Here is a 56,320-nt window from a genome sequence, read left to right on the forward strand (position 1 = left end):
GACGCGGTCGCCGCGGGCGCCGACGAGATCGACATGGTGATCGACCGGGGAGCCTTCCTCTCCGGCCGCTACTACGACGTCTTCAACGAGATCGTCGCCGTCAAGGAGGCGTGCAAGCGCCCGGACGGCACCAGCGCCCACCTCAAGGTGATCTTCGAGACCGGCGAGCTGCAGACGTACGACAACGTGCGCCGCGTCTCCTGGCTGGCGATGCTGGCCGGCGCCGACTTCATCAAGACCTCCACCGGCAAGGTCGCCGTCAACGCGACCCCGCCGGTCACCCTGCTGATGCTGGAGGCGGTCCGCGACTTCAAGGCGCAGACCGGCGTCCAGGTCGGCGTGAAGCCCGCCGGTGGGATCAAGACCACCAAGGACGCCATGAAGTACCTGGTGATGGTCAACGAGACCCTCGGCGACGACTGGCTGAGCCCGCACTGGTTCCGCTTCGGCGCCTCCAGCCTGCTCAACGACCTGCTGATGCAGCGCCAGAAGCTCACCACCGGACGTTACTCCGGCCCCGACTACGTGACGGTGGACTGATCACCATGGCCAAGAAGAAGAACATCGAGGAGCCCGTGAAGGCCTCCGGCCTCTTCGCCTACGCCCCGGCCCCCGAGTCCCCCGCCGCCGCGGGCGACATCGCCACCTCCTACGGCCACTTCATCGGCGGCGAGTTCGTCGACTCCTCCGGCAGCGAGGCCCTGAAGACGGTCAACCCGGCCACCGAGCAGGTGCTCGCCGAGTTCGCCCAGGGCACCGACGAGGACGTGGACCGCGCGGTCGCCGCCGCCCGCAAGGCCTTCGCCGACTGGTCGGCGCTGCCGGGCAGCGAGCGCGGCAAGTACCTGTTCCGGATCGCCCGGATCATCCAGGAGCGCAGCCGCGAGCTGGCCGTGCTGGAGTCGATCGACAACGGCAAGCCGATCCGCGAGACCCGCGACTTCGACATCCCGACCGTCGCCGCGTGGTTCTTCTACTACGCCGGCTGGGCGGACAAGCTGGACTACGCGGGCTTCGGCCCGAACCCGCGCCCGCTGGGCGTGGCCGGCCAGGTCATCCCGTGGAACTTCCCGCTGATGATGCTGGCGTGGAAGATCGCGCCCGCCCTGGCGACCGGCAACACCGTCGTCCTCAAGCCGGCCGAGACCACCCCGCTGACGGCCCTGCGTTTCGCCGAGATCTGCCGCCAGGCCGGTCTGCCGAAGGGCGTCGTCAACATCGTCACCGGCGACGGCCGCACCGGCGCCGCGCTCACCGCGCACCCGGACGTCAACAAGGTCGCCTTCACCGGCTCCACCCCGGTCGGCAAGGCGATCGCCAGGCAGCTGGCCGGCAGCCGCAAGAAGCTGTCGCTGGAGCTGGGCGGCAAGGCCGCGAACATCGTCTTCGACGACGCGCCGATCGACCAGGCGGTCGAGGGCATCGTCAACGGCATCTTCTTCAACCAGGGCCACGTCTGCTGCGCGGGCTCGCGCCTGCTGGTCCAGGAGTCGATCCAGGACGAGCTGCTGGACGCCCTGAAGCGCCGGATGTCCACCCTGCGGGTCGGCGACCCGCTGGACAAGAACACCGACATCGGCGCCATCAACTCGGCCGCCCAGCTGGCCCGGATCACCGAGCTGACCGACGCCGGCGAGGCCGAGGGCGCGGACCGCTGGTCGCCCGAGTGCGAACTCCCGGGCACCGGCTTCTGGTTCAAGCCGACCCTGTTCACCGGCGTCAGCCAGGCCCACCGGATCGCCCAGGAGGAGATCTTCGGCCCGGTCCTGTCGGTGCTGACCTTCCGCACCCCCGACGAGGCGGTCGCGAAGGCCAACAACACCCCGTACGGCCTCTCCGCCGGCATCTGGACGGAGAAGGGCTCGCGCATCCTGTGGACGGCGAGCCGGCTCAAGGCCGGCGTGGTCTGGGCCAACACCTTCAACAAGTTCGACCCGACCTCGCCGTTCGGCGGCTACAAGGAGTCGGGCCACGGCCGCGAGGGTGGCCGCCACGGTCTGGAGGCCTACCTCGATGTCTGATGTCGCGACGCGTCTTGACGTCTTCAAGACCTACAAGCTGTACGTCGGCGGGAAGTTCCCGCGCTCCGAGAGCGGGCGGGTGTACGAGGTGACGGACGCCAAGGGCCAGTGGCTCGCCAACGCTCCGCTGGGCACCCGCAAGGACGCCCGCGACGCCGTCCTGGCCGCCCGCGCGGCGGTCAAGGGCTGGGCCGGCACCACCGCGTACAACCGCGGCCAGGTGCTGTACCGGGTGGCCGAGATGCTGCAGGGCCGCCGCGAGCAGTTCGCCGCCGAGGTCTCCGCCGCCGAGGGCATCGGCCCGAAGAAGGCCGCCGCGCTGGTGGACGCCGCGATCGACCGCTGGATCTGGTACGCGGGCTGGACGGACAAGGTCGCCCAGATCGCGGGCGGCGCCAACCCGGTCGCCGGCCCCTTCTTCAACCTCTCCACCCCGGAGCCGACCGGCGTGGTCGGGATCGTCGCCCCGCAGGCCGGGTACGGGCACTCGCTGCTCGGCCTGGTCTCGGTGATCGCCCCGGCGATCGCCACCGGCAACACGGTCGTGGTCGCGGCCGCCGCGGACGCCCCGCTGCCGGCCCTGTCGCTGGGCGAGGTGCTCGCCACCTCGGACGTCCCCGGCGGCGTGGTCAACATCATCTCGGGCAAGACCGCCGACATCGCGCCCACCCTGGCCTCGCACCAGGACGTCAACGCGGTGGACCTCACCGGCGCGATCGCCGCCGACGGCCCCGGCGCGGCGCAGGCGCTGGAAGCGGCCGCCGCGGATACCCTGAAGAGGGTGGTCCGTCCGGAGCTGGACCCGTTCGCCCAGGACTGGACCAATGCGCCCGGTACCGACCGGCTACTCTCGTTCCTGGAGACGAAGACGGTCTGGCACCCGATGGGGATCTGACCGCCCCGTCGACCATCGAGTAACAACTCCACAGACTGGCCGTCCCCAGTGCCCTCTCCCCCCCAGGGCCCGGACGGTCATTGGACGGACCCGCGCCTCTCCCCCCCTGGCGCGGGTCCGTCGCCTTTCCGTGCCGTTTCGACGCCGTCCTCCGGCTCGCCGATCCCCGGAGCTCTCAGAAGGTGTGATCCGACGGGTTTCGGCATCGGGCCCGGATGCGTCAGACTGGTGTCCCGTGAGTGACGACCCGCTGAATCCTGTGCCGATGACCCACGCCCGGGTCGTCCTGCTGTCCGGCCCCTCCGGCTCCGGGAAGTCCTCGCTCGCCGAGCGCAGCGGGCTGCCGGTCCTGCAACTGGACGACTTCTACAAGGACGGGGACGACCCCACCCTGCCGCTGCTGCCCGACGGCGCGGTCGACTGGGACTCCCCGCTCGCCTGGCACCGCGACCAGGCGGTCGCCGCGATCCGCAGCCTGTACGCGACCGGCCGCGCCGACGTCCCGGTGTACTCGATCCCGGACAACGGCCGGATCGCCACCCGCGCCCTGGACCTGGACGGCGCCCCCGCGTTCATCGCCGAGGGCATCTTCGCCGCCGAGATCACCGCCGAGTGCGCCGCCGAGGGCCTGCTCGGCGATGCCCTGTGCCTGCGCAACGGCGCGCTCACCACGGCCTGGCGCCGACTGCGCCGGGACGTCCGGGAGGGCCGCAAGTCGCTGCCGGTGCTGCTGCGCCGCGGCTGGCGGCTGATGCGCGCCGAGCGCTCCATCGTCGGGCGGCAGGTCACCCTGGGCTCCCACCCGTGCGCCGGGGCCGAGGCCGAGCGCCGGATCCGCGCCGCGGCCGGGCGGCGGGAGCTGTCCTCCGTCTGAGCCGCCCTCCGTTGGGGCGGGCCGTGCTCCGTTCGGGCGGGCCGTGCTCCGTTCGGGCGGGCCGTCTCCGGACGAGGGCTCGACGCGGAACGAAGACACGAAGAACGACGGGCCCGGTGCGTCTCCCCCGCACCGGGCCCGTCGCCTTCCCCGAACGGCCGTCGGGCTCCCCGTGTTCACCGCTCCCCCGAGCCGGCGTCCACGCACCGCGACCGTCCGCTACCCGTCCCCCGACGGGAGTTCCACTCCTTCGCGTCACCCGCGTCCGCGTCAGGCGACCAGCTCGCCGAACGCCCGGACGGTGTCGCCCGACTTGTTCAGGTGCTCGTCCTCGCGCAGCCGGCGCAGCGCCCGCCAGATGCTGCTCTTGACCGTGCCGACGCTGATCCCCAGCACGTCGGCGATCTCCGGGTCGGTCTTGCCCTCGTAGTACCGCAGCACCAGCATGGTGCGCTGGTTCTCCGGAAGCTTCGCCAGCGCCTGCCAGAGCACGGTGCGCAGCTCGGTGCCGCCCATCGCGTCGGTGTCGCCGGCCGTCTCCGGCAGCTCCTCGGTCGGGTACTCGTTGACCTTGCGGCGCCGCCAGGCGGAGATGTGCAGGTTGGTCATGGTGCGGCGGAGGTACCCGCCGACCGCGGCCTTGTCGGTGATCCGGCCCCAGGCCCGGTAGGTGCTGAAGAGCGCGCTCTGCAGCAGGTCCTCGGCCTCGTAGCGGTCACCGGTGAGGTGGTACGCCGTGGCGTACAGGGAGGCGCGGCGCTCGCGCACGTACGCGGTGAACTCCGTGATGTGGTCCTCCGCGACGGCCGGGTGCTCCCCCTGCGCGTCCGCCCGTCCCGCCTCGGTGGTGCGGGCCGCCGCCGGGTTCAGCTGCAGCAGCGTCGCACCGGCGGCCTCGCGGCCGGCCGACTCCCCCGAGCCGACCGTCCGCAGGCCGTTCCCGCCGACGCCCCGGTTCCCCGCCGGAGCGTCCTTGCCCTCGACGCGGACGGGGAGGATCCCCCGCAGCGTGAGGGTGTTGCCGGAGCCGGCCGCGTTCCCCACCCGGCCGATCCCGTACAGCTCCCCCGTCCTGGCGCCGCCGCTCACCCGGCGGGCGACAGGGTTTCCACCGGTGCTGTGCGCGCACCCCCGTACGGTCACGGCACCGGAGTTCTCGTCGGTCCTGACCTCGTACCGGGTCCGCGGGGCGGTGGCTGACGAGCGCGCGGTGCGGACAGCCGGGTTGGTCCGGGTCTGAAGCATGGCGTTCATCGTGCGCCCCCTGGGTCGGTACGAGCGGTTCCTGTTGCCGCCTTCCAGCCGGCCGGGTTGGCCCGCTGTCCTGCGGCGACATGGAAAATCTTGCCCGCCGGTTGTGATGGCGCTGTCCGCCGACTGTCACAGGGGTGTCACAGGGGCGGGCCTTTCGTCCCGGTCCGCCTCCCTCCGTACCGGACGCCGGTGGTGCTCCTTCCGGTTCCCGTACGGGCGGTGACCGGTCCTGGGGGTGATTCGACGCTTCGAGTGGGCCAAAATGGGGCCGTGCCTTTCCTCCTTCTGATCGAGGACGACGACGCCATCCGGACCGGCCTCGAACTCGCCCTCACCCGCCAGGGCCACCGTGTGGCCACCGCCGCCTCCGGCGAGGACGGTCTGAGGCTCTTCAAGGAGCAGCGGCCCGACCTGATCGTGCTGGACGTCATGCTGCCCGGAATCGACGGCTTCGAGGTCTGCCGCCGCATCCGCCGCACCGACCAGCTGCCGATCATCCTGCTGACCGCCCGTTCGGATGACATCGACGTGGTCGTCGGCCTGGAGTCCGGCGCCGACGACTACGTGGTCAAGCCGGTGCAGCCACGGGTGCTGGACGCCCGGATCCGGGCCGTGCTGCGGCGCGGCGAGCGGGAGAGCTCCGACTCCTCCGCGTACGGCACCGTGGTGATCGACCGGGCGGCGATGACCGTCACCAAGGACGGGCAGGACCTCCAGCTCACCCCGACCGAGCTGCGGCTGCTCCTGGAGCTCAGCCGCCGCCCCGGCCAGGCGCTCTCCCGCCAGCAGCTGCTCCGGCTGGTCTGGGAGCACGACTACCTGGGTGACTCCCGCCTGGTGGACGCCTGCGTGCAGCGGCTGCGGGCGAAGGTCGAGGACGTCCCGTCCGCGCCGACCCTGATCCGCACCGTCCGCGGCGTGGGCTACCGGCTGGACCCGCCGGCCTGAGCGCCTCTCCCGTCCTCCTGCTTCCCGTCCTCCTGGCTGCCGCCCTCCTGATCCGCCTGGGCTGCCCGAAATTCCTGAACTCCCTGAACTCCCTGAACTTCCGTACGACGACAGGCTCTTGTGACTGATCATCAGACGACGGCCCGCCGCTTCACCGCGGGCCCGTGGCGCAGGCTGCGTTCCCTGCGCGTACGGCTGATCGCGGTGTTCGCGGCGGTCGCGCTGCTCGCCGCCGTCTCGGCCTCCGGCATCGCCTACTGGCTCAACCGCGACGCGGTGCTCAAGCGCGCCCAGGACACCGCCCTCAACGACTTCCGGGTCTCGCTCAGCCGCAACGTCTCCGAGCTGCCGCTGAACGCGAGCTGCCCGGACCTGACCACGCTCGCGTCCACCGTCGCCAGCTCCGGACTGAGTTACGACGTGGTGGTGGCCGACCCGGCGCACCCGGAGTGCACGGCCTCCTCCGACCCGGGGCAGTTCACGCTGGCCGACGTCCCGGCGGCGCTGCAGTCCACCGTCGCCAGACAGCGCGAGGTCACCGAGAGCAACCCGTACCCGTACCACCTGTACTGGCAGCGGCAGAACCTGGCGGGCCAGCCGTTCCTGATCGGCGGCACCAAGGTGGTGCCGACCGGCCCGACGGCGTACATGTTCAAGTCGCTGGAGAACGAACGCAAAGACCTCAACACGCTGGGCTGGTCGCTGGCCATCGCCACGCTGCTCGCGCTGATCGGCTCGGCACTGCTCGCCCAGGCGGCCTCGTCGACCGTGCTGCGGCCGGTCAAGCGGCTCGGCGACGCCGCCCGACGGCTCGGCGAGGGACACCTGGACACCCGGCTGGAGGTCGAGGGCGGGGACGAACTCGCGGACCTGGCGAGGACGTTCAACCGGGCCGCGGAGTCGCTGCACGAGCAGGTCGAGGAGTTGAGCGCGCGCGAGGCGCAGAGCCGGCGGTTCGTCGCCGACATGTCGCACGAGCTGCGCACACCGCTGACCGCGATGACCGCCGTCACGGACATCCTGGAGGACGAGGCCGAGTCGCTGGACCCGATGATCGCGCCGGCCGTACGGCTCGTCGTCAGCGAGACGCGGCGGCTGTCCGACCTGGTGGAGAACCTGATGGAGGTGACCCGCTTCGACGCCGGCACCGCCAAGCTGGTCGCCGACGAGGTGGACATGGCCGACCTGATCATGTCCTGCATCGACGGCCGGGCCTGGTACGACGCCGTCGAACTGGACGCCCCGCGCGGCATCCTGGCCGTGGTCGACCCGCGCCGGCTCGACGTGGTCTTCGCCAACCTGATCGGCAACGCGCTCAAGCACGGCGGCTCCCCGGTGCGGGTCAAGGTCCGGCAGACCGCGGGCTCGGTCGTCATCGAGGTCTCCGACAGCGGCCCGGGCATCCCCGAGGACGTGCTGCCGCACGTCTTCGACCGGTTCTACAAGGCGGACCGGGGACGGGCCCGCTCGGAGGGCAGCGGCCTGGGGCTGTCGATCGCGATGGCCAACGCACAGATCCACGGGGGCACGATCACGGCGGCGAACGGGGAGGTCGGGGCGGTGTTCACGCTGACGCTGCCGCTGGCCCCGCCGCCTCCGCCGAACGAGGGCGAGACCGGTGACGGCCCCCTCGGCGACGCCGCCCAGGACAAGGACGCCACGTGACCGCCCCCACCCGCACCGCCCTACGCCGCACCGCCGGCGCCCTGCTGCTGCTCGCGCTCGCCTCCGGCTGCGGCATCCGGCCGACCGCCGTCCCGGTGGACGCGGGCGCCCCGGCCAGCCGGACGGCCTGCCCGACCGCCCCGCACATACCGACCGCCCTGGCCACACCGCCGGCGCCCACGCCGACCCCGCCGGCCCGCGGCGCCGCCAAGGCCGGTGTGAGCCCGAGCCCGTCGCCCACGGTGGTGCCCGCCACCCCGCCGGCCGACAACGTGTTCGGCGCGGTGCCGACCGCGGCGCCCTGCCGGTAGTCCCGCCTGCCCCTCGTCCGCCGCCCCGCCGCCCCGCCGTTCCACCGCTCGGCCCCGGGGCGGCGGGAGGCCGGGGGCGCGCCCCGGAATGTTCACGCCCGGGGTGGAACCACCGCGCCACCGGCCCACGTCCTTCCCCCCGTGCAGCGAGATGGCACCAGGACACGCGACGAGCGTTCCGGCGCACGGACCAGGAACCGGCCGGCGACGGCCGTCCACCGTCCCCTTCGAACAGCCGGACTGGCGGGCCTGACCTGTCACCTGGCCCTCGTCCTCTGGCTGGTGGTGCTGAGGCCGCTGCCGGTTCCCTGGGTGTACGACACCAACCTGACGCCGCTGGCCTCCCTCCGCTCCTCCACCGGCTGGCAGGTCGTCGGCGAGTTCCTCCTGCTGGCCCCGCTCGGCGTGCTGCTCCCGCTGGCCGGCGGCCGGCTGCGGGCCCCCTGGCTGCCGTCCTTCCTGCGCACCACCGGCGCCTCCGCCCTGCTGGCGACCGGCCTGGAGTTCCTCTCCTCCTGGACGCCCGGGCACGTCCTCAACGTCGACCACATACTGCTCGCCGTGATCGGCGTGGCCATCACCCACCTGGCCCTCGTCCCCGGCCTGCGGCGGCTGCTGCGCGACCGGCGGCCGCAGGTCCGGGTGCCGGTGCCCGCGCCCGGGGCTGCGCCCGCGACTGCGCCTGCGCCTGCGCCTGCGCCGAAGGTGACCGCCCTGGTCGGCCCGCCGGTCGCGCGCGCCCGCGCCTACGCCGAGCCCACGCCCCCCGCTCGCTGAGGCCCGTCCTCCCGCACCACGGCGAGTGCGTTCCCGCACTCGCCGTCGAGGCCGCAAAAGACCCGCGGCACCTCATAGTCAGTCATTTCCCACCTCGTCCATTGCCGTTCCGTCGGGGTGCGACGACTCCGTGATGAAAAGGCGACGCCGAATGTCGGCCGCCTCCGGTAATCTGCGCTGTCGTCCCAAAGGCCTCACCGCCTTATCCCCCGTCCCACAGGAATCCCCCTTGAACAATCTCGATTTCAGCGCCGAGCCGCTTTTCTCCTGGTACGTCGTCGCGCTGGCGATCAGCGGTGCCGCCATGCTGGTCCTCGGAGCGGTCAATCCCGGTGGCGGCCTGAAGGTCGGCTGGCGAATCATCAACGTCCTCGCCGGCCTTGGATTCCTGGGGTACGCCTACTACCTCGCGTTCGTCTTCGAAGGCGGCCGGTACGAGATCTTCTTCAAGGCGTTCATCCTGCCGATCGCGCTGATCGCCAACTCCGTGAAGGCGATCGTCGAACGCGGCAACGCCAAGAACCAGCAGCCGGCCCCGCAGGCGGCGCCGTACGACCCCAACGCCCCGCAGGCGCCGTACGGCCAGCCCGTCCCGCCGCAGGGCGCCGCGCCGCAGGCCGCGCCGTACGCTCCGCCGGCGCAGCCCGTGCCGAACAACCCGTACGCGCAGCCGGTGCCGCCGGCCGGGCAGTCCGGGCAGGCGCAGTAACCGCCTGTTGATCCGCCGCCGACGGGCGGGGGGCTCCGGTCCGTCCGGCGTCCTCCGCCCGTCGGTGTCAGGGCGTCAGGGGTCAGGGCGTCAGGGGTCAGGGCGTCAGGCGGTGCAGGTCGCGCGGGAAGAGCGTGGTCCGGCGGATGTTGTCGGTGCCGGTGAGCCGCGCCGTCCAGCGCTCCAGCCCCAGCGCGAACCCGCCGTGCGGCGGCATCCCGTGCGCGAAGGAGCGCAGGTAGCCCTCGTACGGCTGGACCGGCTCGCCCCGGGCCGCCAGCGCGGCCAGGTAGTCCTCGTACCGGTGCAGCCGCTGGCCTCCGGTGACCAGTTCGAGCCCGCGGAAGAGCAGGTCGAAGCTGTTGGAGTACTCCGGGCGGCCCGGTTCCGGGTGGGTGTAGAAGGGCCGCTTGCGCATCGGGTAGCCGACCACGAACAGGAACTCGCTGCCGTGCTCGCGCAGCGCCCACTCGCTGAGCCACCGCTCGTGCGCCGGGGCGAGGTCCGGCTCGTCGACGCCCAACAGCCGCATCGCCTCGGCGAAGTGGAGCTGCGGGATCTCCGCCGGGACCTCGGGCGGCTTCACCTCCAGCAGGTCGACGGCGGCGCCGGCCCGCTCGGCCACCGAGGCGACCATCCCGGCGACCACCTCGCGCAGCACGGCCATCACCTCGCGGTGGTCGGTGATGAAGCCGAGCTCCGCGTCGAGGCTGGTGTACTGCGCCAAGTGCCGCGCGGTGTCGTGCGGTTCGGCCCGGAACACCGGCCCGGTCTCGTAGACCCGCTCGAACACCCCGACCATCGCCTGCTTGAAGAACTGCGGCGACTGCGCGAGGTAGGCGGGGCGGCCGAACCAGTCCAGCGCGAAGACGTCCGCCCCGGACTCGGTGGCCGAGGAGACCACCTTCGGGGTCTGGATCTCGGTGAAGCCCAGGCCGTCGAGGATCACCGGGAGGGCGGCCTCGACGGTCGGCCGGAACAGGCTGAACGGGGGCGCCTCGGCGAGGCTGGACAGGACCTCGACGGTGGGCGAGGTCAGCTCGACGCCGGCCGGCGCCTGCGGGTTGGCGGTGACGGTGCCACGGATCCGCAGGACGGTCTCCTCCGGCAGGTCGGGACCGGCGCCGGTGGCGACCACCTGGGCCGGTCCGGAGCGGTCCCGGATCACCAGGAAGGTGACGGACTTGAGTGCGCGGCGGCGGTGCAGCCAGCCGCTGATCTCTACGGATTCGCCGACGTGGCCGGGTAGTTCGGCGGCCAGGACACGGGTCGTCGGGTGGATCATCGCGGCCCTCCAGGGGCGTCGTGGTGATCCCTTCGGAGTGCGGGCGAGAAGGGCAACTCGCGGTGCCACCGCACTTTCGCCGCCGCCCGCGCGGGCGGCGGCCTCATTGCGGCCCGTTGACGGGGGCCGGCCGGCGGGGCATTTCCTCCCCGCACTCGGGAGTGTCTTCGCTCCGGGGCGCGGGGCCGCCTTCACAGCTGCCGGCGGCTCTCTCGGCCCACGGGGCCCGGAGGTACTCGTCTCCCTCGACGTGTTGCCGGAGAGGCTAGACCGGCCCGCCACCGGCCCGCAACGGGCTTTCCCGCCGCCGGGCGGGCGCCACCTGGGGCATCCGCACTCCGGGCGACCCTGAGACGGACCCCGACACCCGGCTACGCCTCACCGGCGAGTCGGCGGGGTGGCGAATCGACTGCCAGGTGGACGTTTCCGGGAGCGCGGTGGCGGAGAGTGGAAATTAAGCCCGCCGGATCGGCCGGATCGGGTGCCACGACACGGAGTTGACCCATGAGCGCCCGTCTCGCCCGTCCCCGTCACAACCGCGTCATCGCCGGCGTCTGCGCCGGGCTTGCCGAGCGCTACGGCGTGACGCCGTGGACCGTGCGACTGATCTTCCTGATCTCGATCATCCTGCCCGGGCTCCAGTGCCTGGTCTACCTGGTCCTCTGGGTGCTGCTCCCCCAGGAGCCGTAAGCCCGGGAGCCGTACGCCCGGCGCCGTCGCGCCGGGCCCGGTACGACGGCGGGCCGCCCGCTCCCGGGATCACCGGGGCGGACGGCCCGTCGCCGTGCCGGCGGCCAGGTCAGCCGGCCAGGCCCGGCAGCGGCAGGGTGTGGGTCAGCCCGCCGATGGGGGTCTTGTCGATGCCGGGGATGGTCGGGATGGCGCCACGCGTGGTGGCACCGGCCTCGGCGGCCGGGGCGGGCGCCGCCTGGCCGGCGGCCGGGGTGAGGGTGCCGAGCGTGCCGGTGACCTTGTCGCCGCCGGGCAGCTTGGCGGCGGTGTCGGTGACCGCACCGGTCACCGCGGGGTTCGTGACCGCGCCGGTGGGCAGCCCGAGGCCGCCGGGCGCGGGGGCGGCGGCGGCGGTACCGGCGCCCACCGCCGCGATGGCGATGCCGAGCGCCGCGGTGCCGGCGGCCTTGAGAGCCTGCTTCATGGTTCGTCCCTTGGGTCGTCGTCGGTGGCCGACATCGGGACGGGGCGGACGGGCTACCGCCGCCACGGCCTGTCAGCATGGACGGGCACACCGTAGTGAGTGGGCCGCGCGAGGACCAAAGGGCGTTCACTCACCCGAGTGAGTAGTCGGATGAACGCCAACTCCCTTTCGGGACATGGGCGTTCACCCGACCATTCGAACGGGCCGGGCCGCTCAGCTGTCGCCGGTGCCCGAGCTGAACAGCCACTCCGCCTTCAGTTCGGCGTACCCCGGCTTGATCACGTCGTTGATCATCGCCAGCCGCTCGTCGAACGGCAGGAACGCGGACTTCATCGCGTTCACCGTGAACCACTCCATGTCCCCCAGCGTGTAGCCGAAGGCCTCCACCAGGTGCCCGAACTCGCGGCTCATGCTGGTGCCGCTCATCAGCCGGTTGTCGGTGTTCACGGTGACCCGGAACTTCAGCCGGCTGAGCAGCCCGATCGGGTGCTCGGCGTACGAAGTGGCCGCCGCGGTCTGGAGGTTGGAGGTCGGGCACATCTCCAGCGGGATGCGCTTGTCGCGCACGTACGCGGCCAGCCGGCCGAGCTCGACGCTGCCGTCCTCGGCCACCGTGATGTCGTCGACGATCCGCACGCCGTGGCCGAGCCGGTCGGCGCCGCAGCACTGCAGGGCCTCCCAGATCGACGGCAGGCCGAAGGCCTCGCCCGCGTGGATGGTGAAGTGGTTGTTCTCGCCCTTGAGGTAGTCGAAGGCGGCCTGGTGGCGGGTGGGCGGGTGACCCGCCTCGGCACCGGCGATGTCGAAGCCGACGACGCCCTGGTCCCGGTGGCGGTTGGCCAGTTCGGCGATCTCGGTGGAGCGGGCGGCGTGCCGCATCGCGGTCAGCAGGGTGCCGACCCGGATCCGGTGGCCGGCCGCGCGGGCGTTGGCCTCGCCGAGGCGGAAGCCCTCGTTCACGGCCTGGACGACCTCGTCCAGGGACAGGCCGGCCTCCAGGTGCTGCTCGGGGGCGTAGCGGACCTCGGCGTACACGACGCCGTCGGCGGCCAGGTCCTCGGCGCAGTCGGCGGCGACCTTGATCAGGGCCTCGCGGGTCTGCATCACGGCGCAGGTGTGCGCGAAGGTCTCCAGGTAGCGGACCAGCGAGCCGGAGTCGGCGGCCTCGCGGAACCACTCGCCGAGCTCCTTGGCGTCGGTGGTCGGAAGGCCCTCGTAGCCGACCGCGGCGGCCAGCTCGACGACCGTCTCCGGGCGCAGCCCGCCGTCGAGGTGGTCGTGCAGCAGCACCTTCGGCGCGCGGCGGATCTGGTCGGGGGTGGGGATGCGCGGGCCGGCGCCCGCGGCGGTGACAGGGATCTGCTTCTCCATTGCGGAAATATAGCCCCTACGCGCGTAGACCCACCACTGTTGACGCGGCCGGTTCGGCGAAAGTCCACCGGGAATTCCACCGCTCGGGCCATCCGCGGCACCTTCGGCCCGGTTGCGGCCCGGTTGCGGCCCAGTCGCGGCTCAGTCGCGGCTCAGTCGTGCTGCAGCAACCGGCCCCGCCGGGACAGCACGAAGTCCCGGAACGCCGCCACCGGCGGGGTCAGCGGCCGCCCCGCCGCCCAGGCCAGCCCGATCGCCCGCCGGGTGCGCGGCGCCGTCACCTCCAGCTCCACCACCCCCGGCCGCGGCACCAGCGCCGGCGGCAGCAGCGCCACCCCCAGCCCGGCCGCGACCAGCCCGCGCAGCGTCTCCGCCTCCTCCCCCTCGAAGGCCAGCCGCGGCACGAACCCGGCCTGCGCGCAGAAGCCGTCCGTGATCGCGCGCAGCCCGTACCCCTGCTCCAGCCCGACGAACGGCTCCTCGGCCACCTCCGCCAGTCGGATCCGCCGCCGGCCCGCCAGCCGGTGGTCCGCCGGGACGACCAGGTGCAGCCGCTGCTCGTCCAGCGGGCGGGCCGTGAAGGCCGGATCGTCCGGCAGCGGCGCGACCAGGCAGAGGTCCAACTCCCCCGCCCGCAACCGCTCCAGCATCGCCCCGACGTAGTCCTGCACCAGCTGGAACCGGACCTGCGGATGCCCCGCCCGGAACCCGCGCAGCAGCGCCGGCACTGCGTCCGTCCCCATCGTGTGCAGGAAGCCGAACGCCACCCGCCCGGCCGCCGGATCGGCCTCCGCCCGGGCCGCCTCCGCCCCCCGCTCGACCTCCGCCAGCGCCCGCTCCACCGAGGCCAACAGCAGCCGGCCGGCCCTGGTCAGCCGGACCGTCCGGCCCTGACGGGCCAGCAGGTCCACGCCCAGCTCCTCCTCCAGCCGGGCCACCGCCCGCGACAGCGTCGGCTGCGGCACCCCGAGCAGCGCGGCCGCCCGCGTCACGTGCTCCAGCCGGGCCACCGCCGCGAACTGGGCCAGCCGGGGCGCCAGCAGCACCGCCGGCTCGTCCGGCCCCAACTCCGCCACCCGGTACCGCGGCTCCGTGCCGTCCGTCACGTCCGCCCGGTCCACCCCGGCCATCCCGCCACCACCTCGACTCATACGACAACGCATCGATCATCCACCGTTCATGCATTGGACGCATCAACCGCGGCGCGCCTACCGTCGACGACATGCAGCCCGCCGATACCAGGGCATCCGTGACCACCCCGGATGCCCCCGCCCCCGCCCCCTCGCACGACGACCGCCACCGCCCCGGCCAGCGCGCCTTCCGCCGCGCCAACCTCGCCCTGTTCGCCGCCGGAGTCGCGACCTTCGTCCTGCTCTACTCCACCCAGGGCCTGCTGCCGATCCTCTCGGCCGACCTCGACCTCACCCCCGGCCAGGCCAGCTGGACGGCCTCCGCCGCCACCCTCGGACTCGCGCTCGCCCTGCTCCCCGCCAGCGCCCTGTCCGACCGGTACGGCCGCACCGCCGTGATGACGGCCTCCACCCTCGCCGCCGCCACCCTCGCCCTCGCCCTGCCGTTCGCGCCCGACCTCACCACCCTCGTCGTACTGCGCGTCCTCCAGGGCGCCGCGCTGGCCGGGCTGCCCGCCACCGCCATGGCCTACCTTGCCGAGGAGGTCCACCCCAGCGCCCTGGCCTCCGCGATGGGCCTGTACGTGGCCGGCAACAGCATCGGCGGCATGGGCGGCCGACTGCTCTCCGGCTGGACCGCCGCGGCCTTCGGCTGGCGCTGGGGCCTCGCCGCCTCCGCCGCCCTCGCCCTGCTCGCCGCGCTCGCCTTCCGGCTGCTGATCCCCGCCGCCCGGCACTTCACCCCGGCCCCGGTGGACGCCCGCGCCCTGGCCCGCACCGTCGGCCGGCACCTGCGCAACCCGCTGCTGGTGCGGCTGTACGCGCTCGGACTGCTGTTCATGGCCGTGTTCGGCGCGGTCTACAACACCGTCGGCTACCGGCTGATCTCGGCGCCGTTCCACCTGCCCGAGTCCGTCGCCGCCTCGATCTTCGTCGTCTACCTGGTCGGCACCGGCACCTCCGCCGCCGCCGGCCGCCTCGCCGCCCGGCTCGGCCGCCGCGGCGCGCTCTACGTCTCCATCGGCGTGACCGCCGCCGGGCTGCTGCTCTCCCTCACCGAGTCCCTGGTCTGCGCCCTGCTCGGCCTGGTCCTGATCACCGCCGGTTTCTTCGCCGGCCACGCCACCGCCTCCTCCGCGGTCGGCCGCACCGCCACCGAGGGCCGCGCCCAGTCCTCCGCCCTCTACCTGATCGCCTACTACCTCGGCAACAGCCTCGGCGGCACCCTGGGCGCCGACGCCTACCACGCCACCGGCTGGCCGGGCGCCGCCACCGTCGGCCTCACCGCCATGACCCTCGCCGCCGCCGTCACCCTCTACGCCACCCGCCGGGCCCACGCGGCCCGGCGAGAGGATCGACTGGGCAGACTTTCCGCCAGGTAGACCTCAAGCGCCGCCGCCCCCACCTGGTGTCCACGCCCGTGCGGAAGAAGGGCGTGGTCACCATCCCGCAGGAGATAAGGGAGCAACTGGACCTCCAGGAGGGCGACCAACTGGTGGTCGCCGTCGAGGACGGCCGCATCGTGCTGACCCCCGCCTCCGTGATCCCCGACGACCAGGCGTGGTTCTGGGGCGCCGCCTGGCAGGAGCAGGAGGTCGACGAGGCGATCGCCGAGGGCGACCGCGGCGAGGTCTTCCAGGAGGGCGACGCCTTCCTGCAGTCCCTCGCCGACGAGGGCGGCCTGGACCTGGAGGAGATCAAGCGCCGTGCCGACGTATGAGTCGCCGGCCCACTTCCTCCGCGACTGGAAGGGCCTGGCTCCCGCGCAGAAGGCCGAATTCCTCGTCGCCGTCGCCCAGTTCGTCACCGACCTGCGGGCCGGTCAGGGCTTCCGACGCGGCCTGCGCGTGAGGAAGATGCAGGGCCACCCGGACATCTGGGAGCTGACCTGGGCCCCGGACGGCCGGGCCACCTTCCACTACGGCCACCCCGTCCAGGGCGGGGAACCACGCATCGTCTGGCGCCGGATCGGCACCCATGACGTCTTCAACCGCCCCTGACAGTCACCGCGGATACACTCCGGGGCATGAGCGTCGATCCGGCGGCGTACGCCCGATTGCGGAAGATCGCCGAACAGCTTCCCCGGCTGCCGGGACTGGGGAAGGTCGAGATCGCCGACGGAGCGGTCGTCCTGATGCTGTCGCCGGTCAAACGGCACGAGCTCGCGGTACTGCGGATCGCTCAACAGCTCAATGCCCAGCTACCCCAGACCCACCCCGGCTACATCGCCCACGGCGGCGCGGACCTGGAAGAAGTCGGCCTGGGCAGGCTGCGGAATCCGGATCTGATGGTGTTCGCCGAAGCGACCCTTGAGAGCGAGAGAGCAGCGTTGCTCCCCCACGAGGTGGTCCTGGTCGTGGAGGTCGTCTCCGAGTCCAACCCCGAGAACGACCACCGCGACAAGGTCCGCGACTACGCGGCGATGGGCATCCCGTTGTACCTCCTGGTCGATCCCCGCAAGGGCACCGGCATCGTGCACGACGAGCCCGGCTACACCCGCCGCAAGGACTTCGTCTTCGGCGACGAGATCACCGTCGGTCCCTGGACGCTCGACACCAGCTTCCTGCGGACTTACGCCTGAACCCGCACCCGCAGGACACCGGCCGACCGGGCCCGAGCACACGGAAGGAGCCCGCACCCGGCAACCCGGGTGCGGGCTCCTCGTCGGTCCCTCATACAGCCGGCACGCTGCCGCACAAAGGTAATCACATGACTACGCGATGCGGTCGAGGACGATCGGGTTCGGGGTGAAGGCCGTGCCGGCCGGGGAGACCGCGATGCCGCCCGCCAGCGCCTCGATGGCGTAGTCGTAGCGCTCGGGGGTGTCGGTGTGCAGGGTCAGCAGGGGCTGGCCGGCCACGACGGTGTCGCCGGGCTTGGCGTGCATCTCGACGCCGGCGCCGGCCTGGACCGGGTCCTCCTTGCGGGCGCGGCCGGCGCCGAGGCGCCAGGCGCAGACGCCGACGGCGTAGGCGTCGAGCTCGGTGAGGACGCCGGAGGCGGGCGCCGGGATGACGTGCTGCTCGCGGGCGACCGGGAGCGGGGCGTCGACGTCGCCGCCCTGGGCGGCGATCATGCGGCGCCAGTGGTCCATCGCGGAGCCGTCGCGCAGCGCGTCGGCCGGGTCCTTGCCGTGCACGCCGGCCGCGGCAAGCATCTCGCGGGCGAGGGCGAGGGTGAGCTCGACGACGTCGGCGGGGCCGCCGCCGGCCAGCACCTCGATCGACTCGCGGACCTCCAGCGCGTTGCCGGCGGTGAGGCCGAGCGGGGTGGACATGTCGGTGAGCAGGGCGACGGTGTTCACACCGGCGCTGGTGCCCAGGCCGACCATGGTGCGGGCGAGTTCGCGGGCGTCGTCGAGGTTCTTCATGAAGGCGCCGGAGCCGACCTTGACGTCCAGGACCAGGGCGCCGGTGCCTTCGGCGATCTTCTTGGACATGATCGAGGAGGCGATCAGCGGGATGGCCTCGACGGTGCCGGTGACGTCGCGCAGCGCGTAGAGCTTCTTGTCGGCGGGCGCGAGGCCGTCACCGGCGGCGCAGATGACCGCGCCGGTGGAGCGCAGGACGTCGAGCATCTCCTCGTTGGAGAGCAGGGCGCGCCAGCCGGGGATGGACTCCAGCTTGTCGAGGGTGCCGCCGGTGTGGCCGAGGCCGCGGCCGGAGAGCTGCGGGACGGCGGCGCCGCAGGCGGCGACGAGCGGGGCGAGCGGGAGGGTGATCTTGTCACCGACGCCGCCGGTGGAGTGCTTGTCACTGGTGGGCAGCGGCAGCGAGGAGAAGTCCATCCGGACGCCGGAGCGGATCATGGCGTCGGTCCAGCGGCTGATCTCGTGCGGCTTCATGCCGTTCAGCAGGATCGCCATGGCCAGGGCGGACATCTGCTCGTCGGCGACCTCGCCGCGGGTGTAGGCGTCGATGACCCAGTCGATCTGAGCGTCGCTCAGCTCTCCGCTGTCGCGCTTGGTCCTGATGACGGAGATGGCGTCCATGCGTGCTCCAAGAGGGGTTTCAAAAGCGAAGAGTGTCGCGAGATGACCGGGTTCCGGCCCACTCGCGACACTCTACGCGCGTAACAATTGTCGAAGCTAGAGCCGCTCCGGCCCGAACGCGTCGGGCAGGACCTCACTCATCGGGCGGATCCCCGAGGGCAGCTCGATCAGCAGTTCCGGCCCGCCGTGCTCGTAGAGCAGCTGGCGGCAGCGCCCGCACGGCATCAGCAGTTCGCCCGCGCCGTCGACGCAGGTGAAGGCCGTCAGCCGGCCGCCGCCGGTGGCGTGCAGCGCGGACACCAGCCCGCACTCGGCGCACAGCCCGAGCCCGTACGAGGCGTTCTCGACGTTGCAGCCGGTGACCAGCCGCCCGTCGTCCACCAGCGCGGCCGCGCCGACCGGGAACTTGCTGTACGGGGCGTACGCGTGGGTCATCGCCTCGCGCGCGGCCGCGCGCAGCCGCTCCCAGTCGATCGCGGCCGACGCCGCAGGCGCCGTCACTTGCCCTGGCCCTTGCGGTAGATCTGGCCGTCGGCCTTCGGCATGCGCAGCCGCTGGGAGGCCAGCGAGAGCACCACCAGGGTGATCACGTACGGCGTGGCGACGATCAGCGGGCGCTGCACCTCGTCGGTGAGCGCGTACCAGGCGCCGAGACCGCCGGCGACCACGAAGGAGATCGCCGCACCGGTGAACTTGCGCCGGTACAGCTGCCAGAGCGCGAGCAGCGCCATCGCGATGGCGACGGTCAGGATCAGCACGTGCACCGACTCCGGGTCGCGCAGCTGGAGGCTGTCGGTGAAGCCGAACAGGCCGGCGCCCATGGCGAGGCCGCCCGGCATCCAGTTGCCGAAGATCATCGCGGCGAGGCCGATGAAGCCGCGGCCGAGGGTCTGCCCGTCCTTGTAGAAGTGCGCCGCGACCAGCGAGAGGTACGCACCGCCGAGACCGGCGAAGGCGCCGGAGGCGATGACCGCGAGGTACTTGTACTTGTAGACGTTGACGCCCAGCGACTCGGCGGCGGTCGGGTTCTCACCGCAGGAGCGCAGCCGCAGGCCGAACACCGTGCGCCAGAGCACGAAGTAGCTGACCACGATCATCGCGCCGGCCACCAGCACGACCACCGAGATGTTGGTGACCAGGCCGCCGACCACGCCGGCCACGTCCGAGACCAGGAACCAGTGGTGCTTCTCGATGTCGGACAGCCACGAGGACAGCCCGGGGACGGTGATGTACGGCAGCGGATCCGCCGGCGGCGACTGGTTCGCACCCGCGCCGACCGCGATGTAGTCCTTGTAGTAGATCCGGTTGACGTACGCGCAGATGCCGGGGATCAGCAGGTTGATGCCGACGCCGGAGACGATGTGGTCGACGCCGAAGGTGACGGTCACGAGCGCGTGCAGCAGACCGCCGAGCGCGCCGCCGAGCATGCCGGCCAGCAGGCCGACCCACGGGTTGACCAGGTAGCCGGCCCAGGCACCGCAGAAGGTGCCGGCGACCATCATGCCTTCGAGGCCGATGTTGACCACGCCGGCCCGCTCGGACCACAGACCGCCCAGACCGGCCATGCCGATCGGCACGGCGGCGCTGAGCGCGGCGGTGATCTGACCGGAGGAGGTCAGCGCGTGGTTGCCGGTGGCCATGCCCACGGCGGAGAACAGGACCAGGGCGCCCGCGATCAGCAGCAGCACCACCGGCCAGGACATCTTGCGCTTCTTGGTGGGCGCGCCCGGCGCCTTCGGACGCGCGGCGGTAGCCGTGCTCATGCGGACACCTCCTTCTTCTCAGTGGCCGCGAGCTGAGCCGCGAGCTGGGCGGCGAGCTGGGCGCCGACCTTCTGCTGCTGGCGCTTCAGGCCGTAGCGGCGCACCAGCTCGTAGGCGACGACGACGCAGATGACGATGGTGCCCTTCATGACGTCGACGATCTCGAAGGGGAAGCCGCCCTGGAGCGGCAGCTGGGAGCCGGTGGTGTCCAGGAACGCGAACAGCAGGGCCGCGAAGGCCATGCCGATCGGGCTGTTGCGGCCCAGCAGGGCGATCGAGATGCCGAGGAAGCCCAGACCGGGCTGGAAGCTCTGGCCGTAGTAGAACGAGTTCTGCACCAGCTCGGGCATGCCGATCAGACCGGCGATCGCGCCGGAGACCGCCATCGAGATGATCACCATGCGCTTGACGTTCACGCCGGACGCGGTCGCGGCCGACTCCGAGCGGCCGGTGGCGCGCAGGTCGAAGCCGAAGCGGGTGCGGGTCAGCGCGAACTGGAACACCACGCCGACCAGGGCGGCGATGAAGATGAAGCCCCAGAGCGGGCCACCCGCCGTCTCCATCGTGAAGAAGTGGCTGGACTGCGAGATCGGGTCGGTCTGGATCGAGTTGCTGGTGGCGCTCGTCTTCGGCGCGAAGATGCCGGGGACGAGCAGCAGGCCGACGACCGCGATCGAGATCGAGTTCAGCATGATGGTCGAGATGACCTCGCTGACCCCGCGGTAGACCTTCAGCAGACCGGCGATGCTCGCGTACAGGCCGCCGACCAGCATGGCGGTGACCAGCAGCAGCGGGATCTGGATGATCGCCGGCAGGTCGACCTTGGCACCGACGAAGGCCGCGAACAGCGCCGCGACCTTGTACTGGCCCTCGACGCCGATGTTGAACAGGTTCATCCGGAACCCGAAGGCGGCGGCAGCGGCGGCCAGGTAGTACGTGGTGGACCGGTTGAGGATCCCCACTTGGCCGTCCGACTTGCCGGCGTACGTGAGCATCACGTTCCACGCGTCGAACGGATTCTTGCCCGAAGTCGCCAGCAGGACGGAACAGATCACGATGGAGAGCACGACCGCGAGCACCGGCGCCGCCAGTGCGAGCACGATCCGCTCACCGCTGATCCGCTGCGCCAGGCTGCGCTTGGCGGCGGTGTTGGGACTGGTCATGTGGGTTACTCCCCCGCCTGCGGGTCGTCGGCGGTGTCGGTGGGGCCGGCGTCGGACTCGGCCTCGGTGCCCTCCACGAGGATCTCGTGGAACTGCTCGACGGCCTCCGCATCGGACTCGAGGTGGCCGCTGGCGGCACCCGTCATGGCGGTACCGAGGTCCTCGGCGGTGACGGTGGCCGGGTCGGCGTCGGCGACCAGGCGCCCGCGGTAGATGACCCGGATGGTGTCGGACAGGCCGATCAGCTCGTCCAGGTCGGCGGAGATCAGCAGGACGGCCAGACCGGCCCGCTGGGCGACCCGGATGTGCTCCCAGATCTGCGCCTGCGCGCCGACGTCCACACCACGGGTGGGGTGCGCGGCGATCAGCAGCTTGGGCTGGTGGCTCATCTCGCGGCCGATGATCAGCTTCTGCTGGTTGCCGCCGGAGAGGGAGGCCGCGGTGACCTCGATGCCCGGGGTGCGGACGTCGTAGTCCTCGACGATCCGCCAGGTGTCCTTGCGGGCGGCGCCCGGGTCGAGCAGGACGCCCTTGGAGTTGGGCGCCTCGGTGACGTGACCGAGGATCCGGTTCTCCCAGAGCGGGGCCTCCAGCAGCAGGCCGTGCTTGTGGCGGTCCTCGGGGATGTAGCCGATGCCGGCCTCGCGGCGGGCCCGGGTGAGCGAGCCGGAGAGGTCCTTGCCGTCCAGGGTGACGGTGCCGCCGTCCAGCGGCAGCATGCCCATGATGGCCTCGACCAGTTCGGCCTGGCCGTTGCCCTCGACGCCGGCGATGCCGAGGATCTCGCCCTTGTGGATGCGCAGCGAGATGTCGTCGAGGACGACGCGCTCGATGCCCTCGGCGTCGGTCTTGGCGATCCGCAGGTCCTTGACGTCGAGCATCTCGGTCGTGGTGACGGTCGACTCGCGGCTCTCCGGGGAGGGCAGCTCGGCGCCGACCATCATCTCGGCCAGCTGACGGGCGGTGACGGCCTTCGGGTCGGCGTCGCCGACCGTGGTACCGCGCCGGATCACGCTGATCGCGTCGGCCACCGCCAGCACCTCGTGCAGCTTGTGCGAGATGAAGATGACGGTGACGCCCTCGGACTTGAGCTCGCGCAGGTTGTCGAACAGCGCGTCGACCTCCTGCGGGACGAGCACGGCCGTCGGCTCGTCGAGGATCAGGATCTTGGCGCCGCGGTAGAGCACCTTGAGGATCTCGACGCGCTGACGGTCGGCGACGCCGAGGTCCTCGACCAGGGCGTCCGGGCGCACGCCCAGGCCGTACTGGTCGGAGATCTCCTTGATCTTCGCCTTCGCCTTGGCGCCGATGCCGTGGAGCTTCTCGCCGCCGAGGACGACGTTCTCCCACACGGTGAGGTTGTCGGCCAGCATGAAGTGCTGGTGGACCATGCCGATGCCGCGGGAGATGGCGTCGCCCGGGGTGTTGAACTCGCACGGCTCGCCGTTGATCGCGATGGTGCCCTCGTCCGGCTTCTGCATGCCGTAGAGGATCTTCATCAGCGTCGACTTGCCGGCGCCGTTCTCACCCATCAGGGCGTGCACGGTACCGCTGCGGACGGTGAGGTTGATGTCGTGGTTGGCCACGACACCGGGGAAGCGCTTGGTGATGCCGCGCAGTTCGACGGCCGATGTCGCCGTCCCCGCGCTGGGGGTACCGTCCTCGCGCGGGGGGACGGGGTCGGATGCGGTGATGGCGATCTCCTGGTGGTCTGGAGGCGCGTCGTTGCGCTGGGAGGGCCAAGGGGAAGACGGGGGGACGGGACGGGGCCCGGGGGTACGCGTTGAGCGCACCCTGCCGGGCCCCTCCCGTGATGCTTTGCCGTTCATCGCGCTGCCGGGCAGGCGGCAGTCGCTGGTGCGTCCGGGACGCGCGGGCCTTACTGGGCCGGCGCGGTCGGGACGGTGGTGGCGCCGGAGGTGATCGCCGTGGCGGCGGCCTTCAGCTTGTCCTGGATGTCGTCGAGCTTGCCGCCGGTGGTGGCGAGCGAGACGCCCTCGGCCTTCAGGTCGAAGAGCTTGATGCCGGTGAACGGCTGGCCCTTCTTGATCGACTCGATGTAGGAGAAGACGGCGTTGTCGACGTTCTTCACCATCGAGGTGAGGATGCTGTTCTTGTACTTCGCCAGGGCCGGCTGGGCGGCCTGGTCGGAGTCGACGCCGATGGCGTAGGCGCCCGGCTTGTTGGCGACGGCCTCGATGGCGCCGTTGCCGGAGGAGCCGGCGGCGGCGTAGATGACGTCCGCGCCCTTGTCGAGCTGGCCCTGCGCGGCCTCCTTGCCCTTGTCGGGCGAGTTGAAGCCGGTGAAGTCCGGAGGCGTGGTCAGGTAGGTGGTCTCGACCTGGATGTTCGCGTCGACGGACTTCACACCCGCCTTGTAACCGGCCTCGAACTTCTTGATCAGCTCGGTCTGCACACCGCCGATGAAGCCGACGTGCTTGGACTTCGACTTGTTCGCGGCGGCGACGCCGGCGAGGTACGAACCCTCCTGCTCGGCGAAGACCAGCGAAGTGACGTTGGACGGCTGGTCCTTGTCGTTCGAGTCGATGATCGCGAACTTGACGTTCGGGTTGTCCTTGGCGACCTTGTCGACCGCCTGCTGGTAGACGAAGCCGACCGCGATGATCGTCTTGTAACCGCCGTCGATCAGGTTCTTGAGGCGGGTCTCCTTGTCAGCCTCGGCCTCACCGGTCTTGGCGTCGGCCTCGGTGACCGCGACGCCGAGCTCGGCCTTGGCCTTGTCGAGACCGCGGGCGGCGGAGTCGTTGAACGACTGGTCGCCACGGCCGCCGATGTCGTAGGCCATACCGACCTTGATCGAGCCGTCGCCCGAACCGGAGGAGGTGTTGCTGTCAGTGCTCTTTGCGCCGCAAGCGGCGAGCGAGGCCATGCCCAGGGAACCCGAGAGCACAACCGCAGCGAGCTTCATTGAACGGCGCAAGGGAGTATCTCCTTCTCACACGCACCTGATTAGCGTGGTCGGACGCCACCGTAACGCGCGTAGAACACGGTTGGGTTACGGGGTGCCGGAGCATTCGGGTTGTTATCAAACCGTGGTCTCACGGTCTTCCCGAGGCCCTATTTCCCGTGCGCGACGGTGATCCAAAGCTGGTTTTGCGGCTCAGTCTACGGAACCGTTCGATTAGCTCGGATGGCGGTAAACCGGCCGGTCACCCCGATGGGGTGCCGACCGGTCGTCCGGGGGGTCGCCCGAGGGGGCGTTCACACGGTGCCCGAGGAGATGTCCGGGGACGGCGTGCGCCGCTCAATCCCGCGGCCCAGTCCTGCTGTTCGGTTTCCGCGGCTCGGTCCTGCGGCGGGGTCCTGCCGTTCGGTTTCCGCAGCTCAGTCCCGCGGCTCAGTCCCGCGGCTCGTCCAGGGCGAGCGCCGCGAACAGCTCCACGCCGATCCCGATCGCGCGCTCGTCGGCGTCGAAGCGGCCCTGGTGCAGGTCGCGGACGGTGGTGTCACCGGGGGCGCGGACGCCGAGCCGGGCCAGCGCGCCCGGGGCGTGCTCCAGGTACCAGGAGAAGTCCTCGCCGCCCAGGCTCTGCTCGGTGCTCTCCACCACCTGCGCGCCCTCCCGGCCGAACCGGTCGGTCATCGCCGCGTCCAGCAGGGCGACCGAGACCGCCTCGTTGACCACCGGCGGCACCCCTCGGTGGTAGTCCAGCGTCCACTTCGCCCGGTAGGTCTCGGCGAGCTTGGCGATCAGCTCGTGCAGCAGGTCGGGCGCCTCGCGCCAGCCGTCCAGCTCCAGGCAGCGGACGGTGCCCTCCAGTTCGGCGTGCTGCGGGATGACGTTGGGCGCGGAGCCGGAGGCGATCCGGCCCCAGACCAGGCTCACACCCCAGCGCGGGTCCATCCGACGGGCCAGCGCGCCCGGCAGGTCGGCGGCCATCCGGGCGACCGCGGTCACCAGATCGGTGGTCAGGTGCGGGCGGGCGGTGTGCCCGCCGGGGCCGTCCAGGTGCAGCACCAGGCGGTCGCAGGCCGAGGTGATCGCCCCGGTGCGCAGGGCGATCCGGCCCACCTCCACCTTGGGGTCGCAGTGCACCGCGAAGATCCGGCCGACGCCGTCCATCCCCCCGGCCTTGATCACGTCCAGCGCACCGCCCGGCAAGACCTCCTCGGCCGGCTGGAACACCAGCCGGACGGGGCGGCGCAGTTCGCCGGTGCGGACGGCCTCGGCCAGCACCAGGGCGGTGCCGAGCACCACCGCGGTGTGCACGTCGTGGCCGCAGGCGTGGGCCCGGCCGGGGACGGTCGAGCGGTACGGCACGTCGGTCTTGGCGTCGTCGATCGGCAGCGCGTCGATGTCGGCGCGGAAGGCCAGGAACTCGGTGCCGGGGGCGGTGCCGGCCGGGACGACGTCGACGATCAGGCCGGTGCCGCCGGGCAGCACCCGGGGGCTCAGGCCGGCCGCCACCAGCCGGTCGCGGAGCAGGCCGGTGGTGCGGAACTCCTGGCGGCCGAGCTCCGGGTGCCGGTGCAGGTCACGGCGGAAGGCGATCAGCTCGGACTCCAGCCCCCGGACCCGGGCGCGCAGTTCGGCGGCGGGGCGGGCGGTGGCCAGAGTGGCGCCCGGCTGAGCGGGCTCAGGACGGTTCATCTCAACAAGGGTAGGCCTGTTGGGGGGATTTGGCCCGACTTCTGGAAAACTAGTCCCCGGATGGGCGCATACCGGCCGAACAGGTGGGTATGACATCTCGTTTCAGCCGCCTTCCCCGGTTGCTTGCCCTGTGCAACGATCACCCGGAGCGGCGGTCACGGCCGCCCCAATCTTGACGTGACGTCAGAAGCGCTCCACCGGGGCGTACACGCCCCACACCTCCCGCAGGGCGTCGCAGACCTCGCCGACGGTGGCCCGCGCGGCCAGCGCCTCCTTCATCGGGTACAGCACGTTCCCCGTCCCCTCCGCGGTGCGGCGCAGCCCGTCCAGCGCCCGGGCGACGGCCACGCGGTCCCGCCCGGCGCGCAGCCGGGACAGCCGCTCGACCTGCTGCCGCTCGACCGCCGGATCCACCCGCAGCGGCCGGTACGGCTCCTCGGCGTCCAGCCGGAAGCGGTTGACGCCGACCACCGTCCGCTCGCCGGAGTCGGTCTCCTGCTGGAGCCGGTAGGCGGTGCGCTCGATCGCGGCCTTCTGGAAGCCCCGCTCGATCGCGGCCACCGCGCCGCCCAGCTCCTCGACCCGGGCCATCAGCGCCAGCACGGCGGCCTCCACCTCGTCGGTCAGCGACTCGACCGCGTACGAGCCGGCGAACGGGTCGGCGGTGGCGGTCACGTCGGTCTCGTGGGCGAGCACCTGCTGGGTACGCAGGGCGAGCCGGGCGGCCTTCTCGGTGGGCAGCGCGATCGCCTCGTCGAAGCCGTTGGTGTGCAGCGACTGGGTGCCGCCGAACACCGCGGCGAGCGCCTGCACCGAGACCCGGACCAGGTTCAGCTCGGGCTGCTGGGCGGTGAGCTGCACCCCGGCGGTCTGGGTGTGGAAGCGCAGCATCCACGAGCGCGGGTCCTTCGCGCCGAACTCCTCCCGCATCACCCTGGCCCAGATCCGGCGGGCGGCACGGAACTTGGCCACCTCCTCCAGCAGCGTGACCCGGGCCACGAAGAAGAACGAGAGCCGGGGGGCGAAGTCGTCCACCGCCATCCCGGCGGCGATCGCGGTACGGACGTAGGCGATGCCGTTGGCCAGCGTGAAGGCGATCTCCTGCGCCGGATCCGCCCCGGCCTCGGCCATGTGGTAGCCGGAGATGGAGATGGTGTTCCAGCGCGGGATCTCCGCCCGGCAGTACCGGAAGACGTCCGCGACCAGCCGCAGCGAGGGCTGCGGCGGGAAGATGTACGTGCCCCGGGCGATGTACTCCTTCAGCACGTCGTTCTGGACCGTGCCGGTCAGCCGGGCCGGCGCCACCCCCTGGGCCTCGCCGACCAGTTGGTAGAGCAGCAGGAGCAGGGCGGCGGGCGCGTTGATGGTCATGGAGGTGGACACCCCGCCCAGCGGGATGCCGTCGAACAGGACGGCCAGGTCCTCGACGCTGTCAACGGCCACGCCCACCTTGCCCACCTCCCCGGCGGCGAGCGGCGCGTCCGAGTCGTAGCCCATCTGGGTGGGCAGGTCGAAGGCCACCGACAGGCCGGTGCCGCCGCCCGCGATCAGCTGCCGGTAGCGGGCGTTGGACTCGGCGGCGGTGCCGAAGCCCGCGTACTGGCGCATCGTCCACGGCCGCCCGGCGTACATCGTCGGGTAGACGCCCCGGGTGTACGGGTACTCCCCCGGCCGGCCGAGCCTGCTCGCCGGATCCCAGTCGGCCAGCGCCTCCGGGCCGTACAGCGGCTCGATCGGGAAGCCTGACTCGGCGCGGCGCGGCTCGGCTGCCATGAGGTCCCTCCACGGGATCGGCGGGGGCATCGGTCGGTCCTCGCAATGTAGGACAGGACCCGGAGCGGGACCGGTCGGCGCGGGCGCGGACGCGGTTGAGATGATCGGGTGAACGACCGGATGAGCCCCAGGGAGTGGCAATGACCGAGCAGAAGGTGGCCGTGGTCACCGGTGCCAGCAGCGGAATCGGCGCGGCGACCGCCCGCCGGCTGGCGGCCGAGGGCTTCGACGTGGTGCTGACCGCCCGGCGGACCGAGCGGATCGAGGCGCTGGCCAAGGAGATCGGCGACGGGGGCGGTTCGGCCAGGGCGGTCACGCTCGACGTCACCGACCGGGCCGCCGTGGACGCCTTCGCGGCCGAGGTGGGCCGGGTCGACGTGCTGGTGAACAACGCCGGCGGGGCGATCGGCGCCGAGACGGTCGAGCACGGCGACCCGGCCGACTGGCGGGCCATGTACGAGGTGAACGTGCTCGGCGTGCTGCACGTGACGCAGGCGCTGCTGCCGGCCCTGCGGGCCACCGGCGACGGCACCGTGCTGGTGCTCTCCTCGACCGCCGCGCTGGCCGCGTACGAGGGCGGCGGCGGGTACGTCGCGGCCAAGCACGCCGCGCACACCATCGCGGCGACGCTGCGCCTGGAGCTGTGCGGGGAGCCGATCCGGGTGATCGAGATCGCCCCCGGCATGGTGAAGTCCGAGGGCTTCGCGGTCACCCGCTTCCGCGGCGACGAGGAGAAGGCCGCGGCCGTGTACGCCGGCGTGGCCGAGCCGCTGACCTCGGAGGACATCGCCGACACCGTGGCCTGGGCGGTCACCCGCCCCCCGCACGTCAACATCGACCTCCTGGTCGTCCGCCCCCGCGCCCAGGCCGCCAACCACAAGGTCCACCGCGGCTGACGGCGGTCGGATCCACCGGCGACCCGGCCACCCCGTACGCCTCTGGCGAGCCTCGCCAGAGCCACCCTCCTGAGGCGGGGGTGCCGGGTCAACAGATGCCGGATTAACGGATGAATGTGGGGAGGGCGCTGACACAAAGATGTCAACGTCACAACTTGATAGCTCGTCCGGATGAATTCCGCGCGCGCCCTCCCCAACTGATGACCGCTCAACTACCTTTGAGGAGCTGCCCGACCGGCGCCGCGACGCCGCCCGCAGCCCCCATACTTCAGCTGCTTCACCCCACCCCACTTCACCGGCACCTTCCCGCCCTCACGAGGAGGACCCGCTGGCCAGCGACGTCCCACCACAGCGGCTCGATCCAAGCTCCGAGCCGACCCTCCTCGGGCTGCACCGCTTCAACGAAGCCGATGCCGGCGCCGCCGAGGAGGCCCTCCTGGCCTGCTGCGGCAGCCACCGCTGGGCCCTGCGGCTCACCGCGCACCGGCCCTACCCCGACATAGAGTCCCTGCTGGCCGCCGCCAGCGAGGCCTCCTACGACCTCCGCCCGGCCGACCTGGCCGAGGCGCTCGCCGACGAGAGCTGGATGCCGCAACCGCTGCTCGGCATGCGGGCACCGGGCAGCCAGGCCGCGCACACCGCGCTGCGGGCCGCCCACGCCGCGTACGAGGCCAGGTTCGGCCACGTCTTCGTGGTCTGCCTGGAGGGCGTGGCCCCGGAGGAGATGCTCGACACCGTGCTCTCCTCGATCCGCACCCGGCTGGCCAACGACCCCGACGAGGAGCGGCTGATCTCGGCGGACGAGCTCCGCCGGATCTCCCTCACCCGGCTGGAGCACCTGGTCGCCACCCATTCGGAGGCCGGGGCGCGCTGAGCCGCCGACTCCTCCCCCATCCCGCCCACTCCCTCTCCGCCCGCTACTTCTTCTTCGCCTGCGCGGCCCGCAGCTTGGCCACCTGCTGCCGGACGATCACCTCGTCCGGCGCGGTGGCCGGCTCGGCGGCGACCCCGAAGGTGGTGAACACCGCGAGCGCCGGCCCGATCCGGGCCAGCACCGCACGCTGCGAGAGCACCGCGCTCCCCGATTCATTCGTCAGGGTGAATCCGAGCGCGGCGTCCGCTCCCCCGGGGGTGGGCGTGTCCTCACGGTTCAGCCGGTGCCTGGTCCGGATCGGCGCCTTCTTCCCCGGCTTCTCGGCCGGCGGCGCCGGGGCCATAGAGGTGAACGCGGCACACGGGCCGAACAGCTTCTCCAGCTCCGCCTGGAGCACGGCCGCCCGCCCCGTCCGGTAGCCGAGCAGCCCGCCGTACACGCCGCCCCTGGGGTCGGCGGCCCGGGCCACGCTCAGGTCCGTCTCCGCGTACGGGTAGCCCGGGGCCTGGGCGGCCGGCGAGGCAGAGGCGGCCGGGGTGGCCGGGGTCACCGCGTCCAGCAGCGGCTGGCAGGCCGGGACGTCCGCGACCTCCCGCCCCGCGCCCGCCCCGGTGTCGCCGTGGCCGGGCGTCATCACCGTCACCGTGTAGCCCGCCCCGAGGTCGGCGTCGGCCACCGCGGCCGCCCGCAGCTCGGCCGCGGACAGCTCGCGACCGGGCCCGGCCCGGTCCGCGGAGGAGCCGCCGACCGCGGTGCAGCCCGTGGCGAGCATCAGCAGGGCCGCGAGGGCGGCGGCGGGCGGTCGGACGGGGCGAAGCGGCACGGGGGCCTCGGCAGGGTGTCGGCGGCGGAGCGGGCCGCCACCGTAACGCAGCCGAGCAGTCACCCAGAGCGACCAAAGCGCCGCCGGTTCCCGTCCGGCTAGGCCAGTCGTGCCTGATTGATCACACCTGAGACCCCCGGAGGCGGTTCGCGACGCGGCGTCGATAGGATGCTGGCGGCCGGTGGACCGTACCTGGCCGGGCTGACCGACACCGAAGCCGGCCGAGCCCCCAATCGCTTCCGGAGGGTTTTTCCGTGCCGGCTGGAACGCTGTACCGCGGCCGGGAAGGCATGTGGAGCTGGGTGGCTCATCGAGTCACCGGCGTCCTCATCTTTTTCTTCCTGTTCGCCCATGTCCTGGACACCGCTCTGGTGCGAGTGTCGCCCGAGGCGTACGACACCGTCATTCAGACGTACAAGACTCCTCTCGTGAACCTGATGGAGTACGGCCTGGTGGCCGCCATCCTGTTCCACGCCCTCAACGGCCTGCGGGTCGTCGCCGTGGACTTCTGGTCCAAGGGCCCGAAGTACCAGAAGCAGATGCTCTGGACCGTCGTGGCGGTCTGGGTCGTGCTGATGGCCGGTTCCTTCTACGGGATCCTGCAGCACACGCTGATCTCCTGGTTCGGGAAGTGAGCTGACACATGTCCACGGAATACTCCGACGCGCTGGTCGTCCCCTCCGCGCAGGCGCACACCGGCAAGGGCCTCGGCACCGGCAACCCGGCCGACGCGTTCGTCATCGAGCCGCCGCGCAAGCGGACCCCGAAGACCCCGCGCCGCACCCGCACCAACTTCGAGATGCTGGCCTGGCTCTTCATGCGCCTGTCCGGCATCGTCCTCGTGGTCCTGATCCTCGGCCACCTGCTGATCATGCTGGTGCTCGACGGCGGCGTCTCCAAGATCGGCTTCGCCTTCGTGGCCGGCCGCTGGGCCTCGCCGTTCTGGCAGGTCTGGGACCTCACGATGCTCTGGCTCGCCATGCTCCACGGCGCCAACGGCATGCGGCAGGTCATCAACGACTACGCCGAGAAGGACTCGACCCGGCTCTGGCTGAAGGGGCTCATGGGTACCGCCACGGTCTTCACCGTGCTGCTCGGCACCCTGGTGATCTTCACCTTCGACCCCAACATCTGACGACAAAGCATCTAATCGGCAATCGGCAGAGGCCAGAGGCGAGTTAGAACCCCCATGCAGATTCACCAGTACGACACCGTCATCGTCGGCGCCGGCGGCGCCGGCATGCGCGCGGCCATCGAGTCGACGCAGCGCACCCGCACCGCCGTCCTGACCAAGCTCTACCCCACCCGGTCCCACACCGGCGCGGCCCAGGGCGGCATGTGCGCCGCCCTCGCCAACGTCGAGGAGGACAACTGGGAGTGGCACACCTTCGACACGGTCAAGGGTGGTGACTACCTGGTCGACCAGGACGCCGCCGAGATCATGTGCAAGGAGGCCATCGACGCCGTCCTCGACCTGGAGAAGATGGGCCTGCCCTTCTCCCGCACCGAGCAGGGCCGGATCGACCAGCGCCGCTTCGGCGGGCACTCCCGCAACCACGGTGAGGCCCCCGTCCGCCGCTCCTGCTACGCGGCCGACCGCACCGGTCACATGATCCTCCAGACGCTGTTCCAGAACTGCGTCAAGCACGGCGTCGAGTTCTTCAACGAGTTCTACGTCCTCGACCTGCTGATCAACGAGGGCAAGACGGCCGGCGTCGTCGCCTACGAGCTGGCCACCGGCGAGATCCACGTCTTCCAGGCCAAGTCCGTCGTGTTCGCCTCCGGCGGCACCGGCAAGTTCTTCAAGGTCTCCTCCAACGCCCACACCCTCACCGGTGACGGCCAGGCCCTGGTGTACCGCCGCGGCCTGCCGCTGGAGGACATGGAGTTCTTCCAGTTCCACCCGACGGGCATCTGGCGCATGGGCATCCTGCTCACCGAGGGCGCCCGCGGCGAGGGCGGCATCCTGCGCAACAAGGACGGCGAGCGCTTCATGGAGCGCTACGCCCCCGTCATGAAGGACCTCGCGTCCCGTGACGTCTGCTCCCGCGCGATCTACACCGAGATCCGCGAAGGCCGCGGCTGCGGTCCGGACGGCGACCACGTCTACCTGGACCTGACCCACCTGCCGCCGGAGCAGCTGGACGCCAAGCTCCCGGACATCACCGAGTTCGCCCGCACCTACCTCGGCATCGAGCCCTACACGGACCCGATCCCGATCCAGCCCACCGCGCACTACGCCATGGGCGGCATCCCGACCAACGTCGAGGGTGAGGTGTTGCGCAACAACACCGACGTCGTCCCGGGCCTGTACGCGGCCGGCGAGGTCGCCTGCGTGTCCGTGCACGGCGCCAACCGCCTGGGCACCAACTCGCTGCTGGACATCAACGTGTTCGGCCGTCGCGCGGGCATCGCCGCCGCCGACTACGCCAACGTGCACGAGTTCGTCGAGCTGCCCGAGAACCCGGCCGAGAAGGTCCAGGCCCTGGTCGACGGCCTGCGCGAGGCCGCCGGCACCGAGTCCGTGGCGCAGATCCGCAAGGAGCTGCAGGAGACCATGGACGCCAACGCGATGGTGTACCGCACCGGCGCCACCCTGAAGCAGGCGGTCGAGGACATCGCCGCGCTGAAGGAGCGCTACAAGAACGTCTCGATCCAGGACAAGGGCTTCCGGTACAACACGGACCTCCTGGAGGCCGTCGAGCTGGGCAACCTGCTCGACCTGGCCGAGGTGCTGGCCGTCTCCGCGCTGGCCCGCGAGGAGTCGCGCGGCGGCCACTACCGCGAGGACTTCCCGACCCGTGACGACGTGAAGTTCATGCAGCACACCATGGCGTACCAGGAGGTGGCCGCCGACGGCAGCACCTCCATCCGCCTCGACTACAAGCCGGTCGTCACGACCCGCTACCAGCCGATGGAGCGTAAGTACTGATGAGCACTCCTACCGTGGAGAAGCACTCGGCCGCTCTGGACGCGGTCGAGGCGGGCGGCGTCGAGCTGATCACCGTCACCTTCCGGATCCGCCGGTTCAACCCGGAGGAGCACCCGGACCCGGTGTGGGTCGACTACCAGCTGACGCTGGACCCGAAGGAGCGCGTCCTGGACGCGCTCAACAAGATCAAGTGGGAGCAGGACGGCACCCTCACCTACCGCCGTTCCTGCGCGCACGGCATCTGCGGCTCCGACGCCATGCGGATCAACGGCCGCAACCGGCTGGCGTGCAAGACCCTGATCAAGGACGTCAACCCGGAGAAGCCGATCACGATCGAGGCCATCAAGGGCCTCACGGTCCTCAAGGACCTGGTCGTGGACATGGACCCGTTCTTCCAGGCGTACAAGGACGTCATGCCGTTCCTCATCACCGAGGGGAACGACCCGACCCGCGAGCGCCTGCAGTCCGCCGAGGAGCGCGAGCGCTTCGACGACACCACCAAGTGCATCCTGTGCGCCGCGTGCACGTCGTCCTGCCCGGTGTTCTGGAACGACGGCCAGTACTTCGGCCCGGCCGCGATCGTGAACGCGCACCGCTTCATCTTCGACTCGCGCGACGAGGGCGCCGAGCAGCGCCTGGAGATCCTCAACGACCGTGAGGGCGTGTGGCGCTGCCGCACCACCTTCAACTGCTCCGAGGCCTGCCCGCGCGGCATCGAGGTCACCAAGGCGATCCAGGAAGTGAAGCGGGCGCTGGTCACCCGCCGCTTCTGATCCCCACCTGACACGGCGAAGGCCCCCGTCCGATCGGATGATCGGACGGGGGCCTTCGCCGTGGGCTCAGCGCAGCGCGCCGAGGTCCTTCGGGGCGGACCAGCCGCTGAAGGTCACCAGGTGCCGGTCGGCGGTCACGGCCCACAGGTCCGGCGTGCCGTCCCCGTCACCGTCGCCCGAGCTGCCGAGGGTCGGGTAGGCGGCGGTGGTGAAGCCGGTGGCGACCACGTTCGCCTTCGGGTCCGCGAGCGCGGAGAAGTCGAAGGTGCCGTCAGCCTTCTTCGGGACCGGGTAGGCGTGCAGGTCACCGGTGGCCCGGTCGCGCGCCCACAGGGCGAGGTTGCCGGCGGCGTCCGGGCCGGGGGCGATCAGGTCGTAGCCGGCCCAGTCGCCGGTGGTGGTGAGCTGACGGGCGCTCCCCAACTCGTACGAGAAGCCGGGGTCGGCGAACAGCCAGAGGTTGCCCTCCTCGATGGTCACCAGTGAGGAGACGGTCGAGTCGTTCAAGGAACCGATCAGGGCCAGCTGATCGGCCTTGTGCCAGTCGGCTGCGTAGCCCCCGGGGCAGGCGGTCGCCTTACCGGAGGCGTTCTGGCAAGCCCTCGGCCGGGAGACCGAGAGCCGGCCTCCGGTGAAGGAGCCGTAGTCCTGGTTGCTGGAGAAGTACAGCGCCCGGGATCCGCCCTCGTGCATCAGCAGGTCGTCCATCGGCGCGTGGGAGTCGTCCCAGCCCCGGTGCATGACCTGGACGTTGGTCCAGGAATTCTGGTTGGGCGACCAGTTGGCCGGGATCGTCGCGGTCGGGATGGTGCTCGCCGAGCCGCCGCTGATGATCTGGAGGTTGCCTGCGGAGTCCGGAAGCAGGATGTCCGGAACACCGTCGCCGTCGACGTCGCCGAGGGCCTGCGGCGGGTTCGGGTTCGAGGGAGCGTAGAAGGTGTAGGACGCCGCGCTGACGTTGCCCGCGTTGTCCATCACCTGGACATTGAGGATGTTGGTGCCCCAGTTCCGCACTTTCAGCGGCAGCGACACCGTACCGTCGCCGTTCGGCCGAACGGCGTTCGGCGAGGAGCAGTCGCCGACACCCAGCATGGAGAAGCCGTACCGGAAGCAGGCGATGCCGGAAGCCGCGCCGCCGGCCGGAGCCGGGTCGACGCCCTTGAGGACGAAGGTGCCGATCTGGCCCGCGTACTTGGTGGCGGTGCCGCCCGCCGGGAAGTCGGGCGAGGAGACCGTGACGGTCGGGCTCGTGGTGTCCACCCGGAAGTGGCAGTCCGCCGACGGGGCGGAGGTCTGCTGGTCCTGCACGGCCCAGGCGTGCCACGCGTAGCCGTGCCCGTCCACCAGGCCGGGGACGGCGACCTTGGCCTGCTGGCCGTACGCCTGGGACGCCCCGGTGAACACCGGGTCCTGGGCGCCCGTGGTCTCGTCCCAGACGCCGAACCGGGCGCCGGTGCCGGTGACCTTGGCGTTGAGCGTCGGGCCGTTCGTGGTCCGTCCGACCCAGCTCGGGTCGGTGGTCGAGTCGCAGGCGTCGGCGCGGTACTCGCTGCCCTGGCTGGTGCCGAGGACGGCCGGCGCGGTGTCGGCGGCGAAGGCGCCGGGCGCGGTGAGCAGGCCTGCCGCGATCGCGGCCGCCGTCACCCCGCCGAGTCTGCGGGCATGCCGAAGTGTCATGGAAGTACCCCACCCCTTTGATCGAGAGATCTCGTTACGTGTACGAGCGGTGAGGATCTTTCCAGTGGGGACCGACAGCGGCAACGGAGATTCAGTCGGTGGCCGGGGTGCGGCGGGTGGCGCGGAGGCCGCGCAGGCCGATGGCGCCGACGGCGATGCCGAGGAGGAAGGAGGTGACGGCGAGGAGGAGGTGGATCCAGAAGAAGGCGGTGGGCTGGGAGTGGTCGCCGTCGGTGAAGGCCTGGCCGCCGGAGTCCTTCCAGAGGTTCTTGACGAAGGTGGTCCAGATGATGATCGACCAGACGCCGAAGGCGGTCAGGAACCAGGAGGTGCGGCGGCTGAGCTTCATGGGGGTCCTCGTCGGGGGTGTGGGGGCGGGGTGCGTCCCCCAGTATGCGCGGACCGCCGATCGGCGTAGGGCGGGCCCCTCGTACGGAGGACCGGCCCGGTGTGGCGCACAGCGGATGCCCCGGAGTGGGTACGGTCTGCGCGTGTCCACACGTCGTCAGAAATTCGCGCATCTGTTCGTCACGACCGCCGCGGTCCTCCCGGCCCTGCTCGCCGCCCCGGGGGCGGTCGCTGCCCCGCAGGAGCCGCCCCCGGCCGCTTCCGCGGTCGGCGGCGAGCGGCTCGGGCGCTCCGGGGTCCAGGTCTCGCCGCTGGCCGGAGCCCCGGCCCTGCCGAGGGACCTCACCGGCCAGTCCTGGATAGTCTCCGACGCCACGTCGGGCGACGTGCTGGCGGCCAGCAACCCGCATCTGCGGCTCGCCCCGGCCAGCACCCTGAAGATCCTCTTCGCCGACACCGTGCTGCCCAAGTTCGACCGCAACACGGTGCACAAGGTCGCCGACGAGGAGATCCTCGGGATCGGTGAGGGCAGCAGCCTGGTCGGCATCAAGGAGAACCTGGACTACCGGGTCGAGGACCTGTGGCGCGGGGTGTTCCTGAGCTCGGGCAACGACGCCGTGCACGTCCTGGCGCACATGAACGGCGGCGTGGAGCAGACCGTCACCGAGATGCAGTCCCGCGCCGACGCCCTCCAGGCCCGGGACACCCGGGTGATCTCCCCGGACGGCTACGACATGGACGGGCAGCTCTCCTCGGCCTACGACCTGTCGCTGTTCGCCCGGGCCGGCCTGCGCAACCCCGACTTCCGGATGTACTGCGCCACCCGGCAGGCGATGTTCCCGGGCGCGGTGGACAAGAACACCGGCCAGCGCGGCAGTTTCGGGATCGCCAACACGGACCGCCTGCTGGGCAAGTACCCCGGCCTGATCGGGGTGAAGAACGGTTTCACCACCAACGCCGGCTCGACCTTCGTCGGCGCCGCCGAACGCAACGGCCGCACCCTGCTGGTGACCGTGATGCACCCGGACAGCTACCAGAAGGTCTACGACGAGACCGCGGCCCTGCTGGACTGGGGCTTCGCGGCGGCCGGCAAGGTGCAGCCGGTCGGCAAGCTGGTCGACGAGCTCCCGCCGGACGGCGAGCCCTCCGGCCAGGCCGGCGGCACCGCCGGCGCGCCCCCGCCGCACTCCACCCCCGCCACCCGGCCCGGCACCGCCCCCACTGCCGCCCCGGCCGCCGCCGAGGACGACGGGCTCGGCCTCGGCGGCTGGCTGGCCGTCGTGCTGGTGACGGCCGCGGCCGGCTACGGGGTGCTGGTCCTGCGGCGCGGCCGCCGCGGGGCCTCCGGCTGGTGACGGCCGGACGGACGGCCCGGCCTCAGGGTTCCTCCCGGGGCCGGGCCGCCGTCGTGTCCGCGGCCGCCTCCGCCTCGTCGGCCGCCGCCAGCAGCGCCCGGGCGTGCTCCCGGGTGCGCTCCCGGGCGGCCACCGGATCGGCCATCGCCGTCCAGGCCACGCAGTACATCAGCAGCCGGGAGACGAAGTTGATCCACAGCAGCAGCGCCACCGGCACGCCGAAGGCCCCGTACAGGCTCTTCCCGGCGACGGAGCCGAGGTAGGAGGCGAGCAGGACCTTCAGCAGCTCGAAGCCGACCGCGCCGATCAGCGCGCCCTGCAGCACGTCGCGCCGGCGCTGGCCGCCGATCCCGGGGAACGGCGCCAGCAGGTAGGCGAAGAGCAGCGTGTCGCACGCTATGGCGACGAGCACGCCGACCCCGGTCAGCAGGTAGCCGCTGGGCAGGCCGGTCCAGTCGGCGATCCGCCCGGCCAGCGTCGTCCCGGCGGTGGAGACGCCCACCGAGATCAGCGACACCACGCCGAGGCCGCCCAGCACCGCGCAGTCCCAGCCCTTGCGCAGCACCACGTTGGTGTCGTCGTCGGGCAGCTGCCAGACGTCCCGGATCGAGGTGCGCATGGTGTCCACCCAGCCGAGGCCGGAGACCAGCAGCAGCGCCCCGCTGACCAGTCCGACGGCGCCCGCGTTGGCCACCAGGGACGGCAGGTTGAGCGCCTCCGAGATGCCCGGCAGCTGGTCGGAGATGTGCTTCTGCAGGTCCGCGACCTGGCTGCTGCTGAGCGTCGAGACGGCGATCGCCAGGCCCACCGTGAGCAGCGGGAACAGGGCGAGGAAGCCGAAGAAGGTGACCGCACCGGCCAGCCGGTTGCCCCGGGCCGCGGAGAAGTGCTCGTACACCCGGTACGGGCGGCTGCGCAGCACCCACGTGACGAGCGGGCCGATGACCGGGAGGCGGGTCAGGAAGTCCACCCGACCGGTTATACCGGCCCGTCCTCCGAATGGCCGTCAGGCTCGGCGCAGATTCTAGCGTTTCACCAGGCGGCGGGCCCGGGCGAGGGCGCGGACGGCCTGGTAGGCGCCGTAGCGGCCGTGGCTGAGCAGTTCGGTGCGCACGCCGTCCACGCCGGGCGGCGGGCGGTAGCCGGCCGGCCGGAGCCGGGCGCAGTGGGCGGCGGCGCGGCGGAAGTACTCGCGGCGGTCGCCGGGCGGGATCCGGCCGGGCTTGGAGACGACGGTGTTCAGGTGGTGCAGCATCCGGCCGTAGACGACCGGGCGCCAGTGGTCGAGGTCGGGGCGGTGGTCCAGGAAGGCGAAGACCAGGTCGTACTGGGCGAAGACGTCGAAGTGCTTGCGGCTGGCGGTGGCCAGGATGTTGCCGCCCTCCTGGCGCTGGCGGTAGTGCACGCCGACCTCGTCGAGCAGGGTGATCCGGGCCGCGGCGAGCAGCACCGGGTACGTCCAGGGGGTGTCCTCGTAGTAGCCGGCCGGGAAGACCAGCTGCTGGGCGGTGACGAAGTCGCGGCGGTAGGCCTTGTTCCAGACCACCTGGAGCAGGTCGAGCAGGTCGGGACGGGCGGCGAGGTCGAAGACGTCCGGGGAGGCGGCGCCGAACACGTGGGCGGAGGCGGCCCGGGTGATCCGGCCGTCGGCGTAGGTGCGGGCGTAGTCGTAGACCAGGACGTCCGGGTCGCCGGTGGCGGCGAGCCGGTCGTCGACGCTCTTGAGCAGTTGGGGGGTGAGCGTGTCGTCGCTGTCGAGGAAGATCACGTAGTCCCCGGTGGCGACCTCCAGGCCGGCGTTGCGGGCCCGGCCGAGGCCGACGTTCTCGGGCAGGTGCAGCACCCGGATCCGCGGGTCGGCGGCGGCGGCCTCGTCGAGCATCGGGCCGCAGCCGTCCGGGGAGCGGTCGTCCACCGCGATCAGTTCGAGGTCGGGGCCGCCCTGGCCGAGCACCGAGTCGAGACACTCGGCGAGGTAGTCCTCAACCTGGTACACGGGGACGATCACGCTGAAGCGGGGCACGGGCCCAGCGTAGTGGCCCCGAAGGGCCCCATGGCCCGGAGGTAGGATCGGTGCGCACGTACGCACCGATCCAAAGTGCGGTCAGGCCCTCACCGGGCTGCCACGCTCCTTCCCGAGAAAGGCCTGCGTAGCCGATGGCTCCCCGCCTCTCCATCGTCGTTCCGATCTACAACGTCGAGCGTTACCTGGTCGAATGCCTCGACTCGATCGCCGCCCAGACCTTCACGGACTTCGAGTGCGTCATGGTCGACGACGGTTCGAAGGACGACAGCGCGGCCCTCGCCGAGGCGTACGCGGCCAAGGACTCGCGGTTCCGGCTGGTCCGCCAGGTGAACAAGGGCCTCGGCGCGGCCCGCAACACCGGCATCCGGCACATCGACCCGGACGCCGAGTTCCTGTGCTTCGTCGACAGTGACGACTCGATGCCGCCGAGCGCGTACGAGCTGATGATCAACACCCTGGACGAGACCGGCTCGGACTTCGCCACCGGCAACGTGCTGCGGTTCCGCGCGGTGGGCTACTACCAGTCCGGCGGGCACTCGAAGCCGTTCAGGGAGACCAAGCTCAAGACGCACATCACCGAGATCCCGGCGCTGGTCACCGACCGCACCGCGTGGAACAAGGTGTACCGCCGCTCCTTCTTCGACGCGGCCGGCATCCTCTACCCCGAGGGCATCCTGTACGAGGACGCGCCGGTCAGCGTGCCGCACCACTACCTCGCCAAGAGCGTGGACGTGCTCTGCGAGCCGATCTACCACTGGCGCGAGCGCGAGGTCGGCGAGATGTCGATCACCCAGATGCGCACCAACCCCAAGGGCCTGATCGACCGCGTCACCTCGGTCGAGCTGGTCCGCGGCTGGCTGCGCAAGCAGACCGATCCGCGCTTCGCCCAGTACCTGCGCTCCTACGACGAGAACACCCTCGTCGAGGAGATCCCGATGTTCTTCTGGTCCGTCGTGGACGGCGACAAGGAGTACCGGGACGCCTACGTCAAGAACGTCAGCCGGCTGCTGCGGGCGATCGGCCCCGAGCAGGTCCGCAAGCTGCGGGCGCCGCTGCGGCTCAAGTACCACCTGACCCTCCAGGGCCGGATCGACGAGTTCGTCGAGCAGATCAAGTACGAGGGCGAGAGCAACGGCGGCGTCCAGGCCCGCGGTCTGCTGCGCCCGTACGCCGACTACCCGTTCCTGCGCGGCGGGCGCAAGAGCGTGCCGTCCGGCGTGCTCAAGCTGGACAACTCGCTGGTCATGCGCAGCCGGCTGTACGAGACGGCCTGGGTCGGCGGGCGGCTGCAGCTGACCGGGCACGCGTACCCGGAGCAGCTGGGCGCGGCCGGCAAGCACGACATGGTCCGCACCCTGGTGCTGCGCGAGGCCAAGGGCCGCCGGGTGATCGCGGTGCCGATGAAGACCCAGTACAGCCCCGAGGCCACCGCCAGCTGCCACCACGACCTGTACAGCTGCGACTGGGCCGGCTTCACCGTCGGCGTCGACCCGAAGAAGCTCAAGCACCGCGGCCAGTGGAAGGACGGCAACTGGCGCGTCCTGGTGGCCGGCGCGGGCAAGGGCGGCGTCTACAAGGGCCGGGTCTGGGCCGGCTGGAGCGACACCGCGCACTACATCCCGGCGCACTGGGTCGAGCCGGACGTGCGGATCGTGCCGTGGGTCCGGGACGGCTCCGTCTACCTGCGGGTGGAGACGGTCAAGGCCCGGGTGACCGGCCTGGCTTCGCACGGCGGCCGGGTCGAGGTGTCGGGCGCGGCCCGCTCCGGCTCCAGCTTCGCCGGGGCCCGGCTGCGGCTCACCCACGTCGAGTCCGACCGCGAACTGGCCTTCCCGCTGGAGCTGGGCGCGCCGGTCGGCAGCCTGCAGCCGTTCAGCGTGTCCTTCCCGGCGGCCGAGCTGACCGCCGTCCGCGAGGCCTGGGCCGAGCTGGACCCGGTGGCCGCCGAGCGAGGCCGTGACCGCTGGGACACCGCGCTGCTGCTGGCCGACGGCAGCACCGTCCCGGTGACCTGGGACGACCGCAACGCCCCGGCGCAGCTGCACCTGCCGCTCAACCCGGACGCCCCGGCCGACCAGCGCCGGGCGCTCTACTCCAAGCCCTCCCCCAGCGGGTACCTGCAGTTCTCCGACCAGCTGCTCCAGCCGGTGGTGGACGAGGTCTCCACCCGCGGCGCGGACGGCTTCCTGCTCAGCGGTTCGTTCCCGCTGTCCGGCGCGCACCGCTGGGAGCTGGTGGTCCGCCACGACTGGCGCGAGGAGGAGCACGTCTACCCGGTGGAGATCGCGGACGGACGGTTCCGGACCGCGCTGCCCGCCGTGCCGACGGCCTCCTTCGCCGGCCGGGTGCCGCTCGCCCAGGGCACCTGGAACGTCTTCTTCCGCCCGGTCGGTGCCCCGGCCGAGGAGCTTCCGAGCTCGTACGCGCTGATCTCGCCGGACTGCTTCGGCGCGATGCCGCTGGAGGTGGAGTCCCGGGGCAAGCGCATCGTGCTGGAGCGCCGCCACCACGACGGCCTCTCCCTGGAGTCGCACTCGGCGCTGCTGCCGGAGGAGCGCAGCGGCTACCGGCTGCGCCAGCTGCGGTTCGTCGACTACCCGAACGCCCGCCGGCACCCGGTGCGCGACACCGTGCTGTACAACGTCGGCCTCGGCGGCCTGTACGCCGACTCGCCGCGGGCGGTCCACGAGGAGCTGGTCCGCCGCGGCCTGCCGCTGGAGCACCTGTGGGGCAGTGACGACCTCCAGGCCGATCTGCCGCAGTCGGCGAGCGCGATCCGGCTGTGGAGCCCGGAGTGGTTCGAGGCGCTGGCGACCGCCAAGTACATCGTCACCAGCACCCACCTGCCCGACTTCTTCGTCCGCCGCCCCGGACAGGTGGTCCTGCAGACCTGGCACGGCAGCCCGCTGAAGCAGATCGGCCTCGATTTCGAGAAGGTCTGGTTCACGGATGCGAACTACCTGAAGGGCCTCGCCCGGGAGGTGCCGAGCTGGAGTCTGCTGGCGGCCGGCAACAGCTGGTCGGCCCCGATCCTGCGACGCGCGTTCGATTACAAGGGCGAGATTCTCGAAAGCGGTTCGCCCAAGAATGACCTGCTCTTCGCGGCCGACCGGGAGAAGACCGCCGAACAGGTGCGCGAAAGGCTCGGCCTGCCCGAGGGCAAGAAGGTCGTGCTCTACGCGCCGACCTGGCGCGAGGACCGGCGCCGGCCGAACGGCGGGTACCAGCTGGACCTGCGGCTCGACCTGGCGGCGGCCAAGGCCGCGCTCGGCGACGACCAGGTACTGCTGGTGCGCCGGCACAGCATGATGTGCGGTCAGATCCCGGGCGCCGGCAACGGCTACATCTGGGACGTCGGCAGCTACCCCGACATGGCGGAGCTGCTGCTGATCGCCGACGTGCTGATCACCGACTACTCCGCCAGCGTGTTCGACTTCGCCGCGACCGGCAAGCCGATCCTGTTCTTCACCTACGACCTGGAGCACTACCGCGACAACCTGCGCGGCTTCAGCCTGAACTTCGAGGCTGAGGCGCCCGGCCCGCTGCTGGCCACCTCCGAGGAACTGGTCGACGCACTTGGCCGGGTCGGCGAGGTCGCGGCCGAGTACGCCGACAAGGCCGCCGCGTTCCGCACGGCGTACTGCGACCTGGACGACGGCAAGGCCTCCGCCCGGGTGGTCGACGCGATGCTCCGCGCGGAGTAGCACTGAGCAGTACGGGGTAGCCCGGGGCATCCCCGAGAGCCCCGCAGAGGCGCCCGACGCGAACCGCGTCGGGCGCCTCCGCGTTTTCCTGGGAATTCCCTGACAATATCCCCGGCCTTTGCCTGCGCATTGCACTCGAACTAGTGTTTTGTCGGTGAATTTCACGGGAAATTCTCTGGTCCACACTGTTGACCCCGGACGGCGTCCCGGTATGGGATATGAATTCGGCCCCGGTTTCCTCTCGGCATCGGTCCGGCGGCCCCGGTCCACCGCCCATGGCCCGGCCCCCGTCCCGAAGGACCCCTGCCATGCCTGCGCTCACACGGTTCGTCCTTCCGCACGCCGACCCCCGCGTGAGCACCGACCAGCCCGCCGCCGACGAGGACGTCACCTTCGGCCTGCTGCGCGCCCGCTGGACCGGCCGCGGCCTGGAGCTCACCGGCTTCGCCCGCCCGGACGACCTCGACACCGGCCGCCCCGGCTCCGCCTGGACCTGGCTGACCCTGCGCCACGCCGACGGGACCAGGCCGCCCGTCCACCTGCGCTCCCGGCCCCGCCGGCTGCCCGAGGTCACCGACGACAGCGCCCAGCCCGAGTTCAACCACGACTGGTCCGGCTTCACCGCCCTGATCGAGCCCGGCCGGCTGCGCCACGGCACCGACTGGCTGCTCGGCGACTGGCAGATCGAGACCACCCTGTTCACCCGCCCGCGCCCCACCCGGCTGCGCCGCCGGTACGGCGCCCTCGCCCCGCACTGGTGCGGCTCCGGCGAGTACCCGCCGGCCCACTGGGTGGACCACGACGTCCGCCTCCAGCCGCACTTCGCCGACGGGCGACTGCGGCTGCTGCTCGAACGCCCCGGCATCCGGCTCACCCACGCCACCCCCACCGCCGACGGCCTCGACCTGCGCGGCAGCGCGGACACCTGCCCGTCCGGCACCGTGCTGCGGCTGCGCCACCGGCAGAGCGACGCCGTGATCGAACGGCCGGTCGCCCGCACCGGCAACACCTTCGCCGTCCACCTGCCGTACCGGCCGTTCACCGCCGACGGCCGCGGCAGCGGCGAACTGGAGCACTGGGACACCGAGTTCCTGCACCCCGACGGCAGCACCGAGCAGCTCTGCCCGGACGAGCGCGGCGGCCCGGTGGCCGGCCAGCACCGACTGCCCGACACCCCGGACCGCGCCCTCTACCTCAAGCACCTCGCCGACGGCCGGCTCCAGGTGTGCGTCCAGCCCGCGGCCGGCCTGGTCGAGCGGATCGCGGTCCGGGCCGGCGGCTTCGAGCTCACCGGCCGCTGCCCGGACCGCGCCGCGGACCGGCTGGAGCTCGTCCTGCGGCACACCGGCACCGCGAGCGAGGTCCGCTCCCCCGTCGAGGCCGACCAGGACGGCCGCTTCAAGGTCCTGCTGCCCGCCACCCGCACCGGCGCCGACGGCACCGCGCTGCCCCTGCGCAAGGGCATCTGGGAGGCCGCGCTGACGCCCGCCGGGCGGCCCGGCCCGAGCCGCCCGCTGCTCGCCGCACCGGCCGCCCTGCCCGCACTGCCCGCCGCCACCACGGCCGGCGGCAAGCGGATCCTGCTCCAGCGCCGCTGGCACGACACCCTGCTGGTGGACTCCACCCCGGTGCTCACCCCCACCGAGCGCAGCGCCTGGACGCAGAGCCGCCAGCGCGCCGTCCACTACCCCGCCGCCCGCCGCGAACCGCTGCGCGAGGCCGTGCTGTACGACGTGTTCGGCGGCCGCGGCTACGCCGACTCCCCGCGCGCGGTGCACGCCGAACTGGCCCGCCGCGGAGCGCCGTTGGAACACCTCTGGGTGGTCGACGACGCCCAGGCCGAACTGCCGCCCGGGGTCCGGGCCGTCCGGATCTGGAGCCCGGAGTGGTACCGCGCGCTGGCCACCTGCCGGTACCTGGTCGGCAACACGCACTTCCCGGACTTCCTGGAGCGCCGCCCCGGCCAGGTGGTGCTCCAGACCTGGCACGGCTCGCTGCTGAAGCGGATCGCCCACGACGTCGACAACCCCTGGCTGGCCGACCACGGCTACCTGGAGGCGCTCGACCGGGAGACCCCGCAGTGGAGCCTGCTGCTCTCCCCCAGCCCGTTCGCCACCCCGATCCTGCGCCGCGCGTTCCGCTACGACGGCGAGATCCTGGAGGCCGGCTACCCGCGCAACGACGTGCTCGCCCGCCCCGACGAGGCCGCCGCCGCGGCCGTCCGCCACCGGCTCGGCATCCCGGACGGCAAGCGGATCGTGCTGTACGCGCCGACCTGGCGCGAGGACCAGCAGCGCGGTGACGGCGACGGCTTCCGACTCGGCCTGCGGCTGGACCTCGACCACGCCCGGCGCCTGCTCGGCCGGGACCACGTGCTGCTGATCCGCCCGCACGCGCACGTCCGCGAGCCACTGCCGGGCGCCGGGGACGGCTTCCTGTACGACTGCGGGGACTACCCCGACCCGCAGGAGCTGCTGCTGGTCGCGGACGTCCTGGTGACCGACTACTCGTCGATCATGTTCGACTTCGCCGTCACCGGCCGCCCGGTGCTCTTCTTCACCTACGACCTGGAGCACTACCGCGACACCCTGCGCGGCTTCTACTTCGACTTCGAGCCGCAGGCCCCCGGCCCGCTCGTCCCCACCTCGGCCGGACTGCTCGGCGCGCTGCGCGAACTCGCCGACTCCGGCGCGGACCTGCCGCCCGGGTACGCGGAGCGCCACCGGCGCTTCCGGGCCGAGCACTGCGTCCTGGACGACGGCGGCGCATCCCGCCGGGTGGTCGACCGGATGCTCGAACTCGGAAGGTCAGTCCGGTAGTTCAGGAGAAAAGGTAGCTCCGCCAGGGCCGCCAGACCTCGTCCGCGTCGAAGCGGGAGAGGCCGAAGCCCGGCACCGGGAAGGCCGCCCGGAAGCCGCGCGCCTGCGCGTACGCCTGGTCCAGCGCGTCATCCGGCAGGCCGTGCGCGACCGTCACGTGCGGGTGGTACGGGAACGCCAGCTCGCGGGCCAGCGGGCCGGAGCGGACGTCCGCCTCCAGCAGCCGGCACTCCTGCGCGCCCTCCTCGACCCGGACGAACACCACCGGGGAGACCGGGCGGAAGGTGCCGGCGCCGCGCAGCAGCATCCGGAACGGCCGGTGCGAGGCCGCCACCGCCGCCAGGTGCTCCTCGATCTTCGGCAGTGCCTCGGCCGGCACCTCGGTCGGCGGCAGCAGGGTGACGTGCGTCGGTATCGACCGGGCCAGCGGATCGCCGTGCCCGGCCCGGGCGTCCTGGATCTGCGCACCGTACGGATCCGGAACGCTCACGGACACGCCGATGGTGACGGCCTCGGGGAGACCGTCACCATCGGGCAGGCGTGTGAGGGGAGTCACCGCTTGGCGGCCGGGAGGAAGCCGACCCGGTCGTACACCGTCTCCAGCGTCTGCGCGGCCACCTCGCGGGCCTTCTCGGCGCCGATCGCCAGCACCCGGTCCAGCTCGGCCGGGTCGTCCAGGAAGGAGCGGGTGCGCTCCTGGAAGGGGGTGACCCACTCGGTGAACAGCTCGGCCAGCTCGGTCTTCAGGGCGCCGTACATCTTGCCCTCGAAGTGCGCGACCAGCTGGTCGATCGACTGGCCGCTGAGCGCGGAGTGGATGCGCAGCAGGTTGGAGACGCCGGGCTTGCCGTCCTCGTCGTAGGAGACGACGGTGCCGGTGTCGGTGACGGCGCTCTTGAACTTCTTGGCGCTGACCTTCGCCTCGTCCAGCAGGTTGACCAGGCCCTTGTCCGAGGAGGCGGACTTGCTCATCTTGGCGCCCGGGTCCTGGAGGTCCTGGATCTTCGCCGTCTCCTTGAGGATGTACGGCTTCGGCACCGTGAAGGTCGGGCCGTAGCGGGTGTTGAAGCGGTCGGCGAGGTCGCGGGTGAGCTCCAGGTGCTGGCGCTGGTCCTCGCCGACCGGGACGGCGTCCGCCTGGTAGAGCAGGACGTCCGCGACCATCAGCACCGGGTAGGTGAACAGGCCGACCGTGGTGCTGTCCGCGCCGTGTCGGACGGACTTGTCCTTGAACTGGGTCATCCGGGAGGCCTCGCCGAAGCCGGTGAGGCAGTTCATCACCCAGGCGAGCTGCGCGTGCTCGGGCACGTGCGACTGGACGAACAGGGTGCAGTGCTCCGGGTCCAGGCCGGCGCCGAGCAGCTGGGCGGCGGAGACCCGGGTGTTCTCGCGCAGCTCCTTCGGGTCCTGCGAGACGGTGATCGCGTGCAGGTCGACGACCATGTAGAAGGCGTCGTTCTCCTTCTGCAGGTCCACCCACTGGCGCACCGCGCCCAGGTAGTTGCCGAGGTGGAACGAGCCGGAGGTGGGCTGGATGCCGGAGAGAACCCGGGGACGGTCCTTGACCGGACCAGTGACCGCTGCGTTGACCATGCGGGCCATTGTTCCAGTTCCACCGGGCGCTCAGGAAACGTCCGCCCCAGGAGGTTCCGCCAGTGTGACCGCACTCACCCTCACCCGGGCGATCCGCCGGCCCTCCAGCTTGGCCACCGTCAGCAGCACCCCGCCACCGCCCTCGACCGGGACGCGCACCTGGTCGCCGTCCCGGGGCAGCCGGCCGAGCGAGGCGACCAGACAGCCCGCCACCGTCTCGTACGGGCCCTCGGGCAGGGTGGCGCCGGTCTCCTCGGTGAAGTCGCCGAGGTTGAGCAGGCCGTCCAGCTCCATGCCGCCGCCGACCAGCCGGCGGGTGGCGGCGGTCTCCGGCCGGTCGTACTCGTCCCGGATCTCGCCGATCACCTCCTCGACCAGGTCCTCCAGGGTGACGATCCCGGCGGTGCCGCCGTACTCGTCCACCACGATGGCCAGGTGGTGGCCCTCGCGGCGCATCTCGCCCATCGCCTCCAGCACCCGCTTGGTGCCGGGCAGCAGCTTCACCGGGCGGGCCAGGTCGCGGACCTTGGCGGCCTGCTCGCCGCGCGCGCCGTACAGGTCACGGACGTGCACGAAGCCGACCACGGCGTCGGCGCTGCCCTCGACCACCGGGTAGCGCGAGTGCGGCGAGGTGTCCGCCTGGTGCCGGACGGCGGCCAGCGGGCGCTCGGCGTCCAGGAAGGTCACCTCGGTGCGCGGGACCATCACCTCGCGCAGCTGCCGCTCCCCGGCGGAGAACACGTCCGCGATCAACGCCCGTTCGTCGCTGCCGAGTTCGGTGTTGGCGGCGACCAGGCCGCGCAGCTCCTCGGAGCTCATCGAGCCACGGCCGGCGGCCGGGTCGCCGCCCAGCAGGCGGACCATCAGGTTGGTGGAGTGGCCGAGCAGCCAGATCACCGGGCGCAGCGCCACCGACATCACGTCCACCACCGGGGCCGCGATCACCGCGATCGACTCGGCCCGCTGCAGGCCGATCCGCTTGGGGGTGAGTTCGCCGAGGACCAGCGAGACGTAGCTGATCACCAGGGTGAGGCCGACCAGGGCGACCGCGTCGGCGACGCCCTCGGTGAGCCCGGCCCGGACGAACAGCGGCGCGACCTTGCCGGCCAGGGTGTCCGCGCCGAAGGCGGCGGACAGGAAGCCCATGCAGGTCACGCCGACCTGGACGGCGGCCAGGAAGCGGTTGGGGTCGGCGGCCAGGTGCGCGGCCCGGGCGGACCGCCGGGTGCCGAGCGCCTCCAGCGTCCGGATCTGGCCCTCGCGCAGCGAGATCAGCGAGATCTCGGCGACGTTGAACAGCCCGCCCAGCAGGATGAAGACGAGGACGAGCAGGGCGTCCCCGAGGGTTTCGTTCACAGCGGGTCAGTGTAAGACCGGCCGGCGCCCGGGGAGTGGAAGAACGAGCGACGGCTGGTCACACGGCGGCCCGCCGCCTCCGGGAAGGAGACGGCGGGCCGTCGGGAAAGCGGTGCCGCGGGGCTCAGATGAGGCCCAGCTCCTGGACCGCGTCGCGCTCCTCGGTCAGCTCCTTGACCGACGCGTCGATGCGGGCGCGCGAGAAGTCGGAGATCTCCAGGCCCTGGACGATCTCGAACTTGCCGGCCTTGGTGGTGACCGGGAAGGAGGAGATCAGGCCCTGCGGGACGCCGTAGGAGCCGTCCGAGACGACGCCCATGGAGGTCCAGTCGCCCTCGGCGGTGCCGTTGACCCAGGTGTACACGTGGTCGATGGCGGCGTTGGCGGCCGAGGCGGCCGAGGAGGCGCCACGGGCCTCGATGATGGCCGCGCCGCGCTTGGCGACGGTCGGGATGAAGGTCTCGTCCAGCCAGGCCTGGTCGCTGCCGATGGCCTCGAAGGCCGGCTTGCCGGCGATCTCGGCCTGGAAGACGTCCGGGTACTGGGTGGCGGAGTGGTTGCCCCAGATGGTGACGCGCTTGATGTCGGAGACGGGCGCACCGGTCTTGATGGAGAGCTGGCCGACCGCGCGGTTGTGGTCCAGGCGGGTCATCGCGGTGAAGCGCTCGGCCGGGACGTCCGGGGCGTTGCGCTGGGCGATCAGGGCGTTGGTGTTGGCCGGGTTGCCGACGACCAGGACCTTGATGTCGTCCGCGGCGTGGTCGTTGATCGCCTTGCCCTGCGGGCCGAAGATGCCGCCGTTGGCCTGCAGCAGGTCGCCGCGCTCCATGCCGGCGGTGCGCGGACGGGCGCCGACCAGCAGCGCGACGTTGGCGCCGTCGAAGGCCTCGTTCGGGTTGTCGGTGATCGTGATGTCACGCAGCAGCGGGAACGCGCAGTCGACGAGCTCCATGGCGGTGCCCTCGGCGGCCTTGAGGCCCTGCGGAATCTCCAGGAGGCGCAGGTTCACCGGGACGTCGGCACCGAGCAGGTGGCCCGAGGCGATGCGGAAGAGCAGCGCGTAGCCGATCTGGCCGGCCGCTCCGGTGATGGTGACGTTGACGGGGGTGCGGGTCATTTCTACCTTCTCCAGCAGATCGCCAGGTGCCCCAGGCACACCGGCGCGCTGGAGCCGAGGATGATCTCTCGACATCGAGAGACCGGCGTCAGGTTATCGCAAAGGGAAGCGTACGCCGCGGGTGCGGGCCTGGCTGATGCGTCACAACGGACGGCGGCCCCCGCCCTGGCTCGCAGGGCGGGGGCCGTCACGGTCACCCCGGCGTCAGTGCTTGGGCCGGCCGATCAACTTGCCGATGTTGTCGAGCAGCGGGATCTCCAGCCACGGGTTCGGCTGCGCCACCAGGGTCAGCAGCACGATCGACGCTCCCAGGAAGGTCAGCACGATCACGTCGGTGAAGCGGCTGCGCACCGCCAGCATCCCGACCTCGGGCAGCACCAGCCGCAGGACGGCCCCGAGCAGCACCCCGCAGCCGAGGATCAGCAGCCCGTACTTGAAGCCGTCCTTGAAGTCGGCGAACCAGGTGACCGCGAGGCCGGCCCCGACCACCAGCAGGACCAGCGTTATCGGCCACTGCCGGACCGGCAGGGTGTGGTCGCGCCCGAGGGCTGCGGCCGCGCCCTCGGGCGGCAGGGTGCCGGTGGTCTTGACCGGCCTGCGCGGGGTCCGCGCCGGTCGCGGTTCCGTCATGCTCGCCGTCCCTCGTGGTGGTGTCGGTCGCGGGGTCAGACGCCGGCGCGGCGCTCGGCCGCCACGACGATGTTGTTGAGCAGCATCGCGCGGGTCATCGGGCCCACGCCGCCGGGGTTCGGGGAGATCCAGGCGGCCACCTCGGCCACGCCCGGGTGCACGTCGCCGACGATCTTGCCCTCGCTGCGGCTGACGCCCACGTCCAGCACCGCCGCGCCCGGCTTGACGTCCTCCGGCTTGACCAGGTGCGGCACGCCCGCGGCGGCCACGATGATGTCGGCCTTGCGCAGGTGGTAGCCGAGGTCCCGGGTGCCGGTGTGGCACAGGGTCACGGTGGCGTTCTCGCTGCGGCGGGTCAGCAGCAGGCCGATCGAGCGGCCGACGGTGACGCCGCGGCCGATCACGACCACCTCGGCGCCGTCGATCTCGACGTCGTGCCGGCGCAGCAGCTCGACGATGCCCAGCGGGGTGCACGGCAGCGGTCCCTCGATGCCCAGGGCGAGCCGGCCGAGCGAGGTCGGGTGCAGGCCGTCGGCGTCCTTGTCCGGGTCCATCAGCTCCAGGACCGGGTTCTGGTCCAGGCCCTTGGGCAGCGGCAGCTGGACGATGTAGCCGGTGCAGGAGGGGTCGGCGTTGAGCTCGCGGACGACGTTCTCGACGTCCTCCTGGGTGGCGGTGGCGGACAGCTCGCGCTGGATCGAGGCGATGCCGACCTCGGCGCAGTCCTTGTGCTTCCCGTTGACGTACCAGCGGCTGCCCGGGTCGTCGCCGACCAGGACGGTGCCGAGGCCGGGCGTGACGCCCTTCGCCTTGAGGACCGCCACGCGGGCGGCGAGTTCGGACTTGATCGCGGCGGCGGTGGCCTTGCCATCGAGAATCTGGGCAGTCATGACCCCATTCTCCCGGATCGGGGCAAGCCGCCGTACCAGGGCCCGTCTTCGAACTCCCGACGTCCGCTCGGTGGGCGTTCGGCGCGCGCTCTATGGGCGCTCGATGGGCGCTCGATGGGCGTCCGGCGGGCGCTCGGCGGGCGGGAGCCGGAGGCGGGCCCCACCTCCGGCTTCCGGTCGGACGGGTACGGAAGGCCTGGACCACGTTGCGGTTGCGCCACAGTCTCGGTCCGGCGCGCGGAACCGGCTGGACACGGCCCCGCCGTCCGGTTGACGATATGCGGGCATTCCCTGCCGCGACCCGGCCCGGTGACGGGCCGACGGACACCCGGCGGGGGCGTACCCGGGGGAAAGAGCACGTGAGCCGACCACTTCAGACCGAGCCGCCCGACCACTGCGGCGCAGTCCTGCCCGCAGCGGGCCCGTCGACGACTCCGCTCTCACCGTTCTCACCATTCTCAGCGCTCTCACCGCGCGTCTGAGCCGGCCGCGCCCGGCTCCGCTCCGGGCTGTCACTCCCCTCCGTTAGCGTCCCGTTCCACCGGCGACCCGACTCGCCAACCGGAACCGGGCCCTCCGTCCCGTCCCCACGTCCCCGCAACTGCCCGGAGGCATCGATGAGTTACCCGCCCGACCCGAACAACCCGAACAACCCGTACGGCCAGCCCCCGCAGGCTCCCGGCTACGGCTACCCCCAGCAGGCCCCGCCGGCCGGGTACGGCTACCCGCCGCCCGCGCCGGGCTACGGCGGACCGGGCTACGGCTACCCGCCGGCCGTCCCGCAGAACATGCCGGGCCTGGTGGTCACCACCCGGGTGCTGCTGTTCATCATCGGCGCCGTGCAGATCATCGGCGGGGGCATCTACCTGATAGCCGCCGCGGCGGCCAAGGAGGTCACCAACCGGGCCCAGGAGATCGACGGGAGCGACCCGTTCAACGGCTTCGGCAACGCGGCGGCCGGCGTGCTGGTGGTCGTCGGCATCGTGTGCGCGCTGTTCGCGGCCTTCTCCATCACGCTGGGCGTGAAGTTCGGCAAGGGCGGGCCCGCGGTCCGCATCACCACCCTGGTGTACGGCTCGTTCGGCGCGCTGCTCGGCCTGCTGGGGCTGGCCGGCTCGTTCGTCAACAACGCCAACCCGGTCGGCATCGTCTTCACGCTGATGTGGCTCGCGGTCTCGATCACGATGATCGTCGGGATGAGCGTCAAGGACGGCGTCGCCTGGTTCGCCCGGCCGCGCTACTGACCGGCTGCGCTGGCCGGCCGGGTCGCTGACCGGCCGCACTACCGACCGGCCCCGTCCGAGCCGATCGGACGACGAGCGGCCCGGCTCCCCTTCCGGAGGAGCCGGGCCGCTCTGTCATGCCGTCACCCGGGCGGTGCGCCGGGCGAGCGGTGGAACGCGATCAGTGGAAGAAGTGCCGGGCACCGGTGAAGTACATCGTCACCCCGGCCTCGGCGGCCGCCGCGACGACCTCCTCGTCCCGGATCGAACCGCCCGGCTGGACGATCGCCTTGACGCCGGCCGCGATCAGGATGGCCGGGCCGTCCGCGAACGGGAAGAACGCGTCCGAGGCCGCGTACGCGCCCTTGGCCCGCTCCCCGGCCCGCTCGACCGCGAGCTTGCAGGAGTCGACCCGGTTGACCTGACCCATGCCGACGCCCACCGAGGCGCCGCCCTTGGCCAGCAGGATCGCGTTGGACTTGACGGCCCGACAGGCCCGCCAGGCGAAGGCCAGCTCGGCCAGCTCCGCCTCGGACAGCGCCTCGCCGGTGGCCAGCCGCCAGTTCGCCGGGTCGTCGCCCTCGGCCTGCACCCGGTCGGCGTCCTGGAGCAGCACGCCGCCGGAGACCGGGCGCAGCTCCTGGCGGTTGGCCGGCGCCTCGGGGGCCAGCAGCACCCGCAGGTTCTTCTTCCGGGCCAGCACCTCGACGGCGCCGTCCTCGTAGCCGGGGGCCACCACGACCTCGGTGAAGATCGGGGCGATCTGCTCGGCCAGCTCGACGGTGACCGGGCGGTTGACCGCGATCACGCCGCCGTACGCCGAGACCGGGTCGCACTCGTGCGCCTTGCGGTGCGCCTCGGCGACGTCCGCGCCGGTCGCGATGCCGCACGGGTTGGCGTGCTTGATGATCGCGACGGCTGGCTCGGCGTGGTCGTACGCGGCGCGGCGGGCGGCGTCGGTGTCGACGTAGTTGTTGTACGACATCTCCTTGCCGTGCAGCTGCTCCGCGCCGGCCAGGCCGCCGCTGCCGTCGCTGTACAGCGCGGCGCCCTGGTGCGGGTTCTCGCCGTAGCGCAGCACGTTCTGCCGCTCCCAGGTGGCGCCCAGGAACTCCGGGAACCGCTCGTCGCTCGGCGCGTAGCCGGCCTCGAACCAGGAGGCGACCGCGACGTCGTACGCGGCGGTGTGCGCGAACGCCGCACCGGCCAGGCGCTTGCGGGTGGCCAGGTCGAAGCCGCCCTCCTGGACGGCGCGCAGCACGTCGTCGTAACGGGCCGGGTCGACCACCACGGCCACCGACGGGTGGTTCTTGGCCGCGGCGCGGACCATGCTCGGGCCGCCGATGTCGATCTGCTCGACGCACTCGTCCGGGGTGGCGCCCGAGGCGACGGTGGCCTTGAACGGGTAGAGGTTCACCACGACCAGGTCGAAGGGCTCGACGCCCAGCTCGGCCAGCTGCGCGCGGTGCGACTCCAGCCGCAGGTCGGCGAGCACGCCGGCGTGCACGCGGGGGTGCAGCGTCTTCACGCGCCCGTCCAGGCACTCCGGGAAGCCGGTCAGCTCGGAGACCTCGGTCACCGGGACGCCGGCGGCGGCGATCCGGCCGGCGGTGGAGCCGGTGGAGACGATCGCGACCCCGGCGGCGTGCAGGCCCTGGGCCAGCTCCTCCAGACCGGTCTTGTCGTACACGCTGATCAGCGCGCGACGGATCGGACGGATGTTCTCCGAAACGGGGGGCGTGGTGGAGCTGGCACTCATGCTCCCACCTCGCTGCGCTCGGCGGGCGCTGCGCGCCAGGCACCATTCTCGATGATTCGCTCGCTCCGCTCACTCATGTGCCGGAATCCATACCTTTCGGTCCTCGATGCGGTGGCCCTCGCGGGCCAGCCGGCCCACGACGTCGACGAGCAGCTTGCGCTCGACAGTCTTGATGCGCTCGTGCAGCGCTTCGCCGCCATCGGCGTGGTCGGCGTCGACGACCTCGACGACGCCCTGCGCGATGATCGGCCCGGTGTCCACCCCGGCGTCGACCAGGTGGACGGTGCAACCGGTGACCCTCACCCCGTACGCGAGCGCGTCGGTGACGCCGTGGGCGCCGGGGAAGGAGGGCAGCAGCGCGGGATGGGTGTTGACGATCCGCCCGGCGAAGGCCGCGATGAACTCGGGCCCGAGGATCTTCATGAAACCGGCCGTGACCACCAGGTCCGGCTCGTGGGCGGCGACGGCGGCGGTCAGCGCGCGGTCCCAGTCGGCCCGGTCGGCGAAGTCCTTCACCCGGTGGACGAAGACCGGCAGGCCCGCCTTCTCGGCCCGCTCCAGGCCCGCGATGCCGTCGCGGTCCGCACCCACGGCGAGGATCTCGGCGCCGTACGCCGGATCGGCGGCGGCGTCGAGCAGCGCCTGCAGATTGGTGCCGGAACCGGAGACGAGCACCACCAGGCGGGCCGGTCCGGGCGTACGGGGCGGGAAGAGCTGAGCGGGGGCGGCGGCCACTGCGCGATTCTCCGTAGGTCGGGCGCCGCCCGCTGGTACGTCCACCGGTGGTGGGGCCACTACGAACGGCAGGTCGAGCGAGGGGGAACACCAGGAGAACCCACCGCGACGCGGGCACCCGGGAACCTCTGCGAGCTGCTGACCGTCACCACGATAACGGCTGGTCGGACGGCCTCCGCACCCTCCTGGCGGCGCTACGCGCGTAGTTGAGACGGGGATCTCCTCCGTCCCGCGCGGCGGAGTTGCCCCGGGCACGGGCCCGCCCGGCACCCGCGCAGCGGGCAGGCCGCCGGAGGACCGGCGAACGGCTGCGGGATCATAGGGGAGGCGGGAGACCGCCCCTCCGACCGAGAAGGAATGGCTGAACCATGAGCAGCGGTGACGACACCGGCGAGCGCAACCCCTTCGCGCCGCCGCCGGCGGATGCCCCGGACCAGCCGTGGCAGCCGCGCAACCCCTGGCCCGGCGAGGGCCTGGACGACACCGGCGGCCAGGGCCCCGGCGAACGCCCGCAGCTCCCGCCGCCGCACCCCTGGGGCCTCGGCCGGCCCGAGGACGGCCGCCCCAACCCCCCGGCCCCGCAGCCGCCCAAGCTCGACCCCGCCGACCCCGCCCAGCGCCGGGCCCGCAACGCCGCGCTGGCCGGGCCGCTCGCGCTGGTCTGCCTGTTCGTCGGCTTCCACTGGGCCGCCCTGTTCGTCGGCGCGCTCGGCATCGTGTGGGGCATCAGCGCACTGCGGACCCCCAAGCCCGCCCCGGCCGCCGCCGTCACCGGCGCCGCCCACCAGCCCGCCGCCCCGAACCCGCTCACCCCGGCCGCGCTCGCCGGAATCCTCACCGGCGCGATGACCGTCGTGGTCGCGACCTCGGTGATCGGCCTCGGGATGTACTACAACGACTACGTCACCTGCGTCCGGGACTCGCTGACCTCCGTCGGCGCCGAGAACTGCGACCGGTTCGCGCCCAAGTGGTACGTCGACTTCACCGGGAACGCGGGCTAGGTCCAATGCCGGTGACTTTAGGTTGCTCCTGGCTGGGTGATGGTGACTGTCGCCGGTTCTGGTTGCGGCCAGTTGCGGTGTTGGGAGCGTT

Annotated in this window: 51 protein-coding genes (1 of these 51 only partly in view); 25 read left to right on the top strand and 26 right to left on the bottom strand. The window is 72.0% G+C overall.

All coding sequences use genetic code 11. The features are described 5' to 3' along the window. The 4 genes from deoC to ACIP37_RS29140 all read left to right on the top strand — a co-directional run. Positions 1-540, top strand: partial view of a deoxyribose-phosphate aldolase gene (deoC, locus tag ACIP37_RS29125; RefSeq protein ID WP_363580264.1) — the 3' portion only. The gene continues 447 nt to the left of window position 1, outside the view; the window shows 540 of its 987 coding nt (coding positions 448-987); its start codon lies beyond the left edge, outside the window; the stop codon is at positions 538-540. 5 nt (positions 541-545) lie between these two features. Beyond that, a complete protein-coding gene (locus tag ACIP37_RS29130) occupies positions 546-2,021 on the top strand; it encodes an aldehyde dehydrogenase family protein (RefSeq protein ID WP_363580262.1) in 1,476 nt (491 codons plus the stop codon). Next, the gene (locus ACIP37_RS29135; RefSeq protein ID WP_363624611.1) at positions 2,014-2,916 is read left to right on the top strand and encodes an aldehyde dehydrogenase family protein; all 903 of its coding nucleotides are present in this window, start codon (positions 2,014-2,016) and stop codon (positions 2,914-2,916) included. Before ACIP37_RS29130 ends, ACIP37_RS29135 begins: the two co-directional genes overlap by 8 nt. Positions 2,917-3,181: 265 nt before the next feature. Beyond that, a complete protein-coding gene (locus ACIP37_RS29140; protein WP_363580258.1) occupies positions 3,182-3,790 on the top strand; it encodes an ATP-binding protein in 609 nt (202 codons plus the stop codon). Between the two features lie 270 nt (positions 3,791-4,060). Here ACIP37_RS29140 and ACIP37_RS29145 read toward each other — a convergent pair whose 3' ends face one another. Then, complete coding sequence (locus ACIP37_RS29145) at positions 4,061-4,723, bottom strand: SigE family RNA polymerase sigma factor (RefSeq protein ID WP_107453068.1); 663 nt, start codon at positions 4,721-4,723, stop codon at positions 4,061-4,063. 591 nt (positions 4,724-5,314) lie between these two features. Here ACIP37_RS29145 and ACIP37_RS29150 point away from each other — a divergent pair. The 5 genes from ACIP37_RS29150 (at position 5,315) to ACIP37_RS29170 (ending at position 9,454) form a co-directional block, all read left to right on the top strand. Beyond that, positions 5,315-5,992 carry a response regulator transcription factor gene (locus ACIP37_RS29150; RefSeq protein WP_063349065.1) on the top strand — a complete coding sequence of 226 codons (678 nt, stop codon included), beginning with the start codon at positions 5,315-5,317 and terminating at the stop codon, positions 5,990-5,992. 120 nt (positions 5,993-6,112) lie between these two features. Continuing rightward, positions 6,113-7,657 (top strand): ATP-binding protein, encoded by a 1,545-nt coding sequence (locus ACIP37_RS29155; protein ID WP_400811318.1) that lies wholly within the window; start codon positions 6,113-6,115, stop codon positions 7,655-7,657. Then, positions 7,654-7,968, top strand: a complete 315-nt coding sequence (locus ACIP37_RS29160; RefSeq protein ID WP_363580254.1) for a hypothetical protein — start codon at positions 7,654-7,656, stop codon at positions 7,966-7,968. The genes ACIP37_RS29155 and ACIP37_RS29160 overlap by 4 nt, the downstream gene beginning before the upstream one ends. Before the next feature lie 261 nt (positions 7,969-8,229). Further along, positions 8,230-8,745 carry a VanZ family protein gene (locus ACIP37_RS29165; RefSeq protein WP_400844736.1) on the top strand — a complete coding sequence of 172 codons (516 nt, stop codon included), beginning with the start codon at positions 8,230-8,232 and terminating at the stop codon, positions 8,743-8,745. A 229-nt stretch (positions 8,746-8,974) separates the two neighbouring features. Then, positions 8,975-9,454 (top strand): hypothetical protein, encoded by a 480-nt coding sequence (locus ACIP37_RS29170; protein ID WP_400811316.1) that lies wholly within the window; start codon positions 8,975-8,977, stop codon positions 9,452-9,454. A gap of 97 nt (positions 9,455-9,551) precedes the next feature. Here ACIP37_RS29170 and aspS read toward each other — a convergent pair whose 3' ends face one another. After that, on the bottom strand, positions 9,552-10,739 hold the full coding sequence (gene aspS, locus ACIP37_RS29175; RefSeq protein ID WP_400811314.1) for an aspartate--tRNA(Asn) ligase: 1,188 nt from the start codon (positions 10,737-10,739) through the stop codon (positions 9,552-9,554). Positions 10,740-11,243: 504 nt separating this feature from the next. Between aspS and ACIP37_RS29180 the strand changes: the two genes are divergently transcribed. Then, positions 11,244-11,429, top strand: a complete 186-nt coding sequence (locus tag ACIP37_RS29180; protein WP_363580246.1) for a PspC domain-containing protein — start codon at positions 11,244-11,246, stop codon at positions 11,427-11,429. Positions 11,430-11,538: 109 nt separating this feature from the next. Here the strand turns inward: ACIP37_RS29180 and ACIP37_RS29185 are convergent, their stop codons facing one another. From ACIP37_RS29185 to ACIP37_RS29195, 3 genes are all read right to left on the bottom strand, one after another. Next, entirely contained in the window at positions 11,539-11,895 is a 357-nt protein-coding gene (locus tag ACIP37_RS29185) for an ATP-binding protein (RefSeq protein ID WP_363580244.1), read from the bottom strand. Positions 11,896-12,108: 213 nt separating this feature from the next. Then, entirely contained in the window at positions 12,109-13,266 is a 1,158-nt protein-coding gene (locus ACIP37_RS29190) for an adenosine deaminase (protein WP_063349058.1), read from the bottom strand. 152 nt (positions 13,267-13,418) lie between these two features. After that, positions 13,419-14,396 (bottom strand): LysR family transcriptional regulator, encoded by a 978-nt coding sequence (locus ACIP37_RS29195; RefSeq protein ID WP_363580242.1) that lies wholly within the window; start codon positions 14,394-14,396, stop codon positions 13,419-13,421. A 92-nt stretch (positions 14,397-14,488) separates the two neighbouring features. On the opposite strand from ACIP37_RS29195, the gene ACIP37_RS29200 reads away from it, so the two are divergent. Genes ACIP37_RS29200 through ACIP37_RS29215 form a run of 4 tightly spaced genes read left to right on the top strand, consistent with a single transcriptional unit; the run spans position 14,489 to position 16,977 of the window. Continuing rightward, positions 14,489-15,778 carry an MFS transporter gene (locus ACIP37_RS29200; protein ID WP_400811311.1) on the top strand — a complete coding sequence of 430 codons (1,290 nt, stop codon included), beginning with the start codon at positions 14,489-14,491 and terminating at the stop codon, positions 15,776-15,778. 38 nt (positions 15,779-15,816) lie between these two features. Next, positions 15,817-16,116, top strand: coding sequence for an AbrB/MazE/SpoVT family DNA-binding domain-containing protein (locus ACIP37_RS29205; protein ID WP_400811309.1), 300 nt, complete (start codon positions 15,817-15,819; stop codon positions 16,114-16,116). Next, positions 16,103-16,396, top strand: coding sequence for a hypothetical protein (locus ACIP37_RS29210; protein WP_400811307.1), 294 nt, complete (start codon positions 16,103-16,105; stop codon positions 16,394-16,396). The genes ACIP37_RS29205 and ACIP37_RS29210 overlap by 14 nt, the downstream gene beginning before the upstream one ends. Positions 16,397-16,422: 26 nt before the next feature. Next, a complete protein-coding gene (locus tag ACIP37_RS29215) occupies positions 16,423-16,977 on the top strand; it encodes a Uma2 family endonuclease (protein WP_363580234.1) in 555 nt (184 codons plus the stop codon). Between the two features lie 132 nt (positions 16,978-17,109). Here the strand turns inward: ACIP37_RS29215 and ACIP37_RS29220 are convergent, their stop codons facing one another. From ACIP37_RS29220 to ACIP37_RS29255, 8 genes are all read right to left on the bottom strand, one after another. After that, positions 17,110-18,387, bottom strand: a complete 1,278-nt coding sequence (locus ACIP37_RS29220) for a thymidine phosphorylase (RefSeq protein WP_400811305.1) — start codon at positions 18,385-18,387, stop codon at positions 17,110-17,112. A gap of 96 nt (positions 18,388-18,483) precedes the next feature. Continuing rightward, positions 18,484-18,888, bottom strand: coding sequence for a cytidine deaminase (locus tag ACIP37_RS29225; protein WP_063349052.1), 405 nt, complete (start codon positions 18,886-18,888; stop codon positions 18,484-18,486). Further along, positions 18,885-20,150 (bottom strand): ABC transporter permease, encoded by a 1,266-nt coding sequence (locus tag ACIP37_RS29230; RefSeq protein ID WP_350877261.1) that lies wholly within the window; start codon positions 20,148-20,150, stop codon positions 18,885-18,887. Before ACIP37_RS29230 ends, ACIP37_RS29225 begins: the two co-directional genes overlap by 4 nt. Then, positions 20,147-21,313, bottom strand: coding sequence for an ABC transporter permease (locus tag ACIP37_RS29235; protein ID WP_363580228.1), 1,167 nt, complete (start codon positions 21,311-21,313; stop codon positions 20,147-20,149). Before ACIP37_RS29235 ends, ACIP37_RS29230 begins: the two co-directional genes overlap by 4 nt. Before the next feature lie 5 nt (positions 21,314-21,318). After that, on the bottom strand, positions 21,319-22,845 hold the full coding sequence (locus ACIP37_RS29240) for an ABC transporter ATP-binding protein (protein ID WP_400811350.1): 1,527 nt from the start codon (positions 22,843-22,845) through the stop codon (positions 21,319-21,321). 347 nt (positions 22,846-23,192) lie between these two features. Then, positions 23,193-24,254: a BMP family ABC transporter substrate-binding protein gene (locus ACIP37_RS29245; RefSeq protein ID WP_363580226.1), complete on the bottom strand. Its 1,062-nt coding sequence runs from the start codon at positions 24,252-24,254 to the stop codon at positions 23,193-23,195. Positions 24,255-24,671: 417 nt separating this feature from the next. Further along, a complete protein-coding gene (locus ACIP37_RS29250) occupies positions 24,672-25,925 on the bottom strand; it encodes an amidohydrolase (protein ID WP_400811302.1) in 1,254 nt (417 codons plus the stop codon). Positions 25,926-26,108: 183 nt separating this feature from the next. Beyond that, positions 26,109-27,698, bottom strand: a complete 1,590-nt coding sequence (locus ACIP37_RS29255; RefSeq protein WP_400811301.1) for a methylmalonyl-CoA mutase — start codon at positions 27,696-27,698, stop codon at positions 26,109-26,111. A gap of 140 nt (positions 27,699-27,838) precedes the next feature. Here ACIP37_RS29255 and ACIP37_RS29260 point away from each other — a divergent pair, with 140 nt between their 5' ends. Both ACIP37_RS29260 and ACIP37_RS29265 read left to right on the top strand, forming a co-directional pair. After that, the gene (locus tag ACIP37_RS29260) at positions 27,839-28,594 is read left to right on the top strand and encodes an SDR family oxidoreductase (RefSeq protein WP_363580220.1); all 756 of its coding nucleotides are present in this window, start codon (positions 27,839-27,841) and stop codon (positions 28,592-28,594) included. A gap of 436 nt (positions 28,595-29,030) precedes the next feature. Beyond that, positions 29,031-29,468: a 2-oxo-4-hydroxy-4-carboxy-5-ureidoimidazoline decarboxylase gene (locus tag ACIP37_RS29265; RefSeq protein ID WP_387817637.1), complete on the top strand. Its 438-nt coding sequence runs from the start codon at positions 29,031-29,033 to the stop codon at positions 29,466-29,468. 43 nt (positions 29,469-29,511) lie between these two features. Here the strand turns inward: ACIP37_RS29265 and ACIP37_RS29270 are convergent, their stop codons facing one another. Continuing rightward, the gene (locus ACIP37_RS29270) at positions 29,512-30,291 is read right to left on the bottom strand and encodes a hypothetical protein (RefSeq protein WP_400811299.1); all 780 of its coding nucleotides are present in this window, start codon (positions 30,289-30,291) and stop codon (positions 29,512-29,514) included. Positions 30,292-30,545: 254 nt separating this feature from the next. Between ACIP37_RS29270 and sdhC the strand changes: the two genes are divergently transcribed. Genes sdhC through ACIP37_RS29290 form a run of 4 tightly spaced genes read left to right on the top strand, consistent with a single transcriptional unit; the run spans position 30,546 to position 33,996 of the window. Continuing rightward, positions 30,546-30,926, top strand: a complete 381-nt coding sequence (gene sdhC, locus ACIP37_RS29275) for a succinate dehydrogenase, cytochrome b556 subunit (protein WP_063349043.1) — start codon at positions 30,546-30,548, stop codon at positions 30,924-30,926. An 8-nt stretch (positions 30,927-30,934) separates the two neighbouring features. Then, positions 30,935-31,426, top strand: coding sequence for a succinate dehydrogenase hydrophobic membrane anchor subunit (locus tag ACIP37_RS29280; RefSeq protein WP_350877244.1), 492 nt, complete (start codon positions 30,935-30,937; stop codon positions 31,424-31,426). A gap of 54 nt (positions 31,427-31,480) precedes the next feature. Continuing rightward, positions 31,481-33,223, top strand: coding sequence for a succinate dehydrogenase flavoprotein subunit (sdhA, locus tag ACIP37_RS29285; RefSeq protein WP_063349041.1), 1,743 nt, complete (start codon positions 31,481-31,483; stop codon positions 33,221-33,223). Further along, positions 33,223-33,996, top strand: a complete 774-nt coding sequence (locus tag ACIP37_RS29290) for a succinate dehydrogenase iron-sulfur subunit (protein ID WP_350877240.1) — start codon at positions 33,223-33,225, stop codon at positions 33,994-33,996. Before sdhA ends, ACIP37_RS29290 begins: the two co-directional genes overlap by 1 nt. A 66-nt stretch (positions 33,997-34,062) precedes the next feature. On the opposite strand, the gene ACIP37_RS29295 is transcribed toward ACIP37_RS29290, so the two are convergent. Together ACIP37_RS29295 and ACIP37_RS29300 are read right to left on the bottom strand one after the other, a co-directional pair. Next, positions 34,063-35,673, bottom strand: a complete 1,611-nt coding sequence (locus tag ACIP37_RS29295; protein WP_400811296.1) for a hypothetical protein — start codon at positions 35,671-35,673, stop codon at positions 34,063-34,065. A 91-nt stretch (positions 35,674-35,764) separates the two neighbouring features. Then, positions 35,765-36,022: an SCO4848 family membrane protein gene (locus ACIP37_RS29300; RefSeq protein ID WP_363625888.1), complete on the bottom strand. Its 258-nt coding sequence runs from the start codon at positions 36,020-36,022 to the stop codon at positions 35,765-35,767. Between the two features lie 142 nt (positions 36,023-36,164). On the opposite strand from ACIP37_RS29300, the gene ACIP37_RS29305 reads away from it, so the two are divergent. Beyond that, positions 36,165-37,376 carry a D-alanyl-D-alanine carboxypeptidase gene (locus ACIP37_RS29305; protein WP_363580214.1) on the top strand — a complete coding sequence of 404 codons (1,212 nt, stop codon included), beginning with the start codon at positions 36,165-36,167 and terminating at the stop codon, positions 37,374-37,376. Positions 37,377-37,398: 22 nt separating this feature from the next. Here ACIP37_RS29305 and ACIP37_RS29310 read toward each other — a convergent pair whose 3' ends face one another. Continuing rightward, a complete protein-coding gene (locus ACIP37_RS29310; protein ID WP_363580212.1) occupies positions 37,399-38,346 on the bottom strand; it encodes a YihY/virulence factor BrkB family protein in 948 nt (315 codons plus the stop codon). Positions 38,347-38,400: 54 nt separating this feature from the next. Then, positions 38,401-39,399: a glycosyltransferase gene (locus tag ACIP37_RS29315; RefSeq protein ID WP_363580210.1), complete on the bottom strand. Its 999-nt coding sequence runs from the start codon at positions 39,397-39,399 to the stop codon at positions 38,401-38,403. 134 nt (positions 39,400-39,533) lie between these two features. Here ACIP37_RS29315 and ACIP37_RS29320 point away from each other — a divergent pair, with 134 nt between their 5' ends. Further along, on the top strand, positions 39,534-43,106 hold the full coding sequence (locus ACIP37_RS29320; RefSeq protein WP_363580208.1) for a CDP-glycerol glycerophosphotransferase family protein: 3,573 nt from the start codon (positions 39,534-39,536) through the stop codon (positions 43,104-43,106). A 308-nt stretch (positions 43,107-43,414) separates the two neighbouring features. Continuing rightward, positions 43,415-45,925 carry a CDP-glycerol glycerophosphotransferase family protein gene (locus ACIP37_RS29325; protein ID WP_400811293.1) on the top strand — a complete coding sequence of 837 codons (2,511 nt, stop codon included), beginning with the start codon at positions 43,415-43,417 and terminating at the stop codon, positions 45,923-45,925. 1 nt (position 45,926) lies between these two features. Here ACIP37_RS29325 and ACIP37_RS29330 read toward each other — a convergent pair whose 3' ends face one another. The 6 genes from ACIP37_RS29330 to ACIP37_RS29355 form a co-directional block, all read right to left on the bottom strand. Continuing rightward, positions 45,927-46,415: a 2'-5' RNA ligase family protein gene (locus tag ACIP37_RS29330; protein WP_363630719.1), complete on the bottom strand. Its 489-nt coding sequence runs from the start codon at positions 46,413-46,415 to the stop codon at positions 45,927-45,929. A gap of 62 nt (positions 46,416-46,477) precedes the next feature. After that, positions 46,478-47,518: a tryptophan--tRNA ligase gene (gene trpS, locus ACIP37_RS29335; protein WP_363625898.1), complete on the bottom strand. Its 1,041-nt coding sequence runs from the start codon at positions 47,516-47,518 to the stop codon at positions 46,478-46,480. 30 nt (positions 47,519-47,548) lie between these two features. Then, entirely contained in the window at positions 47,549-48,874 is a 1,326-nt protein-coding gene (locus tag ACIP37_RS29340) for a hemolysin family protein (RefSeq protein WP_363580202.1), read from the bottom strand. Positions 48,875-48,998: 124 nt separating this feature from the next. Then, positions 48,999-49,991, bottom strand: coding sequence for a malate dehydrogenase (locus tag ACIP37_RS29345; RefSeq protein WP_350877220.1), 993 nt, complete (start codon positions 49,989-49,991; stop codon positions 48,999-49,001). 204 nt (positions 49,992-50,195) lie between these two features. Next, positions 50,196-50,621: a DUF3017 domain-containing protein gene (locus tag ACIP37_RS29350; protein WP_063349030.1), complete on the bottom strand. Its 426-nt coding sequence runs from the start codon at positions 50,619-50,621 to the stop codon at positions 50,196-50,198. A gap of 35 nt (positions 50,622-50,656) precedes the next feature. After that, positions 50,657-51,511, bottom strand: coding sequence for a bifunctional methylenetetrahydrofolate dehydrogenase/methenyltetrahydrofolate cyclohydrolase (locus tag ACIP37_RS29355; RefSeq protein WP_400844733.1), 855 nt, complete (start codon positions 51,509-51,511; stop codon positions 50,657-50,659). Between the two features lie 617 nt (positions 51,512-52,128). Here ACIP37_RS29355 and ACIP37_RS29360 point away from each other — a divergent pair. Beyond that, entirely contained in the window at positions 52,129-52,755 is a 627-nt protein-coding gene (locus tag ACIP37_RS29360) for a hypothetical protein (protein ID WP_400811290.1), read from the top strand. A 160-nt stretch (positions 52,756-52,915) separates the two neighbouring features. Here ACIP37_RS29360 and purH read toward each other — a convergent pair whose 3' ends face one another. Both purH and purN read right to left on the bottom strand, forming a co-directional pair. Continuing rightward, positions 52,916-54,493 carry a bifunctional phosphoribosylaminoimidazolecarboxamide formyltransferase/IMP cyclohydrolase gene (gene purH, locus ACIP37_RS29365; protein WP_363580194.1) on the bottom strand — a complete coding sequence of 526 codons (1,578 nt, stop codon included), beginning with the start codon at positions 54,491-54,493 and terminating at the stop codon, positions 52,916-52,918. A 69-nt stretch (positions 54,494-54,562) separates the two neighbouring features. Then, positions 54,563-55,228: a phosphoribosylglycinamide formyltransferase gene (gene purN / locus ACIP37_RS29370; protein ID WP_063349026.1), complete on the bottom strand. Its 666-nt coding sequence runs from the start codon at positions 55,226-55,228 to the stop codon at positions 54,563-54,565. A 368-nt stretch (positions 55,229-55,596) separates the two neighbouring features. Here purN and ACIP37_RS29375 point away from each other — a divergent pair, with 368 nt between their 5' ends. Next, positions 55,597-56,229, top strand: coding sequence for a hypothetical protein (locus tag ACIP37_RS29375; protein WP_400811287.1), 633 nt, complete (start codon positions 55,597-55,599; stop codon positions 56,227-56,229). The last annotated feature ends 91 nt before the right edge of the window (positions 56,230-56,320 follow it).

Origin of the sequence: Kitasatospora sp. NPDC088861, assembly GCF_044750105.1 — a bacterium.
Classification (GTDB): domain Bacteria; phylum Actinomycetota; class Actinomycetes; order Streptomycetales; family Streptomycetaceae; genus Kitasatospora.

Bases quoted from the DNA above. Each gene is read 5' to 3' on its own strand.
- ACIP37_RS29130 (WP_363580262.1), top strand. From the start codon at position 546: ATGGCCAAGAAGAAGAACATCGAGGAGCCCGTGAAGGCCTCCGGCCTC.
- ACIP37_RS29135 (WP_363624611.1), top strand. From the start codon at position 2,014: ATGTCTGATGTCGCGACGCGTCTTGACGTCTTCAAGACCTACAAGCTG.
- ACIP37_RS29140 (WP_363580258.1), top strand. From the start codon at position 3,182: ATGACCCACGCCCGGGTCGTCCTGCTGTCCGGCCCCTCCGGCTCCGGG.
- aspS (WP_400811314.1), bottom strand. From the start codon at position 10,739: ATGATCCACCCGACGACCCGTGTCCTGGCCGCCGAACTACCCGGCCAC.
- ACIP37_RS29180 (WP_363580246.1), top strand. From the start codon at position 11,244: ATGAGCGCCCGTCTCGCCCGTCCCCGTCACAACCGCGTCATCGCCGGC.
- ACIP37_RS29185 (WP_363580244.1), bottom strand. From the start codon at position 11,895: ATGAAGCAGGCTCTCAAGGCCGCCGGCACCGCGGCGCTCGGCATCGCC.
- ACIP37_RS29190 (WP_063349058.1), bottom strand. From the start codon at position 13,266: ATGGAGAAGCAGATCCCTGTCACCGCCGCGGGCGCCGGCCCGCGCATC.
- ACIP37_RS29195 (WP_363580242.1), bottom strand. From the start codon at position 14,396: ATGGCCGGGGTGGACCGGGCGGACGTGACGGACGGCACGGAGCCGCGG.
- ACIP37_RS29200 (WP_400811311.1), top strand. From the start codon at position 14,489: ATGCAGCCCGCCGATACCAGGGCATCCGTGACCACCCCGGATGCCCCC.
- ACIP37_RS29215 (WP_363580234.1), top strand. From the start codon at position 16,423: ATGAGCGTCGATCCGGCGGCGTACGCCCGATTGCGGAAGATCGCCGAA.
- ACIP37_RS29220 (WP_400811305.1), bottom strand. From the start codon at position 18,387: ATGGACGCCATCTCCGTCATCAGGACCAAGCGCGACAGCGGAGAGCTG.
- ACIP37_RS29230 (WP_350877261.1), bottom strand. From the start codon at position 20,150: ATGAGCACGGCTACCGCCGCGCGTCCGAAGGCGCCGGGCGCGCCCACC.
- ACIP37_RS29235 (WP_363580228.1), bottom strand. From the start codon at position 21,313: ATGACCAGTCCCAACACCGCCGCCAAGCGCAGCCTGGCGCAGCGGATC.
- ACIP37_RS29240 (WP_400811350.1), bottom strand. From the start codon at position 22,845: ATGGGTGAGAACGGCGCCGGCAAGTCGACGCTGATGAAGATCCTCTAC.
- ACIP37_RS29250 (WP_400811302.1), bottom strand. From the start codon at position 25,925: ATGAACCGTCCTGAGCCCGCTCAGCCGGGCGCCACTCTGGCCACCGCC.
- ACIP37_RS29255 (WP_400811301.1), bottom strand. From the start codon at position 27,698: ATGGCAGCCGAGCCGCGCCGCGCCGAGTCAGGCTTCCCGATCGAGCCG.
- ACIP37_RS29260 (WP_363580220.1), top strand. From the start codon at position 27,839: ATGACCGAGCAGAAGGTGGCCGTGGTCACCGGTGCCAGCAGCGGAATC.
- ACIP37_RS29280 (WP_350877244.1), top strand. From the start codon at position 30,935: ATGTCCACGGAATACTCCGACGCGCTGGTCGTCCCCTCCGCGCAGGCG.
- sdhA (WP_063349041.1), top strand. From the start codon at position 31,481: ATGCAGATTCACCAGTACGACACCGTCATCGTCGGCGCCGGCGGCGCC.
- ACIP37_RS29290 (WP_350877240.1), top strand. From the start codon at position 33,223: ATGAGCACTCCTACCGTGGAGAAGCACTCGGCCGCTCTGGACGCGGTC.
- ACIP37_RS29295 (WP_400811296.1), bottom strand. From the start codon at position 35,673: ATGACACTTCGGCATGCCCGCAGACTCGGCGGGGTGACGGCGGCCGCG.
- ACIP37_RS29300 (WP_363625888.1), bottom strand. From the start codon at position 36,022: ATGAAGCTCAGCCGCCGCACCTCCTGGTTCCTGACCGCCTTCGGCGTC.
- ACIP37_RS29320 (WP_363580208.1), top strand. From the start codon at position 39,534: ATGGCTCCCCGCCTCTCCATCGTCGTTCCGATCTACAACGTCGAGCGT.
- ACIP37_RS29325 (WP_400811293.1), top strand. From the start codon at position 43,415: ATGCCTGCGCTCACACGGTTCGTCCTTCCGCACGCCGACCCCCGCGTG.
- trpS (WP_363625898.1), bottom strand. From the start codon at position 47,518: ATGGTCAACGCAGCGGTCACTGGTCCGGTCAAGGACCGTCCCCGGGTT.
- ACIP37_RS29345 (WP_350877220.1), bottom strand. From the start codon at position 49,991: ATGACCCGCACCCCCGTCAACGTCACCATCACCGGAGCGGCCGGCCAG.
- ACIP37_RS29350 (WP_063349030.1), bottom strand. From the start codon at position 50,621: ATGACGGAACCGCGACCGGCGCGGACCCCGCGCAGGCCGGTCAAGACC.
- ACIP37_RS29355 (WP_400844733.1), bottom strand. From the start codon at position 51,511: ATGACTGCCCAGATTCTCGATGGCAAGGCCACCGCCGCCGCGATCAAG.
- ACIP37_RS29360 (WP_400811290.1), top strand. From the start codon at position 52,129: ATGAGTTACCCGCCCGACCCGAACAACCCGAACAACCCGTACGGCCAG.
- purH (WP_363580194.1), bottom strand. From the start codon at position 54,493: ATGAGTGCCAGCTCCACCACGCCCCCCGTTTCGGAGAACATCCGTCCG.
- ACIP37_RS29375 (WP_400811287.1), top strand. From the start codon at position 55,597: ATGAGCAGCGGTGACGACACCGGCGAGCGCAACCCCTTCGCGCCGCCG.